Source organism: Sphingobacterium puteale, from assembly GCF_003627955.1.
Lineage (GTDB): Bacteria > Bacteroidota > Bacteroidia > Sphingobacteriales > Sphingobacteriaceae > Sphingobacterium > Sphingobacterium puteale.
Genome location: NZ_RBWS01000024.1, coordinates 57,672 through 115,342 on the forward strand (window position 1 = coordinate 57,672; position 57,671 = coordinate 115,342).

The following is a 57,671-nucleotide window of genomic DNA, read 5'->3' on the forward strand; positions in this document are numbered from 1 at the left end:
ACTCGGAACCTCAGGGTCCATTCCACTATAGTTGCTCACAATAAAGACATTCTGTGCCACCGCACCCACACGTAGGCTCGATATCTTCCCGACCTTGCCAAAATTATAGTTCACCGAAAGGTTTTCCATGCGGAGGAAGGATGCGTTTTCGACATAGTAATCCGAATAATATTGCCTCGTTTGAAAACCAGTATTGAAATAGTCACGATGTAAGTTATTGATCGCCGGGTCCACATATTGCAAGGTCTCCCAGGCACTCAGGTTCATTTTTGTATTGTTAAACACATAGTTTCCGACATTTGCCCGCAGGGTGGTTGCTGCAGTCCATTTTTTATAGGTCAATTGCGTATTGAAGCCAAACAGCCATTTTGCCGCCGGAGACTGATAGCGGTACAGATCTTTTTCATTGATGGCTCCATCCCCATTCAGGTCCGCATAAACACCTTCCAGGGGTTTGCCCGCTTCATTATAGAGCTGTTTATAGACATAGAACATATTAGGCTGATAACCAGTCGTGAGGATTTGAATTCCTCGGCCACTGACATTCGGACCTACATAGGTCCCCACAGCATTCGCATCCTGAACCAATGCAATATTGGTCACTTTTGTGTGCTGGTTGGTCGCATTGAAATTAACTTCCCAACGTAGATTATCCTTTTCTACGGGGACCGTATTCAATTGGAATTCAAATCCGCGGCTTTCCACATTGCCCACATTAATGGTGGCATTCTGGTCAAAGTTTGTTCCTGCAGCCACTGGGACATTGGCCAGCAAGTCATGTGTTTTTCTTGTGTAATACTCCACCGAGCCCGAAATCCTGTTCTTCCACAGGGCAAAATCCAAACCATAGTTAAAAGCCTTGGTCGTTTCCCAGCGTAAATCCCGGTTATACACCGACGGGCGGTACACCAGATGGTACTGATCGCCAAAGCGGTATTGCGCGTAAGCCGTTCCCAAATTATAGACCGGCAGATATTCGTAATTCCCTATGCCCTCCTGCTGCCCCGTCACGCCATAGCTGGCACGAAGTTTTAGGTCGTTCAGGAAGGAGATTCCTTTCATGAACGACTCCTGTGAGAGGCGCCAGGCCAAAGCGACCGAGGGAAATGTCCCCCAGCGGTTTTCGGGACTGAAGCGCGAGGTTCCATCCTTTCGAATGGTGGCCGTCAGCAAATAACGGCTGTCATAGTTGTAGTTGATCCGGCCATACCAGGAGATCAAGGTATGGCGCTCGTCCGATGCAATTGCCGTAGAGCGTATATTATCGCCAGCCTCATTATAGTACACGATCGGCGGCCGCTTTGCGCTCCAATATTGATAATCATGGCCCGCGGTCACATCAATTGTACTCTTGATGTCCGAAAAGAATTTATTGTAATTTAAATAGCCGGTAAACAGCCTATTCTTGAGCGTCTGCTCATAGCGGTCAAAAGCACCACCGACTGTGAAATTATTGGCCGCACTTGCCGGGATCAGGTTGGACCCATTTCCTTTGGCATAGTCATATCCCAAAGTTACGTGAGCTTTTAATTCCGGCAGCATATGTAATTTATAGTCCAGGTCAAGGTTACCTACAGCTCGATTGACCGTACTGCGGTGTTTCTCCTGCTTGAGTAGCCCCAGCGGATTGAGGTTGGCCCCTGTTGCCGGCAGTCCAGCATTATCCAGGCCCTCATAATAGCCCCCATAAGCATCCACTCCCGAGTAGATCGGTTGTGTGGGATTAAAAGCCACAGCAGACCATATGGCGTCGGTATTGGCAAAACTGTTGTTGTTCCGTGCAGCTTTAACATTCAGGTTTACGGTCAAGTGTTTATTGAAAAATGTAGGGTTAACAACCAATGCGCCGGTCATCCGTTCCGTTTTGTCCGTCCGCAAGGTACCCTGCTGGTTATAATACCCTACCGAGGCACGAAAAGGCAGGACCTTCCCCATCTTTCCCTGTAAACTCAGGTTATTATCCGTACCCATGGCCTGCTGAAATACCTCAGACAACCAATCGGTCGAACTATTGCCCAGTAAAGCCTTCTGTGCCGCTGTTCCCTTGCTATTGATCAGCTCGGCAAACTCATCGCGCGACATCATATCAGCTACCCCCAGCGCCTGCTGCATGGATACAATAGAGGAAAAAGACAGCCGGAGCGCATCGCCCTTTCCTTTTTTTGTTGTGATCAACAAAACACCGTTTGAGGCACGCGATCCATAGATCGCTGTAGAAGATGCATCTTTGAGCACCGTCATGCTTTCAATATCATTGGGATTGATCAAACTCAGAAAATTGCCGCTGTTGCCACTAATTCCACCCGTCTCCAAGGGGACGCCGTCCAATACGATCAATGGATCATTGCTAGCGCTTAATGAAGCACCACCGCGGATCCGTATGGTACTGCCAGAAGAGGGCGAACCACTGTTGGACATCACCTGCACGCCAGCCGTTTTACCATTGATCAGCTGCTCGGGAGAGCCCACCAGTCCGCCATTAAAATCCTTGCTCCCGACGGTATTGACCGCACCTGTCAGGTCCTTTTTAGTTGTACTGCCGTAGCCCACCACCACCAGTTCTTCCAAAACATTTCCGGCCGGCAGCATGTTAACGTTCAGCGTCGTACCCGCCACTGTCAAGGTCTGGCTGCTATAGCCCACCATGGAAAATAGCAGCTGCGATTTCCCTTTCGGTAAAGCAATGCGGTACGAACCGTCACTTGCCGTGGAGGTACCCACCGTAGTTCCAGCCACCAAAACCGTCACGCCCGCCATCCCTTGTCCTTGCTCGTTACGCACCACACCGCGGATATCCTGTTGTTGCATCAACCCTATCCACCTGCTTTCTGCACCCGTTGCTGCTTGTAGCTGCGTTTCCCCAAGACAGGATAGCAATGACAAGCCCAATAAACTTGATTTAAATGCAAAACCCTTCATTTTATTTAGATTTATATTCGTTTATAATTGTTTCTATTTCACGTTATTCCCCTTATAATGGCGCTGCCTGCGGCTACAAATATTCCAGCCGGGCTACTCCAACCAGATCGTTGATGGCCCGCCAGGCCGTACGACCGCTGCAGTTTATTGTCCGGCTACTCCAGCCATACAGCCCCAATGGATAAAGATTGCCCCTCCATCTGCTGTCCCGATACGATCAGCTTTTCGATATCCATGCTGTCAAACTCCGCGGGAACTGCCGGTTTAAAAAACCGTTCAAGAAAGACGGGATAAGGTGCAGGCAACAAGGCCGTAGGCACGAGCTGTAGATCCGCCAGCTGGATACGAACCGTTGTTTCTGACGAACCAAGCCTAATATCTTTCACATAGGTATAACCATTTTTTGTCACAAAACCTGCTTTGAGTACAGCCCCTTGTCCCGTATACTTTAATAGAAGACAAAGCTGTCTGGCAGCACCTAGTCCCGCAGGCCTTCCCTGCGCCACTGCTTTAATATCCTTTACCCAAAAATATTGAGCTCCGGCATCCTTCGCCCGGAACGTATACGTCCAAACAGGGATCTGTCCCAGCTCCTGCTGTTGCCGCACCGAAGTCATATGAGCCGTTTCGGGGATCGCAAAACTCTCGAAAGAAGATGCCTTGTCAAGCGATTCGAACAATGGAATCCGGGCATGCTGTTCGTACAATCCAACCGTCCAATACCGTTTGACGCTATAATCCCAATCGAGCGGAGCACCGGCACGATTGTCCGGGTAGGTCACTTGTTTCCCACCGACGAATACCGTAGCAGTATATTTCAATTCATTTCCTGATAACCAGGATGCCGGTATTTCTGCTTCATAGGTATCCTGGTCTTTGGCGACCAGTTTGATGTAGGGATTATTATCTTTCCAAAACGAGACCTGATCCGTCTGTAATATGATCGAGTCAGGCTGTTGCTCATATACCAGGCGGAACTGCAATTTTGCCGAGCGGCCTTTTTCCAATACTTCCGGCTGCTGATGGATCAAGATCGGCTGCTTCAACGGTTCGGTCTTCGGTGCATAATAGTCGTCCAGGCGCCCATTTTTCCATATTGAGGATGCAGTCCAGCTCGTATACAGCTGTAGATCCTTACGTTTTAAGAGATAAACGCCAGGCTGGGCGACAAAGGTCGTTGCATCTACAGCAATGGCCTTTGTGGCGTCATGCTGGCCCAAAAGTGGCTGCACCGTAAAGCGCTCGCCCAAATCAGGGATCCGGATAGCGATCTCTTGCGGCCGGTATAAGATATGCACGACCTCACGGTTGAGCGAGGGCTTGGCAAAGGGATCCGCAATTTTTTCGGCATCCGGCATCACTTCCAAACGCCATAGTCCATCTTCCAGACGATCCAAAAAATAAGCCCCCGAGCCCGCGTAGTTTACAACAGGAGAAGAACCCCGGCCAGCAATATGCTGTAGCTTTTGCGGCTGTACCGGCTTGACCTTAGTATCATTGCTATAAAAAAACTTGTCGGGCGCATTCATCAGCGAGAGATCCTGTTCATAACTGACCAGGAAATTGCCAAACGCCGTATTTTGGGGATAGGGCGGAAATTTTTGGTTTCTTGGTATATGATAAGCCACTTCGGCAGCAATCATCGTACTGATCGCTTTTGCAGGAGTGTAGGCCAAATTGAGATAATGCGTCTGATATTCGGTATTATAGGCTGCGATGTCCATTGGATCGTAAGCAAACTGGGTGATCCATTGAAATCCAGCCGAACGGAAGGTACGGCTCATCGCGGGATGCATATAGCTGTAGAGGTTATCCGCAGGATCATACTCATAGACCGCCTTGGCTTTACTGGCAAATCCCTTCAGGTTTGAAAATGGAATGGCATATTGATCGATATAGGGCAGAAAATTGCCTTGGCGTTGCCGCCCGGCCACCAGCCCGACAGGATACCATTGGTAGGTGGTGCCCTGGATATCGGCATTGAAGTAAGCCGAAACATGTTCCATGTTATGGCTTACATTGTAAAAGATCGGCTTTTTATTTCCACTTTTCTTCATCGCCGCAACCATGCGCGCAATGTAGGCCGAGGTGGTCTGCACAGCCCCCATGTGACAAGGTTCATTATTGATCTCGAAGCCAATGACGTACGGATCCTCCAAATAGGACTGACCAGTATAAGGATTGACATGGCGCAGCAATTGTCCGATATACCGCTCCTGAGCAGCTATAGCATCAGGGTGGGCATGCACCTGGCATTTGTCATAGTGGTAGGTGAATGCATCCGTATTTTCATTCCGTTCCGGATAACCGTTACCAAAATTGGTCATGCCCGTAATCAGGATACGGATCCCTTTTTGCTGGAGCTTAAAAAATAAATAGTCCAGCAGGTCCAGGTGCTCATTACTGATCAGGTTTCCATTTTTATCCGAGATTTCAACATCCCAGATATGGATGCGATAAGCATTATATCCCAAACGCGCAAAATGGTAAACATCACGGTCAATGGCCTGCTTATGGTCAATCCCCTTTTCGCGCAGCGCACGGTAAGCATGGGCAAAAGGGACTGTATAGTTGACACCATAAAAGGATGCCTCCGCTTTGGTATCAGACCAACGCATCACACCCTGAGGGTCGACAAATACCGTTGGCACCTTTTTGTTGACCTTAATCTGTGCATAGGATTTAATATACCCCAAAAGAGCAAAGCAGCATAAAATAATTACACGCATGGATTGTATCGATTTATAATTTTCTGGTTATTACTATTGCAAACCTATCAATCCATACGATCTTTTAAAGCTACAAATCGGACAAAGAACAACACAAATTAGACATTTTTCGCTTGTCCAATTTGGATCAAAACCCAAAACAAACTAAATATCAACAACTTACTTAAAACTATCCATATAAGACTTTGGCGGCATACCAAATTCCGACTGAAAGCATTTTGAGAAATACGAAGCATTGGAGAAACCGACCATATACATGACTTCAGCCACGGTAAACTTTTTTTGCTGCAGCAACAGGGCTGCTTTTTTGATGCGGATGCTACGGATATATTCTACCGGTGTATAGCCTGTCAGCTGTTTGATCTTGCGGTAAAGCTGTTTGGCGGCCACATCCGTCAGGTCGCTGAGGCGCTGAACCGAAAACTCAGAATCATCGATATGCTCTTCGATGCGCTGTGTCACCTGTGTCAGGAACTTTTCATCTGGCGATTGCACAGCGAGAGGCTCCGCTGGTTTGCTGATTTCGTCGATACGCAATTGCGTTACGAGTTTTTCTTTTCTGTCCAATAGCTGGAGCAATTGCATCTGGAGGATTTCCAAATCAAAGGGTTTGGTCATATAAGCATCTACTCCGGCCGTCACCCATTCGCGCTGGATCAGGTCATCATGCTGTGCCGTCAGCAGGATGATCGGTATTGTTGCTGTAGCCGTATTTTGGCGAAGCTTTCTGACCATTTCAATTCCACCCATATTGGGCATCATGGCATCCGTGATGACAATATCGGGCATAAAAGTATGTCCATCGATCAAGTGCAGCGCCTGACGGCCGTCCCCTACAATGCTACAATCATACGTCGTTTGTAAAGCGTTTACCAAGAAATCAGCAAGTTCGGCATTATCTTCGACGATCAGCAGTTTAGGTTTGTCGCCCCGATCACGATTTCCCGCATCTACCTTAGGGTTATCCTCCTTGTACGTATCGTCTATGCGAGCTAGTTTCAAGTGAAGTGTCACTTTGGTTCCCTCCTGATTACTTGCTATCCCGATGTTCCAGCCCAACTGATCACAATAGCTTTTGACCAAGAATAAGCCGACCCCGGTCCCCTGCACCCCACTCACCTCTTTTAAGGAAGAGCGGTAGAATTTGCTAAAAACATAAGGCAGGTCATCCAAAGCGATTCCAATTCCGGTATCCTCCACGACCAATTGCACGTCGGTATCCCTTGCCCGCAGGGAAACATCCACCCTTCCATCCGGCCGATTGTATTTGCAGGCATTCGCAAGCAGGTTATTGACGATCGATCCCAGTTTGGCCACATCCGTTTGTACAAAAAAACTTTCCAAATCACTATCAAATCGAATGGCGAGGGTTGTATACTCAGGGAGCTGCTGCCAGTCTTCGGTGATCTGCCTGAGATAAGGCACAAGGTCAATCTGTGATGTAAGCAGTCCCTGCAGCGGTGTTTCCTGCTGCTCCACCCGATCAAAGGTCATGAGTTCCTGAATCAGGTGACTGATTTTTAAGGCATTTCGGTGTACGCCATCCAGCTGTTTCTTTTTATCGCTGTTTTTTGTCTGCCGCATCAGTTGGCTCACGGGCGCCAGGATTAAGCTCAATGGTGTTTTCAGCTCATGTGATATGGCTGCCAGAAAGTCCATTTTCATCTTTGTTAATTCGAGCACCTTCCGTCGCTCCCGCCGCTCCCATTTCAAGGTATTGCGCACCCGGAAAAAATTGACGATCCAAAACAACAGGCAGACTGCGATAAGCATATAAACGCCCTTAGCCCAATATGAGGCATACCAAGGATAGCGAATCCGGATATGATAGGTATAAATTTCAGAAACAACATGGCCAGCAATATCCACTTTGGCCAACTGTAAATCATAGCTACCCGAATTTAAATTGGATAGCAGCACCTTATTATCGCCACGTTCCATGGGGATCCAGGTTTCGTTTTGACCTTTAAAGGCATAGGCCAGGCGATAGCCGGGATGATTTCCGTAGTCCAAGTCCGAAAATTCAAGCCTAAGGTTGTTCTGATCGTGATCCAACGTAATTTCATTGCGGTAACGTAAGCCATAGCCATAATTACCGAAAAGTTCATTGTTGATATACATTGCAGTAAGTACGATCTTTTTTGATCGCCCGATACCTTCAGGCTCCTTTTGGGCAGGTAGCAACACCACTTCATCAATTCCACCGAGCACCACCTCAGCCCTTTCGGCATCGTAATACATGGACGAAATCCGTTGTCCATAGCGCAGCAGTTCGGCTTTGAGGCTTTTCTTATTGATCTGCCAGACCCCAGCATTTGTGGCCACCCAAATAGCGTCATCCACTTCGACCATGGCTGTAACCTCGCCCCTACCGACAGGGTCAAAGCGAATCCGTTTACTTTTCCCTTCTTCGCCGATCTGTCTTAGCTCGCCGTGCTCACCTATCCATAGCGTGTGCTGCTTATCTTTCAGCATAAAGGTCGCCCGCGCAAAGGACTGGCCGGCACTATCTTTCAATTCACTTATCTTGCCGGTGCCCCTATCAATGCTACTGATACCCTTATTATAAAATAAGGCCAGCATCTTGCCCCGGCCATTGTCGAGGATCTGGTTAGCAAAATCTTCCAAAAGCCCGTCCGCTTTACTAAAATTCTTGCTTGCTGTGATTGGCCCCTTTGTTTCCAATAGCGTATTGCGGTTGACGACAAATATCCCCCCCATGTAGGAGGCAATCCACAGATTATCCGCCTCATCTTCCAGAATATCGTACGCCCACTTTGCATTTCTTCGCCCACTGGCGTCTAAGATCGTAAAGTTTCTGAATTGCTGGCTATGGGCATCAAAAACATTTACTCCGCCATCAGAAGCAATCCACACCAAACCGCTACGATCCTCATAAATATCCCGAATACGATTATGGGTCAGACGATAGTCCTTGGCATCCATGCGATACCAAAAGCTTTCCGAAGCGCGGCCGCCCAATCCATGGCTACGGATCAAGCCATTATCCCCACCCAGCCAGTACCATCCCTTGCGGTCCTTTGAAATTTTGTAAAAACGGTTGCCGTCACTGCTTGACGTCAATTGGTAGATGGGTAATATTTTTTCCACCTTACGGTTTGACCATAAGGAAAAGCCGAGATCGGTGCCCAGCCAGATATTTTCCGATCGGTCTTTAAAGATACTCCATACTATATTGTTGGCCAGTGAGTTTCTATTGCGCGAATCATGTTTAATCCGCGTGACCAACTGCCGATCCAGCTGATAGCTAAACAGACCATCATCCGTCCCCACGAGTAAAGTACTTTTGTCGTTGGAGGCCATTGCCTTGATCGGATGATTCTGAAGCACCGGGGTCTTTCGGAGCGTAGAGGAGCTATTTTCATACAGATACAGGCCGTATTCGGTCCCGATAAAAGTTTTGGTAGACCCCTTGATGGTAAATATCGAATTCACAAATTGATTGCTTCCCGGTCTATAATCAGGGAGTACCAACGGCAATGCCTCTTTTTTGGCAGGGTTCAATTCAAAGAGCCCATTATACGTACCGATTAAGAGCCTATCCCCGACCTGATCGAGGGCATAAACAGCAGTTTTGATCTTATTTTTAGCGACAGATTTGCCATAATCCACAAGCTGCCGCGTCGCGATATCATAGCAGTATAAACCAGCGATCGAACCTATCCACAACTTATCACCCGCGCGTAGTAAAGCCCTGACATCCGAAGGCCCACCTGCCGGAAAAGGTTCAAAGCGATCTTGCTGATAATTGTAAAGTAGCACACCTTGTCCGGTACCCAGCGCAAAGCGCTTGTCGTCTATCAGCGCAATACAGTAGACAAAGGTCTGAAAAGGAGATTTGGCCCCGCTGAGCGCCTGTAAAGAATAGCCATCGTAATTAAAAAGACCATTGTTACTGCCCAGCCAGAGCATTCCCAAACTATCCTGCGCAAAGGAATGCACCGTATTTGCATTCGTTCCCAACGAAATATTCCGAAAAGAAGGCTGATCCAGTGATTGCCCAAGGAGGGAGCTACTGATCAACGAACTGACAAATAAACAATAGAAATAAAAAGAATGCATGATATACGCGCTATACTACAAACTTAATTAATTCCCCATCGTTTTCAATTATTTCCTACATTTCCGCTACAAAAAGATTCCTCAGGCTGTTATCAAACTCAACATTATCCCTTCTCTGCCAACCCGCGCATCCAGGTGTTGAAATCTGCATCCGAAGGGATTTCAAGCTTCTTGCGCAACCTGTTCTTGCGAACCTGTACAGCCCGGATCGTGACAAAGGTATATTCCGCGATGTTCTTTGTCGAAAAATTAAGAAAAGCCATGGCACAAAACTCCAGTTCCGTCGTTCTGATATTGGGGTCAAGGATTTTCAGGGCCTGGATAAACTGCGGGTAGAGTTCAGCAAATAATGTCAGGAATTCGGGATTATTACTTTTGGCCAGGTCGATCAGATTATTGAACTTGTTTTCGCCGATCTGCTCTGTAAGCTCCTTGTTGAGGGTTTCTGTTTCCTGTAGCGCCTCTTCCTTTTGTCCCAACAGCTTACGGTTGTGCCACACACGCCATACAAAAAATACAATGGCAACAATAAGTACTGCCAAGATGATTAACGAGATCGTAACTGATTTTGACACCTTAGTATCCGATTCCTGGTCTTTTAAATTTAAAATCAGACTGAGCACCTGATCAACGACCTGTCTATTTTCCCTTTCCAAAGAATCACTGAGGAGGGTAAAGGCCATTCCATAGTGATCGGCTTTAGCTTTATCTAAGCCGGTTGTTCGGTAAAAATCGGCCAGTTCTTGGTACGAATTTTTCATTCCAATTCTGCTGCCAACGGCCCGCTTGCTCGCTAGGCTCTCTTCATAATAAGCAGCAGCTTTTTTCAAGTTCCCTCTCTTTTTCTCCAAAAAGCCTAAGGCGCCATAGGTGTTCAGGACGATAGGAATTTTATATTTTTTTATGAGATCCAGTGATTTATCAAGGTATTGCTGCGCTTTCGCAAAATCACCTCGTGCAGCATATAACCTTCCTAGATTGTCATAAACAACTTGATAACGTTTGGCCGCATCTTTCTCCTCAAAGACCTTCAGGTTCTCCAATTGGAGTTCGGTATATTTTTGCACAGAATCCAGTTGTTCCAAATTTTGAAAAATAGAACTTAAATTTTCGTAGTTAAACTGGTAGGATTTTACCTGTTGTTCGCCTGTGAGTTTTTTGATCAGCCCCTGTTGCAGACGAAATGCCCGAAGGGCCTGTTGATTCAGATTGAGGTGACCATATGCTCTTCCCCGTAAGCGTAGTACTTCGGATTGCATGAAAATTTCTTTCTTATAATAGTCGGTCGTTTCAATACGATCCAGCTGTTTCAGTCCTTCCTTAAATAAACCTACCGTTACAAGACCTTCTGCCAGGTAACAGCCAGATTTTGCCTTTCCTTCATCATAATTTGCTGCATTGGCCAAATTAAGTGCTTTTATTGTGGTCTCTAAATAGGTAACCAGATTGCCTCTATTAGCGAATTCTATTGACTTCGCTAAGAGTGAGTCAATTTCTTGCTTCTTGTTATCGTCGGCAAAAGTCTTAAGTGTCAGTAGGAAAAAAATAAATAATAAAAATTGTCTTGTCATCGTATTATTAGGTCATCATTTAATTTAAAGGTAGATATCGCTAAATTCCAGGTCTAAATTAACGTTTTTTTTTAGACAATACTTTCGTTTTTCAATAAAAAAAATGTGCTTTCCGACTATTTTTATTCTTCATTGTGTGTTGTTCGTCTCAACAACTACAAAATTGTCGTTTAATCATATAGAAATCAGCAATACACATATCTATCACAAATATATCTCTTCTTTTCCAACAGATAGTAAACAATATCACTTTCTGGCCGGAGATCACTTCGGACTAGATTTGAGAACTAGAAAAGGAGTTCGAATCCATATTCGATGTTAGTATTACAAAAAAAGCTAGATCAAAGCGTCGGTTAAAACCATACCTTTACTGATCCCTGATTTAAGTTCCTGATAATAACCTTCAGCCTGTAGATTACGGTATAGCTTGTGATTTACTACTCAGTAGACGGATACGCGCACGATAGTTTAACCTATTCTGCAAGTACTGATAATCGTCGGAATATGGCAGCTGCCGAGCTGTTCGACACCGTTGTTCTGCTTACAACAATTTTTGCTCCGGTTACAGGATCAACTATAATACCTACTCTTTAACCATAAACTTGCCCTTACCAATAATATCAGGACAGGCACTTCCACCAGCGGACCGATAACCCCTACAAAAGCCTGCGGAGAATGTATTCCGAATACAGCTATAGCAACGGCTATGGCCAGTTCAAAATTATTTCCCGTTGCAGTAAAAGCAATAGAAGCATTCTTTTCATAAGGAACATTCATCGATCGATTGATAAAAAAGCTGAGAAAAAACATGAATACAAAATAGATCACCAAGGGGATGGCCACTTTAACAACATCCATAGGTAGTTCCAATATTTTACCACCTTTGAGACTGAACATCAACACGATGGTAAAGAGTAATGCATATAACGTGACAGGTGAAACCTTGGGTATAAACTTCCTGTTGAACCATTCTTTTCCATGTATACTGATCAGTATATATCGGCTTACAAATCCAGCCAAAAAGGGAATTCCAAGATAGATCAGAACACTTTGCGTCACATCCTTTATCGATACACTTACGTCGAATTCAGCCAACCCCAACTTACTGGGCAGGATATTGATAAACAACCAGACCATAAAGCTGTAGGTGAAAACCTGAAAGATACTGTTCAGCGCTATTAGCAGGGCCGCATATTCCCTGTTCCCCTTGGCCAGGTCATTCCAGACAATCACCATAGCGATGCACCTTGCCAGTCCGATAAGGATCAATCCGACCATATAGTCAGGCTCATTCCGTAAAAAAATAACCGCCAGTGCGAACATAAGGACTGGACCGATGACCCAGTTAAGTAAAAGTGAAATGCCAATAGCCTTTTTATCCTTCACCGCTAACGGGAGAATCGAGTAGTCCACCTTTGCAAGTGGCGGGTACATCATCAGGATCAATCCGATTGCCAGCGGAATATTGGTTGTCCCAACGGAAAGGGAGTTCGTAACATGAGCTATTCCGGGGAAATAATGACCTATCCCAACGCCGATTGCCATAGCAAGAAATATCCATAGGGTAAGATAGCGGTCAAGAAATTTTAGTTTTGGCTGCATAGGTTACTTTTTGATCTGTGAAAAGACGTAGAACATCTCGCGGGCAATCTCCAGGCTCCGTTGCCGGTAAACTGCTGTCTGTTCGGGCGTACCATCCGAAATCTTTGGATCTTCATATTTTATAGAAAATCTTGCCTCGGCACCCATCACCAGGGGGCACCCTTCATCGGCATTACTGCATGTCATGATAGCTCCAAATCCGCTCGCCGGATTGAACCTGTTGTCGTAAACTTTTGAAAAGCACATGATCGGCGGTTCATTTAAGGCATACTTAACAGCATAGACGGGATTGCTGCCCTCCGCCAATTGGAGGATCTCAAAACCCTGGCTGGCGAGTGTTTCTGCTACCTTCGGGAACATCGCCGTGGCTTCCGTTCCGCCAGAATAGCAGAACAGATCTTTTAATCCAAAATGGTAGGCCATGGTTTGTGCCCATACCTGCGAGAGGTGGCTCCTGCGGCTATTGTGGGTACAGATGAAATTTAAACGGATACGTTCCCCATTGTCCACTTTCTCATTTAAATAGGCTATTAAGGGTTGTAGGCATATCTTCCTTTCCGCTGGCACATTTTCAGCCAAAAATCCTCCTATTGTTTTTAGTATGTTATCGTTCATGTTTTCTCGACTTAATTTTTTCTTTTGTACCGCGATTTTTAGCAACAGCCACTTCCGGGGGTACATGAAGAACCGGGATTGACACCAAGCTGTACGAGGTTTATCTTTTGTTTTTCGGCAGGGATCCCACAGGCATCCTGCGCCAGGCATGTCGTGGTCTTATTTTTCAGCACAAATGTCTTTCCGTCAAAGCCGAGGTCATATTTGCCGATCGTACCACTTTGGTATTCTACCTCGATGTCGCCGTCTTCAAGCCCCAGCTTTTCTTCCGAAAGTTTGATGATATTTAATAGTTTTCCGGGTTTTAGAAGATGTTCGTAATCGTCCGCGTTCCATAGCTGAAAATTGACAGACTTTTCTTTACGGATCACTCCGCCACAGTCAATGAAGTTTTTGGTGATCTGACCAACTTCGGTTACGTGGAAGTACTCCGGTACAAATGTACCATCTTCCAGTTTAAACGCTACATTTTCTAATCCCTGTAGGATTTCCTTGATTTCTGATAGTTTCATGACCCTATAATTAAATGTTATATTGCTATTTTACGATGATATTATAAAAAAAAATGCCTAACAGCATTTCCTGGCACAGACATCCTGGTCAAAGAACAAATTGAACTGCTTTTGAAATTCTTTCCAGATTTTTTCGTCAATGCAATAACAGACGGACTTTCCTTCAATCGTTCCCTGAATGACGCCAATATTTTTAAGTTCTTTTAAGTGCTGGGAGATCGTTGCCTGGGCAAGCCCCAACTCCTCAACCAAGTCATTACAGATACAGGTTTTCTGATCGATAATATACTGGAGGATGGCAATTCTTGCAGGATGACCAAGTATTTTAAGCATCGAGCCCAGCTTGTTGTGTTCAGCACTGTATATTTCTGTCCTTGTTATTCCCATTACAATTTTATCATATCGCAATATTACGATATATATTTCTAATGTGCAAATATTTATTACAAAAATCTTCATCCTTTTTCCCCAAGAAAAAATGATCCTCAACCTTGTCTTCAAGTAATAGAACTAACCTATGATCTGATGTAATCATTTTAATTTCTATTCCATGGAAAAAGCAAGCGATTTGCGACCTCTTGTCCTTGCGAACATTAAAAACGAAATTTTGGCTTGCCTTATTGGCGCCATGACCATGATCCCTTATCCTTTACCAGTGCGCTTTTGGACCTTCATCTTAAATTTTTATTTGCATTGCTGCTGATAAACATTTCATTCTTCTCTTCGGAAATAATTTCCAAAAAGCGTTCATAGTGTTTGAGCACATCACTGATCAGCTCATTCTTGGTAAAATACTGCACATCATATCCCTCACGGGCATCTCCAAAATAAGATTTTGGGAAATAAGTTTTCTTGTCTTCAATATCGGGTAGATTATTCTCTTCCATGACATAATCCGAAACTACTTTTACCTGGTTCTTTACACCATATATAAAGTTATTGACCACATCGTAGCGGATTTCAATTTCGATAGTGCCCGGACTATCTACTTTTTTGATCTTCGCTTCGATCCCATTCTGTTTAAATTCTGACTGAAGTTCTTCGAATGCTAGCTTTACCGTCGTATCGATAAATTGATCAACAGAAGCACTGCTTTTGAACGAAATGATCTGTTTTAAGCGGTCCTTCCAAAATTCTCCCGACCAAGGGACAGTGCTTACCGAAAAATCCCGATCATAATAGCTGCGGTCTATAACAAGAGCTTTGACCAAGCTGACACAGAAAAGTAGCATAATCATAGAAAATGGTAAAGCTGTAATAAGCGTCATGGTCTGCAAGGCCTGCAAGCCCCCGGTATTTAGTAGCATCAGGGCCAGGATAGCCAGTAGCGCTCCCCAAAAAACCATCTGCCATTTGGGCGATCTGGCTGCATTCTTGGTCGCGATACTGTTCATCACGAGTATTCCTGAATCTGCAGAGGTTACAAAAAATATGACGATGATCAGAATGACCAGGTAACTAACCAGCTCAGAGAGTGGCAGAAAATCCAAAAACTTGAACATCAATGCATCGGGATTATCTGCCAAAGCACTCAAAGCACCCTTTGCAATGTTGATGTCAAACCAGATTGCACTATTGCCAAAAACAGACATCCATATGAAATTAAATAAAGTCGGGATAATCAGCACGGCAGCGACAAATTCGCGAATGGTACGCCCTTTTGAAATTTTAGCAATAAACAGGCCCACATAGGGTGACCAGGATATCCACCAGGCCCAATAGAGAATCGTCCAATTGTAAAACCAGGGTAAGGTGGCCTCGTCATAAACATGTGTATCGAAAGTCAGACCGAAAAAATTGTTGATATAATTTCCGATCCCCTCTGTAAAACTTCCGATAAGATAAACAGTCGGCCCGAGAAAGAGCACAAACAACAAAAGCACAACCACTGCGATGACATTGACGCTACTCAATAGCTTTACGCCTTTATCCACCCCTGAAGTTGCGGATATAATTGAGAGCAGGGTCAAGATCCCCACAATAATGATCTGGTAGGTAAAACTGCTCTCGGCCACAATTCCCAAGGTCTGTAAGCCTGCATTCACCTGTACCACGCCAAATCCTAAGGTAGTGGTAATACCAAAGAAAGTACTGCACAGCGCAAATACATCAATGGCATTGCCCATTTTTCCATTGATCTTGTTCTTTAAGAGCGGATAAAAGCAGCTGCGAAGTGAAAGCGGCAGTCGGTAGCGGTAGGCAAAGTATGATAAAGCCAATCCTACCACGCCATAAATAGCCCAGGCGTGGATACCCCAGTGAAAGAACGTATACAGCTGTGCATTTTTAGCGCGATTAATATAGTGATTTGCTTCAAAGACATCGGTCGAATAATGATGCATAGGCTCGGCTACACTAAAATACATTAATCCGATACCCATACCCGCTGCGAATAGCATTGAAATCCAGGAGAAGAACGAGTATTCCGGTTTACTATCGTTGCTACCCAGTTTGGTCTTTCCAAATTTGCTAAACATCAGATAGACCAGAAAGATAACAAACAGCGTCACAGCCCAGACGTAGACCCAATTGAGGTTAACAAAAATAAATTCCTTGACCGTATCTAACAGACGTACAGTCAACGTAGGCAGAAACACAGATAACAGGCATACCCCTATGATAAAGATCAAGCTAGGGATAACAATACCTTTATTAAAAGTCGATTTGGAAAAGATCACTCGATTTTATTTTATATAAATGAGAAAGCGTAGATCCAAGGTTGATCTACGCTGTTAAATTACTTCTATGAATTACTCCGGACCATGAACCTACCAAATAAATAAGTAAAGCAGAAAGTACGGCAGTAATAATACGAGGAGCCCAAGCAATGGCTGAGGAGATAAATCTATCCCAATGTTGTTGGACTTCGTTTAATTCTAAGTTGTTCATAAGCACGAATTTTATTAAAAATGTAAGGCAAAGGAATTAATATCGTTAAATTTTAATTTTATTTCAAATAAAAAGTACTTTATTTACATTTTTAACAATTGGAAAACCCGATTGTTCACAAAAAAATGAAATTCATGATGGTATTATCCGCTCTTATGCTGACTCAGAATTCTTATAATATTGTTGTGCGACATTTGTAGACAGATACCTTAGCGAATAAACAAAGCCGGTCTTTGTTTAACAGAAGTTCAGCCTTTGGACAATAATGCTTAATCAATCCCCTACCGGTACGCCGCGTGATCGCCTCTTGCAGATCCTCCTCACGGTAGTCATGTTTGCTTCCCGAATAAATGGGCTTGAGATAAAATTAACTTAAAGTTTTTTCGGCACAAAATAAATAGTAATTTCAGCCCTACAACCGATTATTCGAAATTGCGTGGATAAAATCAATATAATGCAGCGATGTTTATGTTTTCTGATAGCTTGTCTGATCACCATACAACTAACTGCACAAACCATACCCATTGCTCGTTTCAGCCATTTGACCACAGCGGAGGGCCTATCACAAAGCACCGTCACCTGCATCCTAAAAGATAAATATGGCTTTATGTGGTTTGGTACCATGGATGGCCTCAATAAATATGACGGTTACCAGTTTAAAATCTATAGAACCAAACAAAACAATAAGAAAAGTCTTCCTAACAACCAGATAAAATCACTGTACGAAGACCCACATGGCGAACTTTGGATCGGGACAATGGGTGGCGGCTTGGCCCGTTATGATCGGGACAATGATTCTTTTGAGCATGTCATAAAACCCCAAATCGGAAATAACAGCATTGATGTGAGCGTCAATGCCATTCTGGAAGATAGCAAAGGAAACTTTTGGGTAGGGACTTATGCCGATCTCTATTCAATGGACAAAAAGACAGGCCATCTGACCCGCTACCAGTTCAGAGATACCAAGGGGCGTGCTATCACAGCTGTTGTTACTTCCATATTTGAAGATGACAGGCGAAATCTATGGGTAGGAACGGAAAACGGCCTTATCCTATTGAACAAAGAAACCCAGCGCAGCACTTATTTCACTTCTACAGGCGCCCGGGGCGCACTGAGCAATAACAAGATCAATGTAATAACACAGGATGGAGACGGGTATTTATGGGTAGGGACGTATGGTGGCTTGAACCGGTTTGATTACCGTACCAATACATTTACCACTTACAGAAAAGAACAAGGCAACAGCAAAGCAATAAGCAATAATGTTGTACTTTCAATCGTTCCCGGCGGTGAGCATAAACTCTGGGTAGGCACCGAAGAAGCATTAGAATTATTCGATTGCCAAACCGGACATTTCACACATTATCAGAACAATTTCGCCGACGAGGAAAGCCTGAACCATAATTCGATATACGCGCTTTTATTGGACAAGGAAGGGATCCTATGGATAGGAACATTTGCCGGAGGGATCAATAAATATGACCTGAATCATACTTATTTCCAGGTTTTTAAAAATTTTCACGTCACATCAGGTCAGAGTACAAGCACCATTACTTCATTCGCCGAACAAGCTGACGGAGATATATGGGTGGGTTCGGACGGTGGATCACTCAATCTTTGGAAACGGGCAACAAATGAATTTATCCACTGGGATCCCAATGATAAAATGGGATTAAATTCATTCTCCGTACTCTCTTTACTGACGACAAGAGATAAAAAAAGTCTATGGATCGGAACCTATGAACGCGGGCTTAAAAGACTGGACCTGAGCACAGGTACATTTAGCCATTTCTATAGCGGTAAGGGACCGCTCCAGTTGAGCAACAATACGATTTATGCGCTGACAGAAGATCGACAGGGTAATATTTGGCTTGGAACCAATGGCGGCGGAGTCAACATTATACAGAAAAATACACCGGAGATCAGGAAACATCGAGCCGATGGACAGGCCCATGCACTAAATAACAACTATATTCGGGCATTTTATGAAGATGACAATGGCGATATGTGGATCGCAACCTATGGGGGTGGCATCAATATCTATCATCCGGCGGACAACCGTTTCACCTGTTACAACAGAGCAAACAGTAATCTCCAGAGTGATATCATCAATACCATTTATGGCGATTCTGACCGCAACATCTGGATCGGTACGATTGACGGGGGCTTACACCGTTTTGATAGACAGCGCAAGACATTTGTCAATTATCGTGAAGAACAGGGCCTGCCCAGCAATGTGATCAACAGTATTGTTGAAGACAATAATAGACATTTATGGATCAGCACGAACAATGGGGTAAGCCAGTACAGCCTGGATCAGCATACTTTTTCAAACTATAACCGCTATAATGGATTACAAGGAAAAGAATTCCTCGCAGGCGCAGATCTCAAAACGAGCAAAGGGGAAATTCTGTTTGGTGGCAACAACGGATTTAATGTTCTTCATATGGCTAATATCCGGCGAAATGTACATGCTCCTCCGGTCATATTTACCGATTTCCAGCTATTTAACAGACCTGTTGTGATAGGAGCCGAAAACTCTCCACTGACGCGCAATATCAATGAGACCGACGCACTGGCGCTGGACTATGATCAAACTGTATTCACCATTGAATTTGCGGCGCTCGGTTATACCATTCCCGAAAAGAACCAATATGCTTATCTATTGGAGGGCTTTGACAAAGAGTGGAACTATGTAGGCAATAACCGAAGAGCTACATACACCAATCTGGATGCAGGCACATACACGTTTAAAGTAAGGGCCGCCAACAGCGACGGGATATGGAACTCCAAGGAGGCGATATTGAAAATTGTCGTTGCTCCCCCTTTTTGGCGGACCGCCTGGGCATATTGCCTATATGGGCTGATCACCGCTATTATACTCTACCTGCTTTTTCTGGAAATAAAATCAAGGGAAAAGCTCAAAAATGATGTGCTTTTAGAGCGATTAGCCGCGAAGAAGAATGAAGAGATCAATGCGATAAAGGTCAATTTCTTTACCAATATCTCACATGAATTACGCACTCCTCTTTCATTGATCCTGGATCCGCTCCGAAAAATCATCCATCAGGACATCAGCATGGATCAGGTGAAGACCTACAGCAGGCTCGTGTACAAAAATGCAGACCGCTTGCTCAACCTGGTCAATCAGCTCCTGGATTTTAGACGGCTGGAAAATGGGGCTGCGTCATTCAAAGCGCATACCGTAAACGTGGTCGAATTGATCAACGAAATATGCGAAGCTTTTAAAGAACGTGCCCAGATACGGGAGATAGACTTTTCTATCCGCTATGCCAGCCCTGTCATACGGCTTTCCATTGATGAAGATAAGTTTGAGAAAATTCTTTCCAATCTGCTCTCCAATGCATTTAAGTTTACACCAAACGGAGGAAAGATCGACGTAGTAGTAGAACGAAGTGAAACTGTCGTCGAAATCCACGTCATCGATAATGGCATTGGAATTCCGGAAGCAGACAGGGAACGTATTTTTGAAATATTCTACAAAGTAGATGGAGTACATCCTTATGAAAACAAGTCATCCGGCATCGGTCTGGCTTTGACCAAGGAGCTTGTCGAATTGCATGGCGGAAAAATAACGGTTCAGAGTGAAGTCGGCCGGGGTTCGGACTTTACCGTCCATCTAGCTACCCAAGGCACGATATTGCAGGATAAGGACGATGCTTTTGTCGCGCGGTATGAAGAATTGCTGTCGCCCCTGTTCGGTCAGGAAACAGAACAGATACAGGCTATCGAAACAGATACTCATCTGAAAGAAGACCGGCCGATCGTGCTGTTGATTGAGGATAATCCCGACCTACAGGCCTATATCCGTCACGAGCTGTCGGCATATTTTGAAATTCTGAGCGCCACCAATGGACTTGATGGTCTGGAACTCGCCAGACAGTCTGTTCCTGACCTGATAGTCAGCGATATTATGATGCCCAAAATGAATGGTCTGCAGGTCTGTCAGGAACTCAAAGCAGATGAACGCACCAGCCACATTCCAATTGTTTTACTGACGGCCAAGCAAACCGACGACAATAAGATCGAAGGGTATACACATGGTGCGGATGCCTATATTCCAAAACCCTTTGCGATGGATCTATTGATTGCACGCATCACTAACCTGCTCCTCTCAAGAAGAAAATTACGGGAGCTATTTGACAATGCAAACAGGCAGGATACATCCGGCAGATTACCGGAGCTGAACAGCCTTGGCGCGATCGACCGTGACTTTTTGCAGAAAGTAGAACATCTGGTGGAAGAAAACCTGAACAATAAAGAATTTAATATTGATCTGTTAGCTGAGCTGCTGCATATGAGCAGACGTCAGCTATACCGCAAGATAAAAGCCCTGACAAATCAGGGCGTACAGGAATACATAGTGAGCATCAGTCTCAAACATGCGCGCAATATGCTCCTCACAGGCAACTATACCATTGCCGAAATCGCTTATTTGGTCGGTTTCTCAGAACCCTCAAATTTTAGCAGGTCATTTTCCAAATATTTTGGAATGAGTCCCAAAAACTATCTTGAATGGGCTGAAAAGCAAAATAATTAGCTTTTGGCATTCGCTGATATGCTTTTGGCACGCACTGATAATTACTTTTTTCACATTTAAGTCTAATATTGGCTATTGACGGCCGGGCGTCCGGTCAGGCCGTCTAAGGCATAACTAATTATAGTGTGAATGGAAAAAAAACGTAAACAGTATTGTACATGATCAGATCTGTACGCCAATTATTTTATCAAAAATTTAAATAACCAATTTTATATGATCTCAAAGTTATTATCTAAGCCGATCGGTCTGGTCTGGCTTGTGAGTGCGCCTGCCTTGTTAACGGCGCAGGTAGCAAATAAAAAAGTGGATGGTATTGTCAAGAATGAGTCGGGCATGGTATTGTCCGGCGTGTCGGTCAAGGTAAAGGACGGTACTGCTACCGCTGTGACCGATCGTTTCGGGCATTATCAGATCAACGCTGCTCCTACAGACATACTGATATTCTCCTATATCGGTATGCAGACATCGCAAGTACCTGTCGGAAATCAGGCATTGGTCAATGTCACCCTGACTTCTGCTGCTACGCAGCTAGAAGATGTCGTCGTCGTGGGCTACGGTACCATGAGGCGTGCCGACGTCACCTCTTCGATCTCATCCGTAAGTGCAGAAGCCATAAAGGACCTGCCAGTTGCAGGTGCTGATCAAATGCTGCAGGGGAAAGTCGCCGGGGTAAGTGTTTCGGCCAATGGTGGCCAGCCCGGAGGAGGAATATCCGTACGCGTAAGGGGACTGACATCCATCAATGGAAACGAACCGCTCTATGTGATCGACGGTATTATCGTCCCTACCGGAAAGAGCTCCATTGCACAGGATAAACTTGGCGGAATGGCCGGATCTACCTCCCAAAGCGGAATTGCAGGGATTAACCCCAATGATATTGAAAAAATAGACATCCTCAAGGATGCTTCCGCGCAGGCCATCTACGGTTCCCGTGGAGCCAATGGCGTAGTACTGATTACCACAAAACGCGGAAAAGCCGGCGAAGGAAAAGTAAGCTATGATATGTATTATGGCGAATCAAAAGTCCCTACCCGTCTTGATCTGATGAACTTAAGCCAGTTTGCACAGTATAATAATCAGGTATTGCAGGAGATCAGTAAAGTTACCGGAAATCCCTATACGCCTATCGGAGAATATCAGCGTCCGGAAGTCCTGGGAGAAGGGACCAACTGGCAAGATGCCATCTTTCAGAAAGGCAAGATGCAGAATCATCAATTAAGTTTTTCGGGAGGAAGTGAAAAGACAACCTATTATTTGGGTTTAAATTATTTTAAACAGGACGGTACGATCATCAACTCCGGATTTGACAGGTTGTCCCTGCGGTTTAACCTTGACCACCAGATCAAAAGCTGGCTGAAGGTCGGTATCAGCAGCAGCACCGCCCGCACCAATCAAAAAACCACATTGACCAACGGATCTGATGCCATCGTCAACGTTGCCGCTTTCAATAGTCCAGCCGCCCCGATCTTTGGACTGAACGGAGATTTTGCACCACCGGTATCCATAGGAGGCTATGCGTTTGGGAACCCCGTCAATCCTGTGGCACTGGCGCAGTTGCGCCAAAATACAGGCGATCAGTTCAAAGCCTTCGGAAGTGTCTACGGAGAGTTGATTTTCACCAAGTTTTTAACCATGCGAAATGAGATCAACTACGACGTTACAAATGATAATAACATGTCTTTCCAGCCCTCCCTTTCATCCGGCGGAACGACAATACTCGCGCCAAGTAAAATCGTCGAACAACGCAATCCCAGCTACTACTGGGCATTAAGGAATTACCTGAATTACAACCAATCCTTTGGTCAACATAACATCAATGCACAGATCGGACATGAAGCCCAGGCTTCATATTATGACAATATATTGGCTTCACGGCAAAATCTGGCCCTCAATATACCGTCTATTGCAGCAGGTGAACAGGAAAACCAGGTCATCGAAGGAGGCAAAGGAGACTGGGCCATGGAGTCCTATTTCCTGAGAGCCGGTTACGCGTACGACAACCGCTACTCTGTTAACCTCTCCCTGAGACGTGACGGCTCCTCCAACTTTGGACCAGACCGTAAGCTAGGCTACTTCCCTGCAGCCTCCGTGGGATGGACAGTTACAAATGAAAAGTTTGCCAAAAATCTCAAGGTATTGAATTACCTGAAAGTACGGGCCGGAGTCGGAGCTGTGGGCAGTTCAAATGTCGGCGGGGCAAGCTATGCAACCAATATCCGTCTATTCGCCACCGGCCCCTTTGGCGCGGGCGGCGTACCCGACAATGTCGGCAATCCGGCACTCGGCTGGGAATCTGTCACCACCTACAACGGTGGATTTGATGCCGGTTTCCTCAATGGACGTCTGGATGTCACCTTCGATATCTATAAAAAGATCACCTCTGACATGCTTATGGCAACTCGACTGCCCAAATATACAGGCATAGGGACGGAATGGAATGATATCAAATCGCCCAATGTCAATGCAGGCCGGATGACAAATACCGGATTTGACATCGGTATATCTTCTACCAATATCAATAAAAATGGCTTCACATGGAAAACAAACCTTGTGCTATCCCATTATAAAAATCGTCTGGACAAACTAAACAGCGACCAGGCCGACCTGATGCGTTATACGGAATATAGCAATGCCGTTATCCTGACCCGTACCGTTCCGGGAGGACCTATTGGCCGCTTTTATGGGTTTATTTCGGACGGTTTGTTTACTTCTGAAGATGATCTGCACAACCATGCGAATCAAGGCCAAGCAATTGGTTCAAAAGGCTTATGGCTGGGCGATGTCAAATATCGCGATCTCGACGGGAATAATGTCATCAATGATGGAGACATGACCTATATAGGAGATCCTAATCCAAACTTTACATTCGGATTAACCAACTCGTTCAAATATAAAGGATTTGACTTATCTGTTTTCCTGCAAGGATCTCAAGGTAATGATATCCTAAATTATACCAAGAGATCATTGGAAACACCGGTCAATGTATACTGGAATCAATTGCAGACCTCATTGACAGATCGCTATTCCGAATTGTTCAATACCAATGGTACTGTACCCCGATACAATCAGTGGCATCAAGATAATAAACGTGTGTCAAGCCGTTTTGTCGAAGATGGCTCATACCTACGGATACAAAATATTACCCTCGGTTATAATTTGCCCACAGCCTGGATCAACAGAATCAAAATGCAGGCCGCACGGATTTATATCTCAGGACAGAATATCTACACCTTTACAAAATACAGTGGATACGATCCAGAATTAGGTTCCTACAACAATGACGCGCTGATGCAGAATATTGACCTGGGCAATTATCCCAATCCGAGAACCTTTACGATCGGTGCTAATATAACTTTTTAAACCATTGAACAAGACATTATGAAGACAAAACTGATATACACAATAGTTGGCGGCCTATTGTTTTTGGGATCCTGTAAAAAAAGTTTTCTAGACAGGCCTTCACAGAATAATCCAACGCTGGACACTTATTATAATTCCGATGCGGAAGTAAGAGGTGCAACCGGCTATCTGTACAATACCGTATGGTATGATTATCAAGATAAAGCCTTCCATGCCATCGGCGAGGTGCTGTCGGGCAATATGTACACCGGTGATCCCGTCTACAATACCTTCTTGAATTTTACGGTCTCCGGAACCGACGAACAGGTGAGCCGTTCCTGGTATTCATTTTATAAAGTAGCAGGAAACGCCACCGTGCTGATCAACACCTTTGAAGAAAAAATGAGCAAAGGCGGAGATCCCTCCTATCTAACGCAGGGCATTGCGGAGGCAAAGTTTATCCGGGCGGTCGCATATTTTTATCTAGCCCGAGTCTTTAAGGATGTTCCCATCGTCACCGATCCGGTCTCAATGGCTACGACGGGCAACTTTAATACACCACGCTATCTGCAGGCCGATGTCATCAAGTTTGCCTTGGATGATATGGCTTTTGCGGAGGCAAACCTGAAAGACAACGATACCCCCGGACGAGTGACCAAGCTATCGGCTACCGGCATGATGGCCAAAATGTATCTCTACTTAAAAGACTACGAAAATGCACGAAAGAAGGCAGAAACGGTCATCAACGCTAAAAAATACAGCCTATATCCTGATTATGGGAAGATGTTTACCGATCAGAGTGCCAATAACAATTCCGAGAGCCTCTTTGCCTTACAGTGGGTAGCATCAGGGGGATATGGTGTCGGCAATCCCATCCAGGCCTATGTAGGTCCCGAGCCATTATTGAAAGAAACCACCGGAGCCGGATGGTCCGCCATTATTCCGTCAATCGACCTGTTGGACAGCTATGAAGTGGGCGATAAGCGCAAAGGCTGGTCCATTATGGAGCAGGGATTTCATCGGGATGACTGGAAGAATTCGGCCTTTCCGAACGGCTTTACCTACGATACCACATGGACAAGCTCCAATGACAATGCACGGAAGATAAAAACAGGTACCCGTTCCAATGCGCTGAAATACGTGGTCGGTCCGGGCGGCGGCGGTCAGGATGTCAATGGCACCTCCACGAGCATCTGTACCTACATCTTGCGCTATGCCGATGTATTACTGATCTATGCAGAGGCCGTATTGGCTGATCAGGCGCAGAGTACGGATGCAAAAGCACTGGCCGCTGTCAATGACGTAAGACACCGCGCCGGACTGGGTACCTCACGCGACCTGACCGTATTGACCCCAGCGAATATATTACATGAGCGACGGGTAGAATTTGCATTTGAGGGAGATTATTGGTTTGACATTCAACGCCAAGGATTTACGAAGGCCAAACAGCTGGTGGAAGCGCAGGAAAGAGGCACCTATAGTGCCCTGGGCAAACCATTGGTGGATCACCTCAGCGTGACGCTCAGCAGTGAAAGCAAGTTATATCTTCCGATCCCGACGACAGAGGTGGTCAACAATCCAGAGCTGGCCAAACCCGCCGTTCCTTATAAACCTTAATATTATAATGAAAAAAATTATGAAGACCTTATATCACTACGTCTGCATCCTCGCAATAGCCTGCTTTGCATTTGTTTCCTGTAAAAAAGACGATAAGCTGTCACCATCAGGAAATCCCCAGGCTGATCCATTGGAAGTAACATCCGGTGCTCCGGGTACGGTAATCGTACTGACCGGCCAGGGGCTTGCGGGTATGAAATCCATTATTTTTGAAACGGGAAATGTTCCTGCCGGCTTCAATCCAGCTTTTAACAATGACCATGCGTTGGTATTCCGTGTACCGGACACAGCGGCAGCAGGACAGCAGGACATCATCCTGACCAATATGTTGGACAAGCAATTACGGGTTCCCTTCAATGTCACACCGCTACCTTCCGTTGCCACAGTTTCAGACTACAACTTTACCCCCGCGGTCACCCAGCTTACCCTGAACGGCAACTATTTAAATGATGTAACGGAGGTGACCCTGACCGGTACGGGTGCAAAGGCTAGCATCGTAAGCAAAAGTCAACGTCAGCTGGTGGTGACCCTACCGCAGACAGAAGTCAGCAGAACAAAACTCGATATCAGAAGCGAAGCCGGAGAAATTACGACAACGCAGGAGTTTGTCAACGTTGATCAGGCTTTCAGACTCTTTACTGATTCCTATCAAAATGGTTTTGAAGGCTGGGGCTGGGGAGCAGTAACAATTAGCACGGCAACCTTTAAGTCGGGAAATGCATCCTCAAAAATGGTTTACGGCAAAGGAAGCTGGTCTGCCAATGGCATGGCCAACTGGGGGGACGGCATGGCCAAGAATGCCGACTTAAAATTCCTTTCATTCTGGATCAAAGGCGGTTCGCAGGACTATACCCTTTTTCTTACCAGCGATGGGCGCGCTGCGGGCTTTGGAAATGCCGACAGATCCACTCCCATCCGTGTGCCGGCAGGCGTATGGACCTACGTTCGCCTGGATCTCGCGGATATCGGTCTCTGGAGCAAAGGCAATGCCTTCAAACAGCTCGGTCTATGGATCGAGGGACCAGATGCACAGGATGAAACGTTCTATTTAGACGACGTAATTTTCTTTAAATAGCAGGTCAACATCATTATTGCAGCGGCATTTGGTCCCGATCAAATGCCGCTCAGTAAAAGTCGTCGATTATTCGGCGACCTAGCACCCATTACAAATGATGAAGCATATAAAAATTTTTACGGTAGCGGTGATCCTATGCCTGCTCCATAAAAGCGGAATTTCCCAGACCGCAGTACAGAGGCATGGAAGCCTCAGTATAAAACAAGGAAAAATAGTAGACCAACACGACAAGATCGTCCAATTGCGAGGCATCAGTTTCTCCTGGAGTATATGGGGCGGCAAAAAGTACTATACCCCAGAAGTCGTTGACCGGCTGGTCGACGATTTTAAAGTCAACCTGATCCGTGTTGCGCTAGCCGTGGAACCGGACGGTGGCTATCTGCAATCTCCCGAAGAGCAATTCACACTGATCAAGAACGTTGTAGACCGGGCATTGCAGCGTGGCATCTATGTCCTGATAGACTGGCACGACCACCATGCGGGCCACAATATCAATCAGGCGAAAGCATTCTTTACCCGGATGGCACAGCAGTATCCGGATCATCCACAACTTATTTATGAGATATGGAATGAACCCGAAAGAACGACCTGGCAAGTGGTCAAGTCCTATGCTGAGGAGCTGATCCATACGATCCGCAAGGATGCCAAAAACAATATCATTGTCGTCGGATCTCCGCATTGGGATCAAGATGTGGATAGTGTGGCCAGTGATCGGATTCTGGGCTTTAATAACATTGCGTATTCTTTTCATTTCTATGCGAGCGATCCGAATCATCAGGAGCAGCTGAGAGACCGTGCTCAGAAAGCAATCGGGCAACAATTGCCTTTGTTCGTTACCGAATGGGGCGTAGGAGAAGCCGATGGCAATGGCCAGTTTGATCTGAAAAAGACGAAGATCTGGCTCGACTGGATGGAAAACAATCAACTCAGCTGGGCAAACTGGAATCTGACGGATAAGGACGAAACAACCGCTTTGCTTAAACCGATGGCTCCTCTGCATGGCCATTGGAAGAAACAGCATCTTACCCCGGCGGGGCAATATATCAAGGCGCAATTGAGAACACTTAACCCCTAAAGCATGAGAATCCTCTTATTTGTAAATTTACTCATGCTGGGGCTGCAGACCTGGGGGCAGCAGCAATTGATTGATAAAGATGCAACGGTACAAACACAGGCGCTGTATAAAAACCTCAAAAGATGGGCTGGCAGTCATGTATTGTTCGGCCAGCAGGATGCAACAGCCTACGGACATGGATGGCAGGGCGATAAAGACCGATCGGATGTAAAATCGGTCACCGGTTCGCATCCGGCTGTCATCGGCTTCGACTTTATGGGTTTTTCAGGTCAATCTCCCAAAGCCATTTCCGAAAATCAGCAGATGCTCCTGCAACAGGTCAGCGATACATACAACCGTGGAGGCATTACGACCATTTGCTGGCATTTTAACAATCCGGTTTCCAATGATGGTTTTTACTGGAACGACTCCACATCCATAGCGGCGATGGCCGCCATTAAACCGGGCGGCACACATCACCGGCACTATAAAAAACTGCTAAAATTCATAGCGGCATTTGCACATCGTGCCAAGGGACAGGACGGAGCAGCAATACCTATTATTTTTCGTCCTTTCCACGAATTTGACGGAGACTGGTTCTGGTGGGGGAAAAAATATACCTCGCGCGAAGATTTTATAGCCGTCTGGCGATTTACGGTAAGTTATCTCCGGGATCAATTGAAGGTACATAACTTTATTTATGCATTTTCGCCCGACTGTCAATTTAATTCCGAGCAGGATTTTTTGGAACGCTACCCAGGCAATGACTGGGTAGATATCGTTGGAATGGATAATTACGCAGATTTTGGCCGTGATGGTCATTATGATCTACCGGCAGCGGTCCATAAACTCAAAATCTTAAGTTCCTTTGCGGAAAAGAACGGTAAAATTGCCGCATTAACCGAAACAGGTCTGGAATCCATTCCCAATCCACAATGGTGGAACGATGTATTGCTGAAAGTGCTAAAAACAGCAGGCGTTAACATGGCCTATGTATTGGTATGGCGCAATGATAAGGAAAGTCCGACACACTATTATGCCCCTTTTCCCGGGCAGGTCAGTGCGGCAGACTTCCTAAAATTTTACCAGGATCCATTTACCTTATTCGAAAAAGATCTAAAACAACCCTATCAATAAGTCCAATAAACAAAGAGGGCTATTTGCGCATAAAATCAGATAAGATTTTTTTGCTTAACCTAAAAAAATGCTAGCCCCCGGATGTCAAGGGCTAGCATTTTTTTAAAACTTCAACACATAACTTTTCCCCACTTGTGTACGGATTGTTTTCACTTGATCCTTATACTTGAGTTTGCAGGTTCCTCCTTTCCGGGCAAGCAGTTTTACCTCTTTTAACTGCCCCTTGTCCCAAGTAAAAAGGTCGGACATAACGACTATTGCTTACAATACGATGAGCATTGAATGTGGTTTAAAAAAAGACTGGCCCCGCAAAATACCGGGCCAGTCTTCAGAACCATAGCACGACACTAACTTTACCAGTTGATCAGTCTATTGTCGTCATCGGCTTTATCCCAGGATTCCTGCGGATCGTTGGTCGTGTTTGCCGCCGAACCTGCGGCGATGCCCTGCTCCAATATTACTTCCATTGTTTCAATGCGTGGACTTATATAAATTTTTCGTTCTATATTTTTCATGATCTGATCAATTTTTCATTGTTTTTACTAACGGACTTAATTCTAGCGGGAGTTATGGACAAGCAATCTTTTTTCTACCGCTTCCGGCGCCGACCATTTTCGTCGCTCCCTGTACTATCTGCGTAATTTTTACCGTATTGGATGTAGAGTTCCATGGCACGGTGTTGAAAGAGCCCAGTGTCAGCTCCAACGGATATAATGCTCCGCCATTGCTTTTGCTGCCATACATGGATACCTCACCGGAGCGGCTTATGACCACGCGGATAACCGGATTGGCTGCAGTACCGGTCAAGCTGTAGACCTGGGGCACTGTGCCTCCTTCTGTATTGGTTCCACCATAAAGACTTCCGTCCGTAAAACGTACATTACGCGGTGCAATGGCAATGCCTGCCTCAAACTGAATCTCCTGTGTCGCCAATTTTTGGCCGTTAACTTCCATATTAAAGGAATTATCCAGTTGCTGAATATCAAACACAAATCCATAATCAGCACCCGGCGCAGTTAACTCTTTGGTCACTACATATCCTGCTGGCCGCGTCACTCCATCGACAATGGCACCTGATCCCGAAGCCGGATAGGTCCAGTTTAGATCAGCTCCGCCAGTCACTGGTTGTGTACAGGTTTTGAAGTTCAGGTTGAGGTTATACCGCTGGCCCGGTACGATGTTTAAACCTCCCACAGATACATTGTTTTTCGTTTCGCCATCAATGGTAATCGTTCCAAACTTAAAGACTCCGTTTGTTGCCCCCGGATGGATCAACAGTGTCGGTGTACTGGAGACAGTACGTAGGCCGGCACCCAATGTGGGGAATACAACATTAGCCGTCGTGGTGGATCCATTGTAGGTAATTGTACCGTCAGCCAATTTTAGATTTGCGCCTGGATGTGTGGGGTCAATCGTCGTCGTTCCCAGAGCGGTAATGGCCCCCGTCATTTCAGTCGCCATGCTCAGGTTGGTCGTGACTTCACTGTACTTATGTTTGAGGATCACATCCAGGTTGTTATCACCCGAGTGGACCGTTAGATCTTTCCTGAAATACATCAGATCGGCACTGACGTTGTCCAAGCTTGCATTGGCAAGATCTGCCTGTGCTGTTACCGCAGGAACTGTCGCGGTACTATTGACCGAATAAGCCACAAAAGTATAGGTCTGTTCTGCATCCAACGCGATCGCAGCCGTATTGTCGACTGAATTGGTATAGGTCTTTTCGGTCACATAATCACCTGCGGCATTGTACACCACGACTTTATACTTGATGTTATCTGCCAATGGTGTCCGCTCTTCGGTCACCGCAGCACGGCTACCGGACGATGCCCGCAACAGGCTGCCATTTGTCACGGACGGCTCGCTGGTCAATGTGGCTTCAAAAGAACTTGAATTTGTCAAGGGGATCACCACCGTCTGGGCGGACGCAGCGCTGCCACCCTTACCTGCTTTTTTGGTGGTGACGACAGGGTTTTCTACGCCGAGTAACTGAATACTCACGCTGGCTTTGCCGCTTGCCGCTACACTGTCCTTGCTTTCTTTACAGGAATAAATGGTTGTACAGGCTAAGGCTGCAAAGGACAACATTCCCACGCTGCCAATACTTCTAAATTTCGATTTCATGTTAATTAACATTGATTTGAGACTATTTACTTTTCTACTTATTCTATGCGTCAACCGTACGTAAAGAGATGTCCGGGAATTTGCCGCAAATCAACTACAAACAAATGCGATTATCAATTAACAGGTGGTCGGATAGCAAATTTTTGCTATGCTTTTAGAACCATATAACAAATTTTTGCTACGAAAACAACACGATAAATCAGCAGTAAATAAAAAGAAATGTCAATTAAATAGGTAACTTTGGATTCCTGAACTCAAAATGCGCTATGTTGACAAATGATTCACAACTTGCTGTTATCTTAGATGATCATGGTCTATTTGCCACATCTTTTTCCTTACTTTTAGAAAAGTACGGGCTCTTTCATTTTGTAAAATCATTTGACCGTAAGGATGACTTCCTGCGGTTTTTAGCATCATCAGGTACCCAAAAAATCTATATTTTTTTAGATTACTACCTATCAGAAGAAACTGGGCTTTCCCTCTTGCCTGAAATAGACCGGTTGAATAAAAATGCGAAGACGATTTTTTTGACCAGCGCGCTCTCCCCACTGCTTATTCAAACATTGAAAAATTATAATCCCGATGGAATTTTAAGTAAGTCCTGCAATCTTGACACCTTAAAATCATGCCTTGCTTCGGTCCGCTTAGATCAGCATTTTATTGATCCGTTTTTTGAAAAGCTGCTTGAAAACCATCAGTCCACCGCGGTCAGATTTACACCGCGCGAAATTGAACTTTTAAAACATTTCGCCCGTGGAGATACCATTGCCAAAACAGCCGAAAAATTATTTTTGAGTTCCCACACCGTCGTGGCCCACAGAAGGAAAATGATGGCCAAGATAAACTGCCAGTCCATCACACAATTAATTACATTTGCCCGGGAACACGAAGTGATCTAATATCTTGTATATGTCGTCCATCGATAGGCCGGTCCAGTTCAAATCGGAAAATGGATCCCTGCCCTTCCCGGCTCTCGATTAAAAGTTCACTGTGACTTAGTCCCAGATAATAACGACAGAGCTGCAGTCCGATACCATACCCTTTTTCATTTTTTGTTCCCCGGTGGCTGACAGGTTCAGTGACAGTGGATAAATTTTCCTGCACCCGTCGGGACATCCCCACCCCCGTATCAATGACACTAAACGTAATACGATTGTTCTGATCGTTTACCGCCGCCCTTAACGTGATCTGATTATCCGGTTTACAGAATTTGATCGCATTGTCAACCAGATTGCGAAGAATAATCATGACGACCTCGGCATCAGCCAGCGCCTTCAGGCCCTCGTCACATTCCATCAGCAGTTTAATTTTCTTTTCCTCCAGACGTTTTATGTATATACCATGAATCTGCCGGAAAATATCCATGACATCAAATTCTCTTATGACCAGATCCGATGCGTGCAGATGTTGATTGACCCAGAGCAGCAAGTTCTCAATTAGATTGATCGTGGAATCAAATTCCTCACTATTGGAGGAAAGTAATTTTTTAATTTCCTCCGGCGGCACAAGTCCATCCCTGATCAGCATGAGGATACGGTTTAAATTATTGATCGGAGCGCGCACATCATGCGTCACCAACGCTAAAAGAGACTTTTTGAAATTATCCGATTCTTCCAATAAGGCATGCTGCTCTTCAATAAATTCATTTGTATTGCGGAGCGCCTCGTTGGCTTTCCTTTTGTCTTTCACATTTTTCACCAACAGAACCGCAATGACCAACAACGAAACAATCAGCACGGTGGCCACCAGCAAAATGTAATTCCGTCGCAAAACTTTGGCACGATACAGGGATTCTAGCTCATTTTGTTGCTTTTTAAACTTAAATTCCTCTTCATTCCGTACCAGCTGTTCTTTGTTATCGGCACTATAGAGCGAGTCCGATGCGGATTTATATTCTTTATAAAAGAAAATTGCCCTGGATAGTTCCTGTTTTCTTTCCAGCATCGTACCAAGCCGGTTCGCAGCGCTTTGTATATAATACAACTGTTTATTCTGCTTGGCCAATTCATAACATAATTCTGAATAATGGATGGCCGCATCCACATGGTCCATACGCAGATAGCATGTGGCAAGATTGTCCAGCAATCTCAAATATTCGGTCTGCTCGCCCGTGGATTCAAGGGTGGCTTTGGCCTTCAGGTAGTAAGACAACGCATGATCCCAATCTTTCTTTTCCATATATAAAGACCCCAATGACTGGAGCGCGTTTCCGATGGCTTTGTAATTCTTATTTTTTTCAGCCAGGTTTAAAGATTGATCATACAGCTCTTTGGCATGTTGCAGATCATTTTTATGTAAATAGAGATGGCCGATATTTCCGAGAATAAATGTTGACCGGGAGGAGTCGCCCAATGACTCGTACAGCCTGAGACTCTCCCTATAGTATAAAATAGCCTTATCATCCTTGTGCTGATAATGGTAGACCATTCCCATATTATGAATAGCGTGCGCCTTTATCAAGGGCAAATGGTACCTATCGGCCAGTTCGATAGCCAGGTTTAACTGTTTGAGTGCCTCGGTATGGACACCCAGGGCAATATAAGGCATTGCCAGATTACTTAATATTTTGGCTTTCCGGCTATGGTCGTCCTCCTCCGTGGCAACCGATATGGCCTGATTATAATACGCAATGGCTTCACTGTACATCCCCTTCTCATAGGCCCCGATCCCAAGATTTCGGAATGCATCTATTTTTCCGGTCCTGTATCTGATGCTGTCACTCAGCGCAAGCGCTCTCCTGCCCAGTATCATGGTCGAATCCGGAAAACTGGACCAATGCGCATAAGCCCTCAAGTTGAGCCTATTCACTAATGCGGTATCCTGTAATCCAGCATCGGCATCACTTTTATGATCAGGAGAGAAACATGAAAAATTTAATACGATTAACATCAAGAGCGTTATTCTCCTGAATACATGACACTGTTTACCTTCCATTATAAATAGTAATATGAATGCTGTAATGCGTTTGGCTGACTTATTCCGCTCAAATTTAAATCATTATTCCAACTTCATGAAATTATATTATCCTAAAGTTGACCGGCTTTGACATAAAAAGATATATACCAATACAAATTTTTCTAGATCTCATGTGAATACTACACGCACTTGTGCGAGCTCTATCCTATTTCAAGCCTTATAGCGACGACAAACGGACTACTTTAGGTAATTATGAGATCAAGCAGCTGACATTCAGGCCGAGCGCATCAGCCCCCATTGAAGCTGTTATATATATTTTTCTGCCTCCAAAGCATTGATAGTCTGTTTGCTGGCACCGACCAAGTCCGCCAATTGCGCTTGCGAATAATTTTTCATTAACCGATGTATCCTGATAGGTTTAAGTAATACAGCGAATAATCACTACATTTATATGAGATCAAAACATTGCCTCAAATTATTAAAGAGATGAAAACAATCGACGAAATATACCATGCTATTGCCGATAATATAAAAACTGTCATCGGAGAAGAATGGGGCTCTGCAGAGCTGAAAATAGAAACCATTGGGACTATGGTCAGTTTTACCGGCGAGTATGCGGATCTAACCATGGATAAAAAACAAATCAACGTGGATGAATTCGATTTCCAGCTGACATTTGACATTCTTGAACTTCACCGTATTACCACAGCAAATGAAAGCAACAAATGGAACAAGGCTACCGTCCATTTGACATCGGCAGGAAAGTTTAGTATGGAGTTTTCGTGGGATCAACGCTACTATGACGAAATAGATCGTTTATCAAAGCAATAAAATAGGCTAGGGAATTACGACCTAGCCTATAAAAAATACAATAAATCTAATGCCTAAGGTAATTGGACAACCATTGTCAGGGCAAGAAGGTTTTGAAAAATTTTCTAAATCTCCAGCCGAGCAGAAGAACGGTCGCTCCTATAAAAGTGATTAACCAAAGATTTGGGATCGTCCATGTGCTGCGTTTATCTCTGCTTGACCTTAACTCGGTTTGCACGTTCCTTTCACTAGCTTGGGAGGAAAGTCCACTTTTGAGGCGTGTAGTCACTTTCGATTCCAGCATAACAAGTTTTCCCTGTTGTCCGATGAATCCACTATCCGGATGAAAACGATAACTGCTATCCGTCCAAAAATACCAGCGGCGAGAAAGCGTATCCTGCCGGAAGGTATACAGCCGTTGGCGCAGTTCGGTATGCTGCCAGTCTATTTCAACTTCTTCTCGTTTATCGCGCTTTTTATGCTCATATAGCTTGCAGGAAATCAGGATAAGCAGCCCAATAGAGACACATAAAATTTTGATTCGCTTTATTTCCATAATCACCATCCTTTCAATCCAGCCAATTTGAAAACGCGTAAATAGCCGATACAGCGCGTCGCTTGGATACGACCCGATCCGCCACGTTTCCCTCCACGGTCAGTATCCAGTTCCGCTCGATCTTTCGAACGATGCCCACATGGTCAATACGCCTGAGCCTATGATTATAGATTGCAAAAAGATCTGCTGGTCGGACAGCATCCTCCTCGACCTGTTCCTTTTTATAGTGTCGAGCCATCGGAAATAGGGCCGGGCTCCAAGCATTTCGAGGTACCGGAAGTCCAGCCTGGCCGTAACACCATGAGACAAATGCCGCACACCAAGCATAGCCTTTTCCGAGGCCGGTATAAGCAAGGTATTCCTCGACACGCTTGCCATCATTATTTCCGGTAGCTTCACCGATGCCGATCTCCTGCACAGCGATATTCACAATGTTTTCGCGAAAATTTTCTGTTCGATCCGCCTGCCCAGGTCTGGCCCCCATAGCCATAGATCTGGGTTGATCTTCTGCCACTTCTCGCTCTATAGCAGAATTGCCAATACCGCCAAGAAAAAGAACAGCGACAAAAAGAACACCGAAAAATAAAGAATACATTGTTGCCATGATGTCAATTGATTAAAGTGATAAGAAATATCCTGACGAAAGAACTTAAAAGGCTGCCAAAGAATTTCTTGCAGCCAGTAGCAGCAGTAGATTGCGAGCAACCCCGCCAAAATTCCGAATAGCAGCACGGACAATATGCCAATATCCAATACACCCGCAGTCGGATCTATGGCCTGGAGCAAAAGACCTGCTGAAATAAAAAATACAAGCAGACCAGCCAGCACAATGCCGAGCAGCTGTCTATTTGTTAGCGGCCAATAGATATCCTCGATATCGGAGGCCAGTTGTTTTTGTATTATTTTCATTGATTATTTAAATAAGTTCATCTATAATTCTATGGCTAGCAGCTATTCAAATAGCCCTAAGTATTGACTATTGGAAAAATTGGTTTTGTCTCTATCATGTACAATCAGGTACAGATGTACCGGCAGTTCTTCCATTCCTTCCGGTAGTTCCATTTGTAGTTTCCCCTGATGCCGAAGCACTGGTTCTTCATTGATCGCCGCCAGTTCATGCATTATAGCATAAGCACATAGAATAATACTGTCATCCCATTCATCGCATCTGACCTTGTCCGTTACCGGATCCCAAGCGAGCAGAATAGCTGCTCCCAGACGCTCAACGGAATAGACCCTCAGAGGAGTCTTCACGCCAGCACTCAGTTTCGCTTTTGCAGGGTCAACTTCAATATTGGGGTACGTACCGACCATGGCCCCCTGTAATATTGCGGACATCGCCCTGCCGATAGGCGTCTTTCTATTTTTATTCTTTCGCGATGTATAACCCATCTGTAGGATATAATTCACTGGGTTGAGAAATTTTCTTGCTTTGGTGAATTTCATGCGAACGGTTTCTGTTCCATTCGCAACAAAAGCCCTTCTTTCCTTTTGTTTCGTTAGTATTTTCATTTTATATATTATTAGTCCCTTTTTATACAAGCTTAAATCATCACAATGTACTATAGTATGACCGGTACCTGGTACCGGCCATAACCTATCGTTTTTTAAACCAGGTCTAACTCACCCAAATAGTTTGTCCGACTGATTCGCTTGTTCTTTCGATCCGCAAAGAAGAGCCACAGCTGTCCTTTACCGCCTAAAAAGTGTTCTGGCAGTTCGATATCTACCGTTCCCAAGCCCCGCGTTGGAGGCTCGGGAGCCGTCAGGAATTCGTCCAGCTCCGGATGGTAGAGTAAGATGTAAACATTATCGTCCAATTGCCCCTTTTGAATAGCAATCGCCTTATTTGTCCAGCTGATCATCAACATTCCAGCAGCGACCTCCGCTTTCACCTTACCCCCGGGCTGCAGACTTCCCTGCGAAATTTGTACCTTAGCATAATCAAGCATAAAGTTGGGGTACGTACCCACCACAGCAGTCTTGATATTGGCCTGCAACGCTGCATTTGTCGGCGTCATCGTATCCGCATTGATCTGCGAAAAACCTACCTGCACAAAAGGTGCGATAGGCATAATAAATTTGGCAATGGTATAGAAGCGCGCCTGCTGTATCAGTTGCTCTTCTGTTGCGGGCTTGTTGCTCTTTTTTGAAAGCCCACGGATATAATCAATGCTTTTCCAGCTAGCTCCTATTACGGATCCAGCCTTACCGCTAAATCCACCATTTGCACCTTTTCTAATTGTTCCCATGTTATTATTTTTTAAAAGTTTAACACATGTAAAAACTTGATTTATACCGGTATATCATGCTTTACAGCAACAAACATAAAATCGATAATTGGCAAATTCAAGGTAGGAAATCGGATAGTCCGATCGCTGTCCTGGCCCTATTTTCCAAGGGATTCACAGCGCGTACAATTGTCCGTTTACTGTCCGGGGCAAAAAGATCTTTGTAACCGTGTCCATCAGGCATCATCCCGATGTTGCTTCAATCCCGCTTCGGGATTGGCCCGTATCAGGTTTGGCATTTCTATCCGGCCTGTCTACTTATTCCCTACTGTTTTCCTACTCTTTTAGTAGGGAATTAGTGGAGGATATGTAGCGGAATATCGCAGTGATTGCGAATATGGTATGAAGCAGAAGCGAAGAAGCTTTGAATGAGTGCCGAAAATTGAAAGAAGAAAGCTGTTCAAAAAATCGAAACAAAACGAAAGAAGAAAATAGAAAGTTCGGATTCTAGGGAAATCAATCCGGGAGGTGGTGATATTTCTTTTTAAAGTCCACCATATCTGCATGCAAAAAATATTTGCCGGTATGGTCTTTTTTGAATGGGAGTATTAAGCCCTGTTTTTCACAGCGGTATAGTGTTTTTGAAACAATGCCCACATAGCGGCATACTTCTTTGCTATGCACCAGCACCAGCGGTGGATCGGGCAGTTTTCGGAGAATCAACGTTTTAATCTGCTCGGATGAATCCGTGATCCTGTCAACAAGATACCTGAATGCGTCGTGTAAGCAGGGCTGCCGACATTCTTTTGGCTTCGCAGAAATGTCAAAACAGCCTTCACAATGTATAAATTTATTCATAGATTGGGATTTAGGATCAATCGCCCTCCCCTTCCATTGTTGGAAAACCAATTGATCGGGTTTATAATAATTGAAGATTTTCATACCGGCACAAGGTACATTATCACGTTTATTCATGAATTTTAAGGATTTTATTTCGGTATTGCATAGCCTGTTCAGAAAGTAAATTGAGAAATGTGCTTTTGAGCCTATTTGAGCTTTTGACTATCAGATTAGACCGCCTTAAAATTGCGTGAAATGCCAGCTTCAGAAAGGACAGGATTTCCGTATGGGTGGTGCTGACATTTTGCAGCATAAATAAGGTAAAAAATGCTTTTGTAGGCTTATTCCCCACTCCTATCAGTGTAATCCCCTCGCGCATGACCGATTCATAATCATAGAGTTCGATCCATGCTCCTTTTATTTTTTTACCTTCCAGAATGATGGGATTGAGGTATTTCACGAGCTCATCGACCTCCGCCAACAATCCTTCAACAGTCTTTTGCTGCTCAAACTTACCATATACATTGCACTCATGAATGAGCCGCAGCAGTTTTTCAAAAGTATGCCTATCCCAGATTTCTTCACTGTCAATGGCAGCATAGCTTTCAAATATGGTTCGAAAGCGTGATGATAAGTCAAAGCGCTTTATTTTTCTCAGAAACTCTTCAAAGGTGAGTTTTTCGTCCACAATATGATGATAGTACATAAAGATCTTAAAAAAGGCCAGTTGTTCAAAGCCCACCAGATGAAATAGCGGCACTTCGGAGCATACCATTTTTATCCAGGGACTATCCTTGCTGGCCAAGATTTCCATTTCCTCGCACAGCGCGTCGATATATTGTTGAAGGTCGGTGAATTCGAGGCGCAATAAGGGCATATAATTGGAGTCGATTGACAATACAGTTTGTGGTGCCCGGCCCGGTGATTTTTCAAGTCTGCCTTCTGCTGCGGCTTGCTGTTGCAGCTGTAGTTCGATATCGTACAAACGGATATCGAAATGGCGGGCAAGCCGGTAAAATTCGGGACCAGTCAAATATGTAGTCCCCCTTTGCCGATTTCGCAAGGAACGTTTTTCGATGCAAAGCAATTCCATCATTTCCGCTGTCGTTCGATCAGGATCTTTTATTTTTTCTTCGATAATCTGAAATAGAGTAATTTGTATATCAATATCGGACTGCATAAATTGGATAACGCTAAAGTTAATTATTTAAAATAATAGACTTTAAATATATTACAAACCTTAATTAATTAAAAATAAAATCCCACATGAAACAGTTATTTTACCAAACGGTTTATCTAACGGTAAAATTTTTACCGATAAGCAACTAAAAAGGTTAATCTTTTGCTAATCCATTTTGAATGTACTTTTTATTTTGTCTACCAGCGTAGGTTCTATCTGGTAATAGCTTGCAGGCTTATGCAGACAGCGGTAAGAATAGAGTTTATTTTGCACACTTTTTTTTGTGATCTTTTCAAACAGCTCTTCAAGGACAGGCGAAATAATAATATAGTGCTTTTCCAGGTCAAATAACATAATATGGTCAGCACGAATATACAGCGTGCTGTTGATCTGTATAAAAATTCCTTCAAAAATAGTATCAATTGGTTCATCGTCATCAGCTACAAAAGGGATCGCATAACCTTCGTTAATGATAACATAATCAAAACCTTCCCCATATATAAACGCGAAAAAGTCCACATCTAAAACCTCGCTATCTGGATCAGTAGATTTAATTTTGTCTGTATCAGCAAATGTATTGGCAAGCTTTTGTGCTTCGTCTAATAACCTTTTTTCTTCAACATCTTTTGACCTAGTTTTTTTAGTTGGATTTTTAGACTCAGCACTCAAAATTGCAAGCATTCGTTTTTGATATCCTTTGAAGAAGATCAATACCAAATAGCCAATTATTACTGCGGATAAGTAATATTTTAAATCGGCCTGTTGATAAAAGGCCAGGATTTCTGATTCGTCCCTCGACATAGGCACTACATCTAAAGCTTCGTCCAGTGCGCTGCTATTCCGTCTTGCATTAAAGATGGCATATCCGAAAAGTAAGTTGGTTAACGTGTAAGGTAAGACCGACCATAATACCAGATTATGGGGAGGTCTATATTTAAAATCTGATTGCACGACGAGCATAACAACAGAAAGCCAAAACACATAAAAAGTCGCCGACGATAGAGACCAGATAATTCGGTCTACAATCATTTTATCATAAAGCTGCTCGGGTAAAGACCGGAGCGCAGGGATATAGGCCGCAAAATTACAGATAGCCACCACAAAAATACCGGCAACAATGCAAATAACATAATCATACCACCTAGGCTTACTTTTCGTCTTAATCATAACTGAGCAAATAATTGACTGTAAATATATTAATTAAACAGGTTCAACATAGGTAATATATTTACCTTAACGCAGACTCTCAAGTAAAACAATTACCTTTTGAATGAACCTCTTAGGACCTAAATTTACTTTATTCGAAATTCATTCTAGTTGAATACCGAAAACATATATAAACCTTATGAGCAATGGCCTACTATTGAATATGCTATGCCATACTAAAATAACGATTTAACCAAATGGGAACATACTATTCAGGAAACGATTCGCTTGTGACATTTTACAGCTATTGGGAAAAATTATATCCCGACCTTGAAGATTTCCATAAGCGCTGGCTATTGAAAAATTGTGAGATTATACCGATGAAAAGAGGTCAGATCCTATCGGAAATGCCGCATATGCAATCCGCGCTCTACATTGTATTAGTAGGCATATTGGCCAAAGAGCGTTATTGCCCTGATCGGGATGAACAACTGATCATGACCGTAGCCCTACCCCATATGGGATTCTTTACGACGATGCATTTTTTTAGCAAAAGTCCTGCTTTGGGTGATATAGTTTGTTTAAAATCGGGGCTAGTCTTAAAGATCCCATATAAAGCTATAGCACCCTATCGTAATCAGGAAAAAGCTATCGACACGTTGATTGATCTCTTGGTCAATAAGAAAAAATACCAGCTTGATCATCTCCGGGTAATGGATTCATTGCTTATATCCACGGATCGTTATTTCTATTTCGCGGATCATTTGCCGCAACTCTGCCATGCACTTACACAAACCCAGCAGGCCCGGTTATTACATATGTCCGTGCGAACTATCCGGCGGGCAAAACGACTATATGTACGACGAAAGTGATTTTTAGGCCACTTGGTGTCCTCGTTTCGGCCAAAACCTCTGTAATATCTTTGAATTAACGAAAGAAGAAAAAATACAGAGCATTAAATTACAGTAATGAAGCAACAACAGTCAAACGGCAAAGGACAGACCAACAGGCATATCTCGGAGATGAGCCCGATCTGCTCGACGGTGAGCAATCCGAAGCAGGGCCATCCAGCATTGCTGCAGGAGAATGTCAGGGTCATGGCAGGGGATCATCGAATCCCGCTGGGAAATTGTTGTTGTGCCGGGCCGGTCAGAGATCGACACGGCCGTAGATATACGACTTTCCCGCATAGGCGGTAGAGGAAGGATTGGTCTGGCAGAATAAGGAGTCCCAGCGCCAGACCAAAGAATTCGCTATGTGCGGACTCGGGGCCAATGTGCTGTCCAACTTTTTTGACCGATATGAACAGCGACATTGTGATCAATTCATAAATCTAAGTTAGGCAATTTAAATCATACAATTATGGCATGGTTTCAATTACTTGCTAATGGAGATGCAACAGATCCAAACGACTACAATCAAGTGACTTCACCCGGCTGTAGTGGTGCGAATCATATCTGTGCAATTCAGACAAGTCCAGATGTAAACAACAAGCCTGTATTCACTACTTCCCTAAGGAACGAGATGATTACAGCGTTGAATACAAACTCCAGTAGCACAAACGTTCAGTTAAGAACAAATCCGTAAATAAGGTATTGCACCTTATTTCAAAGGGCGCTCATATGGCGCCCTTTCTGAAAATCAAATGTTTCACTTTTAAATCTAAAAATTATGCCTTGGTTTCAATTAGTAGCTGGTGGTGATCCTGCAGATCCCAACGACTGGATTATAACGGGTAAACCGTCCTGTACGGGTGTTGGATACATCTGCGCAATTCAGACAAGTGCAAATGCAAACAATAAGCCTGTATTCACCACTCCACTGAGGAATGAAATGACTCATGCACTCAATACGCAAATGAATACGGCAAATGTTCACTTACGGTCGATTCCTTAATTATTCCGAAAATCAATCAAGGGTAGGAATTATCCTTGATTAATGCCCTCTTTCCTTAATGATCATAACCTCGATCACCTTCTTTTCACGGACTGCTTCCAAGCCGTAATAAAGTATCTGTTCATTTAGTTTTTCCAAGGAGCTATAATCTGGGATCTCTATAATTTCTTTAAAGCCCGATTCATCAAATGCTGGTGGATAGAGTTCGCTTACATCGAGTAAAAAAGCAAGATTATCTGCACCTTCCACTCGCCGACCATCCGTTGGCTTAACAGCATTTTCCTGTGATTTATCGGTCTTTCTAATAATGATTACGTCTTTTTCTTTCTTTTCAATAGATGCACTTACCCCCAGAAATGAAACAAGGTCGTTCATCACCAATTTTGCCATCTCCTTTTTAGACAAAGTATCCTGACTAAAACGTTGATAGCAGATCGCATATTTCGTATCCCATATCCTTGGTCCGATCGTGTTAGACTGATACTCATACATGGATGGATCCTTCACGTTCCATTCTACTCTACCCGGAATCCAGAGAAAATTTGGCGGGTCAATGAAATTATATAGTCGTTTAAAGGCATTAAAAATACTGGTATTGATCAAGCTCGTCACATACATGCCCGTTACCGAATCCTTTTCGATTGGTAGTCCGCCCTTAAACTGCAGATCGTCTCGATATCCTGTGATCAGGACCTTTCCCTTCAGGTTAGCATCGGCCGAATCATGTATCACTGTCTTGGTATTAAAATCGTCCTTTACCGGGATATCCAATTTTTCGTTCGCAATAAGTTCATCGATAAACTTTGATTTGATATAATCCGGATAGGTAATAGCTTTTACCTTACCCTTATAAATAAACACCGTGTGTGGTACCCCCTGATACGGAAAATATTTTTTTAATAGCGAGTCCGACACAATGGTGGGCAAATACGCATTTTTCTCTTTGAGGTATTTATTCTTTTTATAAAATTCCGTGATCAGCTCTTTGGACTGCCAAGTCACCGCAAAGATCTGGGCTTTGTCCCCCACTTCCTTTTGCACTTCCTTGACATGGGGCATCAGCTGGATACAGGTAGCACAGCTGGTATCCCAAAAATCCAGGATCAATACCTTGTCTTTATAGTCATCCAGGTCGACCTTTGTCCCTGAGAAATTCAGTATTTCCATGGCAGGCATATCCGGTACCGCAGCGCTAATTTTCAACTGGTTACTTAAATCTACATTTGCATTATGTTGACCAAAGCTAATCTGAAAGGCTATCAATAAACCTAATGTCATTATTAATTTTCTCATCTTTCTATTTGTATATATTATCGTTTGTTCTGTTCAATTGTTGGATTTAGGTCTACTACTGCACGGGGGATTAAAAAAGCATATTTAGGACTGCCGACCACAAGCTGATAATTCGTCCCATTGACCTCGCGCCGAGGAACGACCTGTGTTACACCTGTTTGATTCAATCGTTTCGTGTCGGCCCAGCGTCTTCCCCTAAATACCAATTCGCGTCGTCGTTCTTTCAATATCTCGGATAGCAGCATATCATTCCCCCAATCGACGGGCACAAATTTTCCATTTGCGAACCTGTTCTTACGCAGCAGGTTGATATCAGCCAGAGCATCCATGTTTTTGCTCAAACGGGCTGCAGCCTCCGCACGGATCAGTAACATCTCACTGGAAGTAAAGCCTATGAATGCTCCAATAGCGCTCTGGTCGTAATTGGTCTTGTAACCATAGGTTCCGGGATCAAAATCATTGTATTGAAAGTAGATCAGTTTACGCAGATCATGATTCGCATAAAGCGCCATCAAGTCCGGATTTATCCGTGCGGCATAAGGTGTTAATGTTTCCGAATAAAATGTTTGCGCCGTAAATATGATCTCCGCATTGTTCTTGGGGATACTCATTTCATCGTATATATCCAGTGTATTGTAGTCTAACAAATTTGGCTGTGCTTTCCATGCAGAATCTGCATAGCGAAAAGCACCCGCGTAGTCTTGCATATCAAGATACAGTCGTGCCAGTCCGGCATAGGCAGCCGTTTTATTGGGTCTGCTCCGAGCAATAGCCGTTAGCGGCAGCTTATCTGCGGCCATCTGATAGTCCGACACAATCTGCTGATAGGTATCCAATAGGCTTGCCCTTCCCTTGGGCAACTCAAGATCCGGTGTAAATTTCAGGGGTAGCCCCAGTTCCGCAGCAGCCGTATTTTTATTAAAGGGCAGACAATAGAGCTCGAGCAACTGCTGATAGGCAAAAGCCCGAAAGAAATGAGCGTTACCCACAATCTCCTTTGCTTGCTGACTCTCCTTCTCCTGCGCCGAAAGTGCTTCCACTACACTTAATATCTGGTTTGCATAGAAAACCGCCTTATAGGGCCCTTGCCATGCAGCGGCATTGATCGTGGGCTCATCCGACCAGATGTAGGCATTGCGTTCATCCGGATCCGATATGGAACTCCAGTCTTCGCCATTCAGGTAAAACTCTTCCCCTGCGATTAGATTTGCTGCTGCAAAACTGCTGTTAAGTACAGCATATTCATTCAACAAGAGTTCGCAGTCAGCAAGCGTACTCGGAATGTCCATTTTCCGATCAGGCTTGAGCTCTAGAAAATCTGAGCAGGAGGCCATTAATAGGCCTATGGTAAGTATGATATAAGTTTTCATATAATCGTGTTAAAAAGAAAAACTAAGTCCTAATGATCCGGCAAAGGGGTCGGGTGGATTATTCCCAAATTCCGGGTCTATTCCCAATTTGTTTGCCCGCCATATGGACATGATATTGGCCGCGTAGGCATACACCCGCAGATCTTTTAGCCAGCGGTTTTTGGGTGAATAGCCGATCTGAATATCGCGCCATTTGATCTGATCTGCCGGCGACACCAGGGCGGCAGAATACATATAGAAATTCGCCTCCTGCGCATTGGCCGGATAGGTAAACACAGGTACATCCGTTATTTTTTCGTCCCCGGGTTTCTGCCATCTCGCAGCATAGTCAGCATGCCCTACATTGTTGGCCACCAAGGTGGAATAGTTAATAGACTTGCGCATAAACTTGTGCCCCAACTGAAAGCTTATATTGAACGAACAGTCCCAATTTTTGTATGTAAAGCTATTCCGCAATGATCCAAAGTAAAGCGGCAATGCCGAACCTGAATTCTGCATATCTGCCAGCAATGTACCATTTACGATGGACGTATAATTGGTGGAAATCTCTCCGTTTTCATAGCCCCGCGGCTTGCCCGTCTGTGGATCCAGCCCCGCCCATTTGTAACTGATGATGCTATTGAGGTCAGCCCCTTCGATCGGTGTGACATTCATAGAATACGCCCCCGAGCGGTAGTAGCGCCCAAGCTGATCGGCCAGATACGATTTTGTCACCTTGGTGCGGTTATAGGAAAAAGCAAGATCCGAGCGCCACGAAAAATCTGTAGCACTGATATTGACTGAATGGATAGAAAGATCTATCCCTTTGGCTTTGAGATTGGCACTGTTCACATTAAGCGATGCAAAACCTGTAGTCGGGTCTATCTGCGTAGCCGAAATCAGATCTTTTGGCGTTTTGATATAAAATTCTGCCGAACCGCTCAGGCGGCCACCCTTAAGACTAAAATCCATCCCTAAGTTAAACATCCCCACCGTCTCCCATCTCAGATCGGGATTTGGCGGGCTTTGCATACTTGCGTAGGGCAATCCCGTCAAAAAGTGATTTTGGGTAGACCGTAGCATAATCGGATAAGCCGATGTGGCATTGTTTACATTCCCATTTTTACCATAGGTCATGCGCAACTTGAGCGTTGAAAAGGGGCCATCGGTCATAAAGCTTTCATTGGAAAGTAACCACGCGGCACCTATGGACCAAAATGGCTTGCCCCGATCATTGGCACTGACGCCAAACAAGTTGGAGGCATCCTTGCGCATGCTGGAATTAAAGATATACCGTTGTTTAAAGGTATAAGAAGCATTGGCAAAGTAAGATGTAAAGCGATTGGTTACCTCAGCTAACCGCGGGTAATTATTGATTTTACGGACACCCAGGATCCCATTAAGATAAGGGTGATCATGCACAAGGTCTGCTTCTTGATAGGACAGCGTCGTAGGGTCGTAGCCAAAGAATACCGATGAGTGGGCTGTCGAATGATCCTGACGGATCTCGCCGCCCAGCAGTACATTAACTTCGTGGGCGTCTGTAAACTTACGGTTGTAGTCCAGCTGTACCCTCCCCTGCTGTGCATCGCTGCTACCATTTAAGATATAGAGGTAGTCGCCGACCGGATAGTTCCATGTGACAGACTGCTTGTCCCATGATGCAAAGTAGTTGATCTCATCGCGTTGGTGCATACTACCTATCCCCCGCCAATTTTCTTGTTTGCTATCCGCTTTTCTAAAATTATAGAGCAGCGAAAGCCTTAGCTCGGGCAGTATCTGATAGTTTGCTCCAAATGAAAACATCATCTCCTTTGTATTATCCTTGATCTGTGTTTCGTACAGTTCGGCAAGCGGCCTGTAATTCCAGTCGAGCAGTCTTCCGCCAGCCACGGTATCCCTAAAGTCGCGGCTCAGTCCCACAGTCTCTACCTCTAGTGGATTACCGTTTTCATCTGCCAGGCGCATATAGGGATAGTTGCCATATCCAGCTCCCATTTCATTGTATTTGATCGGCACCATAGCATCCTTGGTGGTATACTGTGTGTACTGTGTACTCAGGTTGAGCTCCAAGCGATCTATGGGTTTGTACGCCGTCTGGTTACGGAAAGAAAGTCTATCGGACGAATTGGTAACCACCGCCCCTCGGTTTTTATCAAAACCTGCCGAGAAAATATTGCTCAGTTTTTGTCCACCACCTGCCAGCTGCACATTATACTGCTGTTTTACGGCTTTGCGATAGATGTACTTAGAAAAATCATCCCGCATATCTATCGCCCGCAGCGCATTTATTTTATCGGTCAGCTGAGCATCCGTCAATTTGCCTTCCTGACGATCTTTGAGCAGTTGCACCACAGGAGTCATTGTATACATCCGGTCATACATACGGCTGTTGTAAAATCCCTTTTCAAAAAGCATCAGCTCCACATCAATGAAATCCGAGGTACTCATCTGCGGGAAATAGTAGAGGTCAGGTTTATTTTCAACGGTGGTATTTGCATTGACAGATACCTTAAAAGGTTCATTTCGTTTTGCTTTCTTGGTTGTGATGATAATCACACCATTTCCCGACTGGGCACCCCAAATGGATGAGGCAGAAGCATCTTTTAATATGGAGATATTTTCGATATCATTGGGGTTGATGTTATTGAAATTACCGCTATAAGGAAATCCGTCTACTACGATCAGAGGCCAGATGTTAGAGCTGATTGAGCTCCGCCCCCTGACATTGATATTGGGAAATTTACCCCGGTTCTCATCGAGCATTTTTACCGTGGAGATACTGGGCACAACATCTTCCAGCCGTGAGATAAAATCCATGGATACTTTTCGGTTCAGCAGCTTATTATCTACAAACTCAAAACTACCCGCAGCCCTTTCCTTGGGAATCTGCTGTAATCCGGTACTCACCACTTCCACCTCATCTAACGTATTCTCTTTGAGAAAAAGGGTGATATTAAGCTTGATATCTACTTGATAATCGACTAATTGGTCGTTATAGCCTATATGAGAAAGCGCTACCGCTCCTTTACGGTTTGTAACCGGAATTGTAAAATTTCCGGTTTTATCGGTTTTGGCGTTACCTTTTTCGCCCGGTATGCGTATAGATACGCCGACTAAAGGTTCCCCATCGAGGGATGATACCACCGTACCACGTAATAGTTCCTGTTTCAACCCAACCGCCCCGCTGTCCTTGCGGGGCGTCTGAGCTGATAAACTAAACATAGAAACTAGAAGATATAGGATCACGAGTATCGTGATCTTTAGTATTTGTATTTGCAGCAATACACTGCTATTGGCTTGTAGTTTTAATTTTTTCATCATTCTAGGAATTGGTATTGGATTGGGATACAAGTTGGAAGAAATCGGAGATTGCTTTAGAAGTATTTATCGCTTCTTTGTTTACCTCTAATGAAATAGATACCTTACCAAGATCCATTTGATTCACGGCGATCATAAGATAGCTATCAATGTGCGGATAAATTGGACGGAGAATTCGGATAATTGTGAATTAACTTTCATTTTTTCCTTATCTACTGTGTCGGGTTGTAATGCAATAATATAGTCTTGGACTGTGCTTAGGGGATACCGCCTCCAAAAGTCTTGAACATTCTTGACAGGAATATATCCTGAGCGATGGGTCTCATAAATGGCCAAATCCGGTAGAATTAGGTGAGCATAATTAGATCTCATTTTTTAGATTTTAATCGCGCGCTTTGGACATAGCTGTTCCTGTCTGAGTAGATCAGTTAATTTTTAGGCCGTTAGCCGCGTGTAATAAAATTGATTAATTAGAAGAGCTAGAATTCTTTTGAATGAGTATCACTAGGTAAATAATTGAGCATCTCGAATTCCGTAGCTGATGTGGCCAGATCATTGCTGGCTGGATCATACCGAACTATTCGGGAGATTTGAAGATGTTTTTTGTTGTTTGTTTTTTTGTCATAATTCTATTGTTTATTTCTATGAGGAGAAACTGGCCGAAACAACAGAATCATAATAGATCACCCTATTGCTTGCTCTGCCGAGAAGGCGTAGGACAGCCACCGTCTTTCGACGGCCGAACACAGAGCAAGCAGGGTGACCAAGTCTTATGACTATGCAAAGATAGCATAAGACAAAGGTCTTTCCTACTCCTTGTGTTCGAATGTCCTACTTTTCTCCACAAGATCTTCGGATAAAACATCCTTATCTTTTCACATCGTTCCCAAAAGGGAAACTAATTACTACAAATTTATACATTATGTGTCAATAATAAAACAAAATGTATAAAAAATAATTGAAGAAATACTTTTGAGATAAACCAATATCTCTCAAAATGCAAAAAACCACTAAACAGAAAAAGCAATTAACACCATTCGGAGAATATCTTGCAAAACGCTCTGTAAATAAATCTGAAGTATGTAGAAAGGTTGGAATAAGTATTACTAGACTAAATAGGCTCTGTTATAACAGTAATAATTTCTTGCGATGTTATGAATTACAGCTCATTTCGTTAGCTATCAATGAAGATGCCTGCAAAATGCAACAAGAATTATATGGCCAGCTTCAATTACAGGAGGAGTTTACTTATTCTGAACAGCTAATCAATAATTTTTCAAGAGTATTGAACGATCAAGGCCTAATAACTAAATATGAGATTACACAAAAAGACATTGAACGAATAGCTATTATTCTTCCTTTTTGTATAGAGCAAAAAAATGAAACTGAGATACTAGAATTAATAGGTCTAAAACGTAGAAGTTCCAAATTAATTACTTCTCTAAGAGCATGCGTGGAAGCTGATTTATTGATTATACATAAGAAAAATGTCGAAGGAATCATTGTATCTGAATATGGTTTAACAGAATTAGGAGAAGAGATTATTGGTGTTGATTCTAATTAAATTTAATTATTCCCGAAATCAAAAATACCTTAAATAGTAAATTTACAATCTTGCCCGATTTTTCCATGGCGAGTTAAATGTATAAGATTTGCTAGAAAAATTCCACTGTAAAAAAATATTTTACACACCTTTACTAACTATATTAGTATATTCAAATATTGATTTGGGTTCTTTTTGTATTCACGAATCAATATATTTGCCTAATTAATGAAACTATCCGTAGTTCCAATTGTTGTTAAATTCATATGCTAAAATATATAAGTCATTCTGTTAAAGGCATACAGCGTAAAAAAAATCAGGATCGGGTGTTAATTATCGAAAAATCCGACTATTATCTATTTTTGATTTTTGATGGGGTGAGTTCTCTCTCAGACAGTTATTTGTTTATTAATAGCTATAAGAAAGCACTTAAAAACAATTTAAATAAAATAACTGCTGATGGTAGAAATCTCGCTGATATACTTTTTGAGAGCCACTGTCAAGTTTTAAAAGACGAGTTCGATGGTATGAGCACATTAGCAGGTTTATTTTATAGTAAATCAGACGATAAAGCAAAATATATAAATATTGGAGATTCTCGTCTATACATATTCACAAATCAATTTTTGGAGAATATTACAAAGGATCATTCTTTGCCAGCTCAACCAAATATTTTGACAAAATGCTTAGGAATAAAGGACCTTTCTATTGATGACTTTGAAATTAAGGAAATAGAAAAGGGTTATAATTTTCTTTTATGTACTGATGGTTTTTATCATATAATGGCCAAAAACCTCAAGGAGTTTTTTAATGCTTACAACTTTAAAAAATTAGGTAATATCGAAAAGAAATTATCATCTTTACAACATAGGAAGAACAAAGACGACGCGTCATATATCCTCATTAAACATGAAATTCCAGGCTGAAACTGATCTTGTTGAAACGCTAAAGGCAAGTATAAAAGAAATTTTTCATCGTTCAAGAGTAAAAATCTTTGAAGAAGTATCCTTGGGTTATGGAATCGCTGATATTGTCGTTAGTGAGATTTGTTTAGATTTTAACAAATCAAAAGAGTTAAAATCTTTGGACATCCATGATATAAATGTATTTGTTATCATACAAGAATCTGGCACTATATCTTTATCTGATGTTATAGAGCTCACCAGATGTAATAGAAGAATTATCCTCAGGTCAATTTCGAACCTTATCAACCATGGTTACATCGAAGAGCAAAATGGTGTTTTCCAAATGTCACGTAATTATGAATTGAGCTTTGTTAAAAATTTCGCAATTGAAGCTAAGCTCAAGGATTGGAAAAGAGCCCTTAAGCAAGCTTATCGATACAAATGGTTTGCTGAGTACTCCTTTGTCGTACTTGATGAATATTATTCAAAACCAGCGTTAAGGAATATAGCTATTTTTGAAAAATATAATGTGGGACTAGCATCTGTTTCAGTCGATGGAAAGTTGACAAGACATTTTAATCCTACCCCACAGCCGCCTTTAGATCTAAAAATGCAGATGCTATTCTCAGAAAAGATCAAATTCTACGAACTCGCCAAATAACTTTTCCAAATATTAAGATGATAATTTCCACTTTCATTATCAAGATAAACATAATTATTTTCTAACTCATTGTAAGTATCAATTGCACTTTGAACGAGAGTTTGCACATATTTTTTCCTTTCAGACAAATCAGCTTTTGCCGAAATAGCGTGCAATAGTCTATTTATTGATAATAAATAATTTTTATTAACGTCCGGTTTATGAATATTCCAATCGTATCCTCTACGAAGAATAATATCACTAAAAATATTTCTTTCATTTTTGATTCTATCCAGCTGCCCCAAATCCCTTAAACTAGTAAGATCATTTGCTTTGACCATATTCAATAACTTTTCGGAAAAGTAATATCCTTTTGAGCCTCCACCACTTTGGTCTTCAGTAAAACGGACAATATCAAATTTTCGCAAGTTCTCATATGTGCCAATTGTAACATAGTCAATATCAGTTTGAGCCAAAATAACAATTGCATCCCAATTTGCATACGCGTAGATAGTTTCGAACTGCTGAATTTTTAAGGTTTTAAAAACATTTGAGAGATTCCTTAGTATCTTGATATCTGTTGTTAACTTTTTGCGTGTTTCGGGCTTATTTTCGCAGGTCACAAAATATCCATCAAAACAGATATCCATATCTGTACAACAAAAGAGAATTTCTTCAACTTTAGCCTTGTCAATAATAATATGATTTGCAAAAGCTAATGTCATAAAATACTTTCTGCCATCCAATTTATTCTTTGCAACATGGTGATTAATATTTTTTATCGTCGATACAATATCTGACACCTCTTCATTTTCATAAAAATGAGGAATTATGATATTTTTAAAACCTTTATCTTCTTGATACTTTATTGCTTGTTTCAAACAATTATCAAAATATATGCTTGTAACTTCCTCATCGCTGCAATTCGCAGGATGAAAGGGAAACTCTGAAAGACTTCCTTTTGTTATATCACCACTTGTTTTTTTTCCATAGAATTGCAAATCAATCATTGAAAAAGGTAATATAGGTAATAATCCTTTCTTAGTATCAAATCTAGCCCCATGAGTGAATGCTGTTATCAAAAAAAAATCCCCTATATCGTGTTGAAGATAACTTTCAACATTCCAGTTTGAATTGTGACCTAAAACATGTGTTACTTTCATATACTAGTTAAATTTAAATATGCCTCTATTTTTCTTGGCCTCTGTGAGGGATTTATATGAAACATTGCATTGCAAAAGTTATCAACTACAGTACTTCCAGTACTCACTTTTGCCAAAGGTTTTGTAAAAGATTCTGCTACTTCATCTCTCGATTCACCAAATGGCAGTCTTCCAACAAATAATCTATATGCTATTATCGCTAAACAAAAAAAATCTGTCCTATAAGAGATAAGCTCCTTTTTACCATGATATTGTTCTGGGCTAGCATACAACCATGAAAGCGGTTGAGTACCTGCGGCAGTAATTGTATCATCATCGAGAGCTCTAGCTATTCCAAAATCTAAAACAACAGGAAGTCCACTGCTACAAATTCGAATGTTGTGAGGCTTCAAGTCTCTATGTACGTATCTATCCAACCATATGGGCTGAAGGATGATTCCAACACGATACATCAGATCTAGTACTTTTTTCTCATCTCCGACAAATTGGTCAATTAATTCAGATAAATCATGACCTTCAATATATTCTTCTAATATAACTGTGTCGCCATTATATTCCTCTTTTCGGATTAGTGAAGGTATCCCAATATGGGTAGCATATTTTTCAGAAATCTTTATTTCACGTTCAAGCCTTTCATCAACAGTCTTAATTATTTTCAGCGCAATTTTTTTCCCTTCAATATCCACAATAAATACCGTCTTCTGTCCGCCAGGTGCAGCTTGAAGATAATTATCGATTTTAAAATACTCTAAAAAGCTATCACTAAGAGCAATTGATCTCATACAAAACACTTAATTATAAATAAACCATTAATTACCGTATCGTGAATGTCCTTAGGTTATACTTCAGAATTGACGATTTCGTCGCTCTTCAATTTGCTACAATTTTTGGCTATAATACAAATATTATTATTCCCACTTAAAATTCCAAGTAATTAAAAAAGAAAATACTGTGGAAGTAAAACTTGATGATACAATACAAATATAAATTGACTCTAGCTCTCATTTACTATACCTAAGCAATATACAATCTGGACACCTCCAAAAAAGAACACCATAAATTATAGGCTACGTTGACGAGTTACTAGTTTTAAGTCAGAAGAAAAATATCAAAAATTTGAGTATATTTAGGCCTTCCGCAATTTTTGTGTGCAAGCAGTCCGAGCCTAGATTATTTAAAATAAAATCAATTTAGTTTTGCAAAAAATATTTTAGATTTGCTTACATATTTGGTTTGAAGTAAAAAGAGGCTATCTCTAAAAGAAGTTAACATGTTACTCCAGATTTCAACTATATAAAAATTTCCAATAGTATTAGGAATATTAATTTTAGCTCCTTTTTGTTGCCCCAAAAGTATATCCCATAAAGCATCTCTTTTGTCTAATTTTAATCCATCGCTTATTTCATTATCAATATTTAAATAGTACTTGGATTCGATGCCTCCTTCGTCCTTTAAAATCACCATGGAATTATCGCTCACAGATGTCAAGAATATGACACTAACAAATTTTTCATACTGCAACCAAAGGTGTACAAAATAATCATGGACTTCAAAATTATCATAAAACATTACTCTAATTTTATATGCCAATTCAAAAGCTTCATTTTTATAGCCCATGGATAATAGCAATCTGGATAAATCCAAAGCTTCCTCAACCCTAAAGTCGCTTAGGTTATTAATTGACAGAATACAGTTCTTAGATTTTTGATTTTCTTTTCTTTCATGATAAAAAAAGGCTCCATTTTTCCTAAAAAGGTCTGCTTCTGTTGTTTTCTCCCGCCCCATTCCGATTAACAGGATCCTTTCCGCTTCATTATATGAATTCAATTTGCAATAGGACCAAAATAGCAATTGAATACCGGCAAGGCTTTCTAATTTTAAGCCAACGACAGTTTTATAATCCTCCAATCTGTAATAACATTCTGCCACGAGATCCTTTATCTGGGGGCTGAGCTTGAATTCACCTAATTTTTCAAAACTAGAAAGAGCAGAGCTATATTCTCCAAGCTGAAAATATCCGTGACCGATTTGCATCGACAAAAAAGTTTCACTGTTTTTATCATACTCTTTACCTTCTGTTTGCTTCAGTGCCCAAAGCGCATCACTTCTATTCTTCTCGTGTATGTTTACCAAATAAAGCCCGATATATCCAAAAACGTAATTTGGAAATTCCTGAATAAGCTTTTCGCAGTATTTCCTAACTAAATGATATTCTTCAAGTGACAATAAGTTGCATACTAAATTATCAAGCACCAATGGTTTATATTTTATGGGCAATTTTCCATAAATATCTAACGTAATATCCTCCAGATTTTGTATTTCTCCAAATAAACAAAGTAACCGGGCTTCACATATAAATGTTTGAAACTCTTCATCTGGCATCATAGTATTTGTCTTCCACTTTTGTAAAAGTCTTCGGCATTTAGATAAGCTATTTTGCTTTAAATAAATTAAAAAAAGCCCTTTAAATGTAAAATGTGATTTATCTAAATTCCATGCAGTTTCGAAATCTTCATCTCTCTCCTCCGCTCTTGATAAAGCTGTCAGACACAAAGCACGATTAAAGTAAATATTCGATAGAATTTTTGGAGCCTCTGAGTTATTAAATAGTTTAATTATTCTTGAATAAAGATTAAATGCCTGCTCGATTTTCAACAATTCCCCTTCATTAAAATGATTAAGATGCAACTTCTCTATTGTCAATATACCTCCCACTAATATTCCCGTGTAAGCTGAAATAATTTGCCATTCCTTATAATTATCGGAACGTAACTTCGCTTCTATCTCCCACATCAATTCTTGTGATGCAGAAATATTCCCTTCCTTATTAAAAAGATCTATCAATTTTATAATTATAAAATCTGATTTGATAAACTTGGGTGGGATCTTGTTTTTAATCTCTTCTGCGGATATCTTGTCTCTATTAATCAATAAAAATGCAGACCATAAATTTTCATTTCCGTCACCGATTTTTAAAGCTCTCTCAAAATAATGGTTAAATTTCTCTCCATCATCCAAAATAGCATAAGCCATACAGATATAGGACAGTGTATCTAAAGATTCGTACACAAGCCCCCCAATTTTCAAGAAATATAATGCTGCGCTCTTCTTTTCTCCTAAATCCAAATAGGTAACACCTATATTGGCCAGTAATTTAAACTTAACTTCCTCAGATAAAGTATTCCAGTCTTTACGTTCAAATTCAAGATAGAAATTGAGAGCAGCCATCAGCTTATTATCTTGCCTCAGTTTTAAACCTATTTTTAGATTTTCAGAATAAATACTGCTGTTATTAACAATGGGATTGACATTACTATTCAAGTTAACATACTGGGTTAACTTATCTAACATTTCATGAGTTTGCCTATTTTGATCTATAATTGTTATAACACCGTCAAAAATTTTATCTATAATTTGGTCGACATGTTCATCTCCAACTGAATATACATTATTAATAAATTTTGATTCATGGCTCTTTTTCATACCTTGTAGAACCTCTACAGTGTACTTATCAATGTCATCAGTAACTTTATGATGTTCATGACACATAAATATTAAATTACTGGCTGATCGCCGTTCTTCGTCGGTTTGTTTTTCATTGTAACGCTCCCCTCCCTTTTCTGCTGCTTCGATATGGCACAACTGTGATATATATGTTCCCTCTGAATTAAAGAGTTTGTGATTACAGTCAGGAAACGCACATTCATTACCCGATAAAGCCAATAAGTATTTTATAGTCGATGTTGTTGGAGTTTTACGTGCCATAATTAAATTAGCTACTAAACAAATCAGAGTTGGTTAAAAATTATAATAATAAATGTAAGCCATTCCTATTGGAACGGCTTATTATTCGCTATCCTATCTCTTGCAATTCAATTTCGACTTTTGTAATAACTTCACTAGATCGCTTCAAAACGTATTGAATCCTTTCATCGGAATATGAAATAGTTTGGTAAGAATGATCAACTGTATTGTAAACAAATACCCGCACAGCAGAGAGACTAGTTGCTTTCATCTTCCTAGAGATCCAATATTGTTCAATAGGCAATCGCAAA

The 57,671-nt window shown here is 42.7% G+C and carries 46 protein-coding genes (2 of these 46 cut by a window edge); 15 read left to right on the plus strand and 31 right to left on the minus strand.

Translation table 11 applies throughout. The annotated features are described in order from the left end of the window. The 10 genes from D7322_RS24490 to D7322_RS24535 form a co-directional block, all read right to left on the minus strand. Positions 1-2,919, minus strand: the 5' portion of a protein-coding gene (locus tag D7322_RS24490) for a SusC/RagA family TonB-linked outer membrane protein (protein WP_121126823.1). It extends 66 nt beyond the left edge of the window; 2,919 of the gene's 2,985 nt are visible here — the first part of the coding sequence; the start codon lies at positions 2,917-2,919; the stop codon falls past the left edge of the window. A gap of 155 nt (positions 2,920-3,074) precedes the next feature. After that, entirely contained in the window at positions 3,075-5,648 is a 2,574-nt protein-coding gene (locus D7322_RS24495; RefSeq protein ID WP_220700166.1) for a hypothetical protein, read from the minus strand. Between the two features lie 159 nt (positions 5,649-5,807). Next, positions 5,808-9,731: an ATP-binding protein gene (locus D7322_RS24500; RefSeq protein WP_121126824.1), complete on the minus strand. Its 3,924-nt coding sequence runs from the start codon at positions 9,729-9,731 to the stop codon at positions 5,808-5,810. Between the two features lie 104 nt (positions 9,732-9,835). Then, on the minus strand, positions 9,836-11,302 hold the full coding sequence (locus tag D7322_RS24505; RefSeq protein WP_121126825.1) for a tetratricopeptide repeat protein: 1,467 nt from the start codon (positions 11,300-11,302) through the stop codon (positions 9,836-9,838). A gap of 570 nt (positions 11,303-11,872) precedes the next feature. Next, positions 11,873-12,904, minus strand: coding sequence for an ACR3 family arsenite efflux transporter (arsB, locus tag D7322_RS24510; protein ID WP_121126826.1), 1,032 nt, complete (start codon positions 12,902-12,904; stop codon positions 11,873-11,875). A gap of 3 nt (positions 12,905-12,907) precedes the next feature. After that, positions 12,908-13,519, minus strand: coding sequence for an arsenate-mycothiol transferase ArsC (locus tag D7322_RS24515; protein ID WP_121126827.1), 612 nt, complete (start codon positions 13,517-13,519; stop codon positions 12,908-12,910). 38 nt (positions 13,520-13,557) lie between these two features. Next, positions 13,558-14,031 (minus strand): DUF6428 family protein, encoded by a 474-nt coding sequence (locus D7322_RS24520; protein WP_121126828.1) that lies wholly within the window; start codon positions 14,029-14,031, stop codon positions 13,558-13,560. Between the two features lie 57 nt (positions 14,032-14,088). Continuing rightward, a complete protein-coding gene (locus D7322_RS24525; protein ID WP_121126860.1) occupies positions 14,089-14,418 on the minus strand; it encodes an ArsR/SmtB family transcription factor in 330 nt (109 codons plus the stop codon). A 284-nt stretch (positions 14,419-14,702) separates the two neighbouring features. Further along, complete coding sequence (locus tag D7322_RS24530) at positions 14,703-16,709, minus strand: BCCT family transporter (RefSeq protein WP_121126829.1); 2,007 nt, start codon at positions 16,707-16,709, stop codon at positions 14,703-14,705. Positions 16,710-16,755: 46 nt separating this feature from the next. Continuing rightward, positions 16,756-16,920: a hypothetical protein gene (locus tag D7322_RS24535; protein ID WP_181390454.1), complete on the minus strand. Its 165-nt coding sequence runs from the start codon at positions 16,918-16,920 to the stop codon at positions 16,756-16,758. Between the two features lie 454 nt (positions 16,921-17,374). Between D7322_RS24535 and D7322_RS24540 the strand changes: the two genes are divergently transcribed. The 6 genes from D7322_RS24540 to D7322_RS24565 all read left to right on the plus strand — a co-directional run bounded on the left by D7322_RS24540 (position 17,375) and on the right by D7322_RS24565 (position 29,703). Continuing rightward, positions 17,375-21,481, plus strand: coding sequence for a hybrid sensor histidine kinase/response regulator transcription factor (locus D7322_RS24540; RefSeq protein ID WP_121126830.1), 4,107 nt, complete (start codon positions 17,375-17,377; stop codon positions 21,479-21,481). A gap of 213 nt (positions 21,482-21,694) precedes the next feature. After that, a complete protein-coding gene (locus tag D7322_RS24545; protein ID WP_121126831.1) occupies positions 21,695-24,841 on the plus strand; it encodes a SusC/RagA family TonB-linked outer membrane protein in 3,147 nt (1,048 codons plus the stop codon). Positions 24,842-24,859: 18 nt separating this feature from the next. Then, positions 24,860-26,437: a RagB/SusD family nutrient uptake outer membrane protein gene (locus D7322_RS24550; RefSeq protein WP_121126832.1), complete on the plus strand. Its 1,578-nt coding sequence runs from the start codon at positions 24,860-24,862 to the stop codon at positions 26,435-26,437. Between the two features lie 7 nt (positions 26,438-26,444). Beyond that, the gene (locus D7322_RS24555; protein WP_121126833.1) at positions 26,445-27,512 is read left to right on the plus strand and encodes a cell shape determination protein CcmA; all 1,068 of its coding nucleotides are present in this window, start codon (positions 26,445-26,447) and stop codon (positions 27,510-27,512) included. A gap of 94 nt (positions 27,513-27,606) precedes the next feature. Further along, entirely contained in the window at positions 27,607-28,587 is a 981-nt protein-coding gene (locus tag D7322_RS24560; RefSeq protein WP_245971456.1) for a glycoside hydrolase family 5 protein, read from the plus strand. 3 nt (positions 28,588-28,590) lie between these two features. Then, positions 28,591-29,703 carry a glycoside hydrolase family 26 protein gene (locus D7322_RS24565; protein WP_121126835.1) on the plus strand — a complete coding sequence of 371 codons (1,113 nt, stop codon included), beginning with the start codon at positions 28,591-28,593 and terminating at the stop codon, positions 29,701-29,703. 102 nt (positions 29,704-29,805) lie between these two features. Here D7322_RS24565 and D7322_RS28610 read toward each other — a convergent pair whose 3' ends face one another. The 3 genes from D7322_RS28610 to D7322_RS24570 all read right to left on the minus strand — a co-directional run bounded on the left by D7322_RS28610 (position 29,806) and on the right by D7322_RS24570 (position 31,827). Next, on the minus strand, positions 29,806-29,952 hold the full coding sequence (locus D7322_RS28610; protein WP_165306117.1) for a hypothetical protein: 147 nt from the start codon (positions 29,950-29,952) through the stop codon (positions 29,806-29,808). Positions 29,953-30,056: 104 nt separating this feature from the next. Beyond that, positions 30,057-30,218, minus strand: coding sequence for a hypothetical protein (locus D7322_RS28615; RefSeq protein ID WP_165306116.1), 162 nt, complete (start codon positions 30,216-30,218; stop codon positions 30,057-30,059). A 52-nt stretch (positions 30,219-30,270) separates the two neighbouring features. Then, complete coding sequence (locus D7322_RS24570) at positions 30,271-31,827, minus strand: fimbrillin family protein (RefSeq protein WP_147430541.1); 1,557 nt, start codon at positions 31,825-31,827, stop codon at positions 30,271-30,273. 266 nt (positions 31,828-32,093) lie between these two features. Between D7322_RS24570 and D7322_RS24575 the strand changes: the two genes are divergently transcribed. After that, the gene (locus D7322_RS24575; protein WP_121126837.1) at positions 32,094-32,726 is read left to right on the plus strand and encodes a response regulator transcription factor; all 633 of its coding nucleotides are present in this window, start codon (positions 32,094-32,096) and stop codon (positions 32,724-32,726) included. On the opposite strand, the gene D7322_RS24580 is transcribed toward D7322_RS24575, so the two are convergent. Together D7322_RS24580 and D7322_RS29320 are read right to left on the minus strand one after the other, a co-directional pair. Continuing rightward, positions 32,695-34,716, minus strand: a complete 2,022-nt coding sequence (locus tag D7322_RS24580) for a tetratricopeptide repeat-containing sensor histidine kinase (RefSeq protein WP_183078832.1) — start codon at positions 34,714-34,716, stop codon at positions 32,695-32,697. The genes D7322_RS24575 and D7322_RS24580 overlap by 32 nt on opposite strands. Positions 34,717-35,049: 333 nt before the next feature. Further along, complete coding sequence (locus D7322_RS29320) at positions 35,050-35,157, minus strand: helix-turn-helix transcriptional regulator (RefSeq protein ID WP_394342609.1); 108 nt, start codon at positions 35,155-35,157, stop codon at positions 35,050-35,052. Positions 35,158-35,229: 72 nt separating this feature from the next. On the opposite strand from D7322_RS29320, the gene D7322_RS24590 reads away from it, so the two are divergent. Next, positions 35,230-35,574 (plus strand): immunity protein YezG family protein, encoded by a 345-nt coding sequence (locus D7322_RS24590; protein WP_108632567.1) that lies wholly within the window; start codon positions 35,230-35,232, stop codon positions 35,572-35,574. A gap of 76 nt (positions 35,575-35,650) precedes the next feature. Here the strand turns inward: D7322_RS24590 and D7322_RS24595 are convergent, their stop codons facing one another. From D7322_RS24595 to D7322_RS24630, 8 genes are all read right to left on the minus strand, one after another. Continuing rightward, entirely contained in the window at positions 35,651-36,109 is a 459-nt protein-coding gene (locus D7322_RS24595) for a hypothetical protein (RefSeq protein ID WP_146190976.1), read from the minus strand. A 13-nt stretch (positions 36,110-36,122) separates the two neighbouring features. Beyond that, positions 36,123-36,713 (minus strand): CHAP domain-containing protein, encoded by a 591-nt coding sequence (locus D7322_RS24600; protein ID WP_121126839.1) that lies wholly within the window; start codon positions 36,711-36,713, stop codon positions 36,123-36,125. Beyond that, a complete protein-coding gene (locus D7322_RS24605) occupies positions 36,632-37,018 on the minus strand; it encodes a hypothetical protein (protein ID WP_121126840.1) in 387 nt (128 codons plus the stop codon). The genes D7322_RS24600 and D7322_RS24605 overlap by 82 nt, the downstream gene beginning before the upstream one ends. 42 nt (positions 37,019-37,060) lie before the next feature. Continuing rightward, complete coding sequence (locus D7322_RS24610) at positions 37,061-37,621, minus strand: DUF6266 family protein (protein WP_108632571.1); 561 nt, start codon at positions 37,619-37,621, stop codon at positions 37,061-37,063. Between the two features lie 95 nt (positions 37,622-37,716). Continuing rightward, the gene (locus D7322_RS24615) at positions 37,717-38,361 is read right to left on the minus strand and encodes a DUF6266 family protein (protein WP_108632572.1); all 645 of its coding nucleotides are present in this window, start codon (positions 38,359-38,361) and stop codon (positions 37,717-37,719) included. 495 nt (positions 38,362-38,856) lie between these two features. Next, positions 38,857-39,315: a hypothetical protein gene (locus tag D7322_RS24620; protein WP_108632573.1), complete on the minus strand. Its 459-nt coding sequence runs from the start codon at positions 39,313-39,315 to the stop codon at positions 38,857-38,859. Next, positions 39,308-40,360 (minus strand): hypothetical protein, encoded by a 1,053-nt coding sequence (locus D7322_RS24625; protein WP_121126841.1) that lies wholly within the window; start codon positions 40,358-40,360, stop codon positions 39,308-39,310. The genes D7322_RS24620 and D7322_RS24625 overlap by 8 nt, the downstream gene beginning before the upstream one ends. 165 nt (positions 40,361-40,525) lie before the next feature. Continuing rightward, positions 40,526-41,527, minus strand: coding sequence for a hypothetical protein (locus D7322_RS24630; protein WP_121126842.1), 1,002 nt, complete (start codon positions 41,525-41,527; stop codon positions 40,526-40,528). 236 nt (positions 41,528-41,763) lie between these two features. On the opposite strand from D7322_RS24630, the gene D7322_RS24635 reads away from it, so the two are divergent. The 4 genes from D7322_RS24635 to D7322_RS24640 all read left to right on the plus strand — a co-directional run bounded on the left by D7322_RS24635 (position 41,764) and on the right by D7322_RS24640 (position 43,402). Further along, the gene (locus D7322_RS24635; RefSeq protein WP_121126843.1) at positions 41,764-42,378 is read left to right on the plus strand and encodes a cyclic nucleotide-binding domain-containing protein; all 615 of its coding nucleotides are present in this window, start codon (positions 41,764-41,766) and stop codon (positions 42,376-42,378) included. A gap of 214 nt (positions 42,379-42,592) precedes the next feature. After that, a complete protein-coding gene (locus tag D7322_RS28620) occupies positions 42,593-42,730 on the plus strand; it encodes a hypothetical protein (RefSeq protein ID WP_165306104.1) in 138 nt (45 codons plus the stop codon). 138 nt (positions 42,731-42,868) lie between these two features. Beyond that, positions 42,869-43,093 carry a hypothetical protein gene (locus D7322_RS28360; protein WP_147430542.1) on the plus strand — a complete coding sequence of 75 codons (225 nt, stop codon included), beginning with the start codon at positions 42,869-42,871 and terminating at the stop codon, positions 43,091-43,093. An 84-nt stretch (positions 43,094-43,177) separates the two neighbouring features. Then, positions 43,178-43,402, plus strand: coding sequence for a hypothetical protein (locus D7322_RS24640; RefSeq protein ID WP_121126844.1), 225 nt, complete (start codon positions 43,178-43,180; stop codon positions 43,400-43,402). Positions 43,403-43,441: 39 nt separating this feature from the next. On the opposite strand, the gene D7322_RS24645 is transcribed toward D7322_RS24640, so the two are convergent. The 4 genes from D7322_RS24645 to D7322_RS24660 form a co-directional block, all read right to left on the minus strand. Next, positions 43,442-44,695 (minus strand): TlpA family protein disulfide reductase, encoded by a 1,254-nt coding sequence (locus D7322_RS24645; RefSeq protein ID WP_121126845.1) that lies wholly within the window; start codon positions 44,693-44,695, stop codon positions 43,442-43,444. Between the two features lie 17 nt (positions 44,696-44,712). Beyond that, complete coding sequence (locus tag D7322_RS24650) at positions 44,713-46,065, minus strand: RagB/SusD family nutrient uptake outer membrane protein (protein WP_121126846.1); 1,353 nt, start codon at positions 46,063-46,065, stop codon at positions 44,713-44,715. A gap of 9 nt (positions 46,066-46,074) precedes the next feature. Next, the gene (locus tag D7322_RS24655; RefSeq protein WP_121126847.1) at positions 46,075-49,368 is read right to left on the minus strand and encodes a SusC/RagA family TonB-linked outer membrane protein; all 3,294 of its coding nucleotides are present in this window, start codon (positions 49,366-49,368) and stop codon (positions 46,075-46,077) included. Between the two features lie 129 nt (positions 49,369-49,497). Then, positions 49,498-49,737: a hypothetical protein gene (locus D7322_RS24660; protein ID WP_121126848.1), complete on the minus strand. Its 240-nt coding sequence runs from the start codon at positions 49,735-49,737 to the stop codon at positions 49,498-49,500. 625 nt (positions 49,738-50,362) lie between these two features. Here D7322_RS24660 and D7322_RS28625 point away from each other — a divergent pair. From D7322_RS28625 to D7322_RS24675, 3 genes are all read left to right on the plus strand, one after another. Next, positions 50,363-50,929, plus strand: a complete 567-nt coding sequence (locus D7322_RS28625) for a hypothetical protein (protein WP_183078833.1) — start codon at positions 50,363-50,365, stop codon at positions 50,927-50,929. 245 nt (positions 50,930-51,174) lie between these two features. Further along, positions 51,175-51,834, plus strand: coding sequence for a PP2C family protein-serine/threonine phosphatase (locus D7322_RS24670; protein ID WP_121126849.1), 660 nt, complete (start codon positions 51,175-51,177; stop codon positions 51,832-51,834). Next, positions 51,818-52,474 (plus strand): hypothetical protein, encoded by a 657-nt coding sequence (locus D7322_RS24675; protein ID WP_121126850.1) that lies wholly within the window; start codon positions 51,818-51,820, stop codon positions 52,472-52,474. Before D7322_RS24670 ends, D7322_RS24675 begins: the two co-directional genes overlap by 17 nt. Here D7322_RS24675 and D7322_RS24680 read toward each other — a convergent pair. From D7322_RS24680 to D7322_RS24695, 4 genes are all read right to left on the minus strand, one after another. Beyond that, positions 52,456-53,616 (minus strand): hypothetical protein, encoded by a 1,161-nt coding sequence (locus D7322_RS24680; protein WP_121126851.1) that lies wholly within the window; start codon positions 53,614-53,616, stop codon positions 52,456-52,458. The genes D7322_RS24675 and D7322_RS24680 overlap by 19 nt on opposite strands. Beyond that, complete coding sequence (locus tag D7322_RS24685; RefSeq protein WP_121126852.1) at positions 53,613-54,398, minus strand: serine/threonine protein kinase; 786 nt, start codon at positions 54,396-54,398, stop codon at positions 53,613-53,615. Before D7322_RS24685 ends, D7322_RS24680 begins: the two co-directional genes overlap by 4 nt. A 403-nt stretch (positions 54,399-54,801) precedes the next feature. After that, a complete protein-coding gene (locus D7322_RS24690; protein WP_121126853.1) occupies positions 54,802-57,381 on the minus strand; it encodes a tetratricopeptide repeat protein in 2,580 nt (859 codons plus the stop codon). Between the two features lie 88 nt (positions 57,382-57,469). After that, a protein-coding gene (locus D7322_RS24695; protein ID WP_121126854.1) for a hypothetical protein crosses the window boundary here: on the minus strand, positions 57,470-57,671 show its 3' portion. 428 nt of this gene lie beyond the right edge of the window; 202 of the gene's 630 nt are visible here — the last part of the coding sequence; its start codon lies off the right edge, out of view; it ends in the stop codon at positions 57,470-57,472.

Coding starts and splice junctions, on each gene's coding strand:
- D7322_RS24505 (WP_121126825.1), bottom strand. CDS start 11,302: ATGACAAGACAATTTTTATTATTTATTTTTTTCCTACTGACACTTAAG.
- D7322_RS24645 (WP_121126845.1), bottom strand. CDS start 44,695: ATGAGAAAATTAATAATGACATTAGGTTTATTGATAGCCTTTCAGATT.
- D7322_RS24500 (WP_121126824.1), bottom strand. CDS start 9,731: ATGCATTCTTTTTATTTCTATTGTTTATTTGTCAGTTCGTTGATCAGT.
- D7322_RS28625 (WP_183078833.1), top strand. CDS start 50,363: ATGCAAAAAACCACTAAACAGAAAAAGCAATTAACACCATTCGGAGAA.
- D7322_RS28360 (WP_147430542.1), top strand. CDS start 42,869: ATGGCATGGTTTCAATTACTTGCTAATGGAGATGCAACAGATCCAAAC.
- D7322_RS24655 (WP_121126847.1), bottom strand. CDS start 49,368: ATGATGAAAAAATTAAAACTACAAGCCAATAGCAGTGTATTGCTGCAA.
- D7322_RS24565 (WP_121126835.1), top strand. CDS start 28,591: ATGAGAATCCTCTTATTTGTAAATTTACTCATGCTGGGGCTGCAGACC.
- D7322_RS24520 (WP_121126828.1), bottom strand. CDS start 14,031: ATGAAACTATCAGAAATCAAGGAAATCCTACAGGGATTAGAAAATGTA.
- D7322_RS24605 (WP_121126840.1), bottom strand. CDS start 37,018: ATGAAAATAATACAAAAACAACTGGCCTCCGATATCGAGGATATCTAT.
- D7322_RS24495 (WP_220700166.1), bottom strand. CDS start 5,648: ATGCGTGTAATTATTTTATGCTGCTTTGCTCTTTTGGGGTATATTAAA.
- D7322_RS24540 (WP_121126830.1), top strand. CDS start 17,375: ATGCAGCGATGTTTATGTTTTCTGATAGCTTGTCTGATCACCATACAA.
- D7322_RS24560 (WP_245971456.1), top strand. CDS start 27,607: ATGATGAAGCATATAAAAATTTTTACGGTAGCGGTGATCCTATGCCTG.
- D7322_RS28615 (WP_165306116.1), bottom strand. CDS start 30,218: ATGAAAAATATAGAACGAAAAATTTATATAAGTCCACGCATTGAAACA.
- D7322_RS24685 (WP_121126852.1), bottom strand. CDS start 54,398: ATGAGATCAATTGCTCTTAGTGATAGCTTTTTAGAGTATTTTAAAATC.
- D7322_RS24680 (WP_121126851.1), bottom strand. CDS start 53,616: ATGAAAGTAACACATGTTTTAGGTCACAATTCAAACTGGAATGTTGAA.
- D7322_RS24515 (WP_121126827.1), bottom strand. CDS start 13,519: ATGAACGATAACATACTAAAAACAATAGGAGGATTTTTGGCTGAAAAT.
- D7322_RS24690 (WP_121126853.1), bottom strand. CDS start 57,381: ATGGCACGTAAAACTCCAACAACATCGACTATAAAATACTTATTGGCT.
- D7322_RS24555 (WP_121126833.1), top strand. CDS start 26,445: ATGAAAAAAATTATGAAGACCTTATATCACTACGTCTGCATCCTCGCA.
- D7322_RS24675 (WP_121126850.1), top strand. CDS start 51,818: ATGAAATTCCAGGCTGAAACTGATCTTGTTGAAACGCTAAAGGCAAGT.
- D7322_RS24635 (WP_121126843.1), top strand. CDS start 41,764: ATGGGAACATACTATTCAGGAAACGATTCGCTTGTGACATTTTACAGC.
- D7322_RS24590 (WP_108632567.1), top strand. CDS start 35,230: ATGAAAACAATCGACGAAATATACCATGCTATTGCCGATAATATAAAA.
- D7322_RS24630 (WP_121126842.1), bottom strand. CDS start 41,527: ATGATTAAGACGAAAAGTAAGCCTAGGTGGTATGATTATGTTATTTGC.
- D7322_RS28610 (WP_165306117.1), bottom strand. CDS start 29,952: ATGTCCGACCTTTTTACTTGGGACAAGGGGCAGTTAAAAGAGGTAAAA.
- D7322_RS28620 (WP_165306104.1), top strand. CDS start 42,593: ATGTCAGGGTCATGGCAGGGGATCATCGAATCCCGCTGGGAAATTGTT.
- D7322_RS24595 (WP_146190976.1), bottom strand. CDS start 36,109: ATGGAAATAAAGCGAATCAAAATTTTATGTGTCTCTATTGGGCTGCTT.
- D7322_RS24660 (WP_121126848.1), bottom strand. CDS start 49,737: ATGAGATCTAATTATGCTCACCTAATTCTACCGGATTTGGCCATTTAT.
- D7322_RS24535 (WP_181390454.1), bottom strand. CDS start 16,920: ATGAACAACTTAGAATTAAACGAAGTCCAACAACATTGGGATAGATTT.
- D7322_RS24580 (WP_183078832.1), bottom strand. CDS start 34,716: ATGTTAATCGTATTAAATTTTTCATGTTTCTCTCCTGATCATAAAAGT.
- D7322_RS24545 (WP_121126831.1), top strand. CDS start 21,695: ATGATCTCAAAGTTATTATCTAAGCCGATCGGTCTGGTCTGGCTTGTG.
- D7322_RS24625 (WP_121126841.1), bottom strand. CDS start 40,360: ATGCAGTCCGATATTGATATACAAATTACTCTATTTCAGATTATCGAA.
- D7322_RS24615 (WP_108632572.1), bottom strand. CDS start 38,361: ATGGGAACAATTAGAAAAGGTGCAAATGGTGGATTTAGCGGTAAGGCT.
- D7322_RS24650 (WP_121126846.1), bottom strand. CDS start 46,065: ATGAAAACTTATATCATACTTACCATAGGCCTATTAATGGCCTCCTGC.
- D7322_RS24640 (WP_121126844.1), top strand. CDS start 43,178: ATGCCTTGGTTTCAATTAGTAGCTGGTGGTGATCCTGCAGATCCCAAC.
- D7322_RS24550 (WP_121126832.1), top strand. CDS start 24,860: ATGAAGACAAAACTGATATACACAATAGTTGGCGGCCTATTGTTTTTG.
- D7322_RS24670 (WP_121126849.1), top strand. CDS start 51,175: ATGCTAAAATATATAAGTCATTCTGTTAAAGGCATACAGCGTAAAAAA.
- arsB (WP_121126826.1), bottom strand. CDS start 12,904: ATGCAGCCAAAACTAAAATTTCTTGACCGCTATCTTACCCTATGGATA.
- D7322_RS24600 (WP_121126839.1), bottom strand. CDS start 36,713: ATGGCAACAATGTATTCTTTATTTTTCGGTGTTCTTTTTGTCGCTGTT.
- D7322_RS24610 (WP_108632571.1), bottom strand. CDS start 37,621: ATGAAAATACTAACGAAACAAAAGGAAAGAAGGGCTTTTGTTGCGAAT.
- D7322_RS24525 (WP_121126860.1), bottom strand. CDS start 14,418: ATGGGAATAACAAGGACAGAAATATACAGTGCTGAACACAACAAGCTG.
- D7322_RS24575 (WP_121126837.1), top strand. CDS start 32,094: ATGTTGACAAATGATTCACAACTTGCTGTTATCTTAGATGATCATGGT.
- D7322_RS24620 (WP_108632573.1), bottom strand. CDS start 39,315: ATGAATAAACGTGATAATGTACCTTGTGCCGGTATGAAAATCTTCAAT.
- D7322_RS24570 (WP_147430541.1), bottom strand. CDS start 31,827: ATGAAATCGAAATTTAGAAGTATTGGCAGCGTGGGAATGTTGTCCTTT.